Here is a 54,196-nt window from a genome sequence, read left to right on the forward strand (position 1 = left end):
GCCGCGGGCCGCTCCGGTCACGACGACCACGCGGTCGGTCAGGTCGAGGTGCATCGTCGCTCCCGTCGTCGTGCGGTCGTGGTCCGACCGCGCTGGAATAGGCATACCATTCCCGCATGGATGGTGCACGTGTGCTCTGGGTCACCGGCGGCGGCAGCGGGATGGGGGCGGCGAGCGCCCGCGCGGCCGCCCGTGACGGCTGGACGGTGGTGCTGAGCGGCCGCCGGGCGGACCGGCTCGCCGAGGTCGCGGACGCGATCCGCGACGCGGGCGGGACGGCGGACGTGCTGCCACTCGACGCGGCTGACCCGGACGCGGTCGCCGCGGCCGGCGAGACCCTGCTCGCCCGGCACGGACGGCTCGACGGGCTCGTCCTGTCGGCCGGGCTGAACGCGCCCAGGCGTCGCTGGGACGACCAGTCGCTGTCGGACGTCCGCGCGGTGATCGACACCAACCTCACCGCGGTCGTCACGGTCCTCGACCGGGCGCTGCCCGCGCTGCGCGCGTCCGGCGGGACCGTCGTCGTCGTGTCCTCGTACGCCGGCTGGTCGTTCCAGCCCGGTGCCGGGGTCGCGTACTCGGCGTCGAAGACCGCGCTCGGCTCGGTCGTGCGGACCCTCAACCAGCAGGAGGCCGCGCACGGCGTCCGAGCGACCCACCTGTGCCCGGGTGACGTCGCCACCGACTTCCTCGACCAGCGGCCGTCGGTGCCGGACGCGGCCGCCCGTGCGGTGATGCTCCGACCGGACGACGTCGCCCGCGCCGTGTCCTTCGTGCTCGAGGCGCCGTCGCACGTGCGCGTCGACGAGCTCGTGGTCAGTCCGGTGTCGCAGCGGTGATCTTCGACCGGGTGCTCGACGGGCTCGGCACCGCGATCGTCGACGGGTCGCTGCCCCCGGGGCACCGCGACAGCATCGACGGGTTCGTCTCCCGCACCGGGTCGAGCCGCAGCATCGTCCGCGAGGCCGTCCGCGTCCTCGTCGGCCTCGGGCTGCTGAGTGCGGGTCGGCGGGTCGGGCTCCGGGTCCTGCCGGCCTCGGAGTGGGACGTGCTCGACCCCCGCGTCGTCGGGTGGCGGTTGGCGGGTCCTGCGCGCGAGGCGACGCTCGCGGAGCTCCGCGCGCTCCGTCGCGCCGTCGAACCGGCGGCTGCCCGCGCGGCGGCCGGGCGCGCGCCCGACGCGTCGCAGCGTGCGAGCCAGGAGGCGCTGCTCGCCGCCGCCGACCGCCTCGCCGCCGCCACGGGTCCGGACGACGCGGCCACGTTCCTCCAGGCCGACCGCGAGGTCCACCGTCTGGTGCTGGAACTGTCCGGGAACGCACTGTACGGACGGCTGCACCGGGTCGTCGCCCGGGCCCTCGACGAGCGGGCGGGCATCCGACCCGCGGTCCACGACGTCGGGCTGCACGCCCGGCTCGCCCGCGCCGTCGTCGACGGGGACCCGGACGGCGCGGGCGCGGCGATGACCGAGATCATCGACCGCACGGGCGCATAGGCTCGACGTGTTCGAAGGAGAACCCATGACGTTCAGCGACCTCGTCCCCGACCCCGGCGCGCTCGAGCGCATCGCGACGGGCAGCACCTGGGCCGAGGGCCCGTGCTGGATCCCCGCGACGCGCACGCTGCGGTGGTCGGACATCCCCGGCGACCGTGTCCTGCAGTGGCACGCCGACTCGGGGGAGACCTCGGTGTACGCGCAGGGGGTGGAGTTCACGAACGGGCGCACCCTCGACCGGGACGGCAGTGTCGTGCAGTGCTCGCACGGACACCGACGGGTGGAGCGCGACCGGGACGGTGTCGTCACGCCCGTCGTCGACCGGTGGCACGACGTCCGGCTGAACTCCCCGAACGACGTCGTCGTCGCGCGGGACGGCAGCGTGTGGTTCACCGACCCCGCCTACGGCATCACGCAGCCGCGCGAGGGCCACCCCGGTGAGCGGGAGTACGGCGACCACTGGGTGTTCCGCTGCGGGCCGGACGGCGAGGACCTGCGCCCGGTCGCCACCGACGTCGACGAGCCGAACGGGCTGGCGTTCGACCCGTCCGAGCAGGTGCTCTACGTCGCGAGCTCCTCGGGTGACGAACCGGTGATCCGGGCCTACGACCGGCGCGGTGCCCGGGGCGAGCTGCTCAAGAACGGCCGCGTGTTCGCCCGGCTCGAACCGGGCGAGGGCGTCCCGGACGGCATCCGCGTGGACGTCGACGGCAACGTCTGGTCGTCGTCGCACCGCGGTGTGGTCGTGTTCGACCCGCACGGCACCCGGATCGGCGCGGTCGTCGTCCCCGAGGTCACGGCGAACCTCTGCTTCGGGGGCGACGACGGCACGACGTTGTTCCTCGCCGCGACGACGTCCGTGTACCGGATCGCCACCACCACGAGGGACGCCGCTGCCGTATCCTGACCCGGCCATGCAGTGCGACTACTTCGACCGCGGGGTGTGCCGCTCGTGCACGCTCATGGGGCAGCCCTACACCGAGCAGGTCCTCGACAAGGAACTCCGCACGCGTGAGCTCCTGCACGACGCGGTCGAGGCCGTCGGCGGCCCGGGGGCGGTGGAGTGGCTGCCGGCGATCACCAGCCCGGAGTCGGCCTACCGCAACAAGGCGAAGATGGTCGTCGGCGGGACGGTCCAGCGGCCGACCGTCGGCATCCTCGACCACCGGCAGCGCGGGGTCGACCTGCGGCACTGCGGCATCTGCACGCCGGGGATCCAGCACGCGCTGCCGATCCTCGCCGCGTTCGTCGCGGACGCCGGGCTCATCCCCTACGACGTCCCGTCCCGCCGCGGTGAGCTGAAGTTCGTGCTCGTGACGGAGTCGCCCGACGGCGAGCTCATGGTGCGGTTCGTCCTCCGCTCCGAGGGGCAGCTGCCACGGCTCCGGCAGCACCTCGACGCGCTGCACCGGGTGCTGCCGAACGCGGTCGTCGTGACCGCCAACCTGCTGCCGGAGCACAAGGCCGTGACCGAGGGCGAGCGCGAGATCGTCCTCACCGAGCGGCAGACGCTGTCGATGCGGCTCGGGGACGTCACGATGCACCTGCGCCCGCAGAGCTTCTTCCAGACGAACACGCACGTGGCCACCGAGCTGTACGCCCAGGCGTCGGCGTGGATCGACGAGGCTGCTCCGGCGTCCATGTGGGACCTCTACTGCGGCGTCGGCGGGTTCGCCCTGCACGCCGCACGGCCCGGACGCGCGGTGACCGGGATCGAGACCAGCCACGAGGCCGTCCGGTCCGCGAAGCAGTCCGCGCGGGACGCCGGCCTCGAGGACGTGCGCTTCGCCGCCGACGACGCGACCGAGCACGCACTCCGTGCCCGCCCCGACACCGTGCCCGAGCTCGTCGTCGTGAACCCGCCCCGCCGGGGGATCGGTACGGCGCTGTCGACCTGGCTCGAGGAGTCCGAGGTCCAACACGTCGTCTACTCGAGCTGCAACCCGGTGACACTGGCGAAGGACCTCGCGCGGATGCCGTCGTTCGGTCTCCGGCGTGCGCGGGTGCTCGACATGTTCCCGCAGACGGGCCACCTCGAAGCGGTGACGCTGCTGTCCCGAGCGTGACCGATCGACGGACAGGAGGCGCGGCTCGACGCCGCCACGTGCCTCCAGACCGGCATTGCCAGGGAATTGCCAAGGTCGTGGCACCGGGTCCGAGGCGATGACCATGCCCATGGGCATCGCGGCGTACAGGTTCCTCCTCGCGAGACCCAGCACCGATGGGTAGAACCGTTTGTCTCGGTTTGATAACGGTGCAGAGTTTCCTATGGTGGCCGACCAGGCGCCCCGGCACGAGACCACTGCCCCCGGAGGCGCACCCCACGAAACGACCGCGATCGGTCGGGACGGGCAGTGGCGATCGGCTCTCGATCCGTGGTCCCGGTGGAGCAATCAACCATGAAGAAGCTTTCTCGTACCCGCACCATCGTCGGTGGCCTCGCCTTCGCAGGCATCGCCGCGACGGGTGTCGGCCTCGCGGCGGCGCCCGCGAACGCAGCATCCGGCTCGACCTGGGACGCCCTCGCGCAGTGCGAGTCCGGCGGCAACTGGGCGATCAACACCGGCAACGGCTACTACGGCGGCCTCCAGTTCTCGCTCGGCACCTGGCAGGCGAACGGCGGCTCGGGCAACCCGGCCGCTGCGAGCCGTTCCGCGCAGATCGCCGTCGCCGAGCGCGTCCTCGCCTCGCAGGGCTGGGGCGCATGGCCCGCCTGCTCCGCGAAGCTCGGGCTGAGCGGCACGACCGGCGCCGCTCCGCAGGCCGCTGCCACGGCCGCGCCGACGCAGCAGGCCGCACCCCAGCAGCAGGCCCCGGCGACGCAGGCCGCGCCGCAGCAGCAGGCGACCGCGCCCGCGACGAAGGCCGCTCCGGCTGCCCCGGCTGCCCCGAGCAAGCCGGCCCCCGTGAAGACCAGTGGCAAGACCTACACGGTCGTATCCGGCGAGACCCTCGACAGCATCGCGACGAAGCTGAAGATCGACGGCGGCTGGAACGAGCTGTGGGCTGCGAACACGTCGACCATCGACGACGCGAACCTGATCTACGCCGGCCAGGAGCTCCAGCTCCCCGCCTGATCGTTCCTCCGATCGACAGGACGCCCGGTGACCGTGTGGTCACCGGGCGTCCTGCTGTCCGCGGGCGCGGGCGCGGGCGCGGGTGCGGGCGCCTGTGCGGGCACGGGCGCCCGCGCGTGTGCGCGCGCCCGTGCGGATGTGGCTGCTACTGCGGTTCGTCGGCCAGCCAGCCGGCGACGTCGTCGGACCGGAGCGCCTGGGAGAGCGACTGCACGGCGATGGTGTTCACCGCGACGTAGGACTGCCCGTCCGCCGAGGTCCCGCCGCCCGCCGTCGGCATCGTGAACGTCCGGAGGTCCGACGGGCGCATCCCGCGCAGGGACCAGCCGAGGTCGACCATCGTGCCGAAGGTCAGGCCGCGGTCCACCGAGAGGTACTCGCTCGTCGCCCGCACGAAGTCCTGCACCCGCGCCGGGTTCGTGACGGTGTCCCGCGAGAGGAGCCCGTCGACGATCCCGCGCATGAACGCCTGCTGGTTCCGGACCCGGGTGTGGTCGGCGTCGGCGAACGCGTGCCGCTCGCGGACGAACGCCAGGGCTGCCTCGCCGTCGAGGTGGTTCGCCCCCGCCGCGAACGTGTGCCCGGTCGTCGAGAACGCGGTCCGCGACTGCACCGTCACCCCGCCGAGCGCGTCGGTCATGCCCGCGAAGCCCGCGAAGTCGATCTCGGCGACGTGGTCGATGCGCACGTCGAGCAGTCGTTCGACGGTCTGCACCGTCAGCGGGACCCCGCCCCAGGAGTAGGCCGCGTTGATCTTCGCGGTGCCGTGGCCGGGGACCTCGACCCACGAGTCGCGCATGATCGACATGAGGTACACGCCCTTCCGGTCGGCCGGGACGTGGGCGAGCATCAGGGTGTCCGAGCGTCCGCCGCGTCCGCGGTCGGCACCGGTGGTCGTGGACTGCCGGGAGTCCGAGCCGATGAGCAGGATGTTCTCGGCGCCGTCGGTCGGGGCCGGTCGCGCCCCGGTCGGGAACGGGTCGTCCAGGACGTCCTTGCCGGCGTCGTAGCTCCGGACGAGCCCGCCGACGAAGAGCCCGGCGACGACGGCTGCGACGGTGGCGACGGCGACGAGGACCCCGGCGGCGCCGAGGAGGGCCACGAGCAGCGGACGCCTCCGACGCTGCTGCCGCCGTGCTCTGCGCCCGTCAACGCGACCTTCGGCTGCTCGGCGCCCGTCTGCTCGGCGCCCGTCTGCTCGGCGCCCGTCTGCTCGGCGTTCGGGGGTTCGGTGCTCGGACATCGGTGCTCCCGTGGGTCGGGTCGATCGGGTGACCGACCCCACGAGTCTACCGTATGTGGAATATCAACCGCTAGGTGTTCAGTTCGGGCGGTGCTTCGCGAGCAGTGACGTCAGGGCACCCCGGAGTGCCGTGTCGTCGGGTAGGACGTCGCGCTCGATGTGTCGTGCGGTCTCCCAGGCCTCGCGCCCGCGGTCCGTCACGGTGACGATCCGGCGTCGTCGGTCCTCGGGGTGCGCCGAGCGCTCCACCAGGCCGTCGCGCTCCATCCGCTCGAGCGTCCTGGACATCGTCTGCGGCTGCACGCGAGCGGTCCGGGCGAGGGTGTCCGCGCCGGTCGGGCCGGTCCGCAGCAGGATGTCGATCGCGATGAGCGCCGCGTGCGGGAGCCCGATCGCGCGGAGCCGCTCGTCCCAGTCCCGCTCGATCGCACGGGCCGCAGCGGAGAGGAGACGCCCGAGCGGCCATGCGTCGGGGGTCTCGTCCATGTCCCGAGTCTACGGAAGCGGGTGGTGCACGCTGCCTGGTAGTCAGCATGCTGACGATCGGAGTACGCTCACGGTCGTGTCCCGCTTCATCCGCATCGTCCTCCCCGCGCTCGTCATCGTGGTCTGGCTCGCGATCGCCTCCGTCGGCGGTCCGTTCTTCGGCAAGATCTCCGAGGTGTCCACGAACGACCAGACGTCGTTCCTGCCGGCGTCGGCGGACGCGACCAGGGTGCAGGAGCGTGCGTCGGAGTTCCGGCAGGCGTCCGGCGCCCCGGCGATCGTCGTGCTCGAACGCGACGGCGGCCTCACCGCGGCGGACCAGCGTGCCGCCGCGACCCTGGCGGAGCGACTCGGGGACCGCGACGACGTGCAGGGTGTCAGCCCGGTGATCCCCAGCGAGGACGGCGACGCGGTCGAGATCGTCGCGACGCTCACGCAGGACGCCGACACCGGCACCGCGGTCGAGGCGGTGCGTGCCGACGTCGAGGACGCCCTGCCGTCCGGGGTACGGGGCTACGTCACCGGACCGGCCGGGTTCACCGCCGACCTGACCGAGGCGTTCGCCGGCATCGACGGCCTGCTGCTGGGTGTGGCGCTCGCCGCGGTCTTCGTGATCCTCATCGTCGTCTACCGCTCACCCCTCCTGCCGATCCTCGTGCTCGGCACCGCGACCTTCGCCCTGTGCGCCTCGATCCTCGTCGTGTGGTGGCTCGCCAAGGCCGACATCGTGACGGTGAACGGCCAGGTGCAGGGGATCCTGTCGATCCTCGTGATCGGTGCGGCGACCGACTACGCGCTCCTCTACACCGCGCGCTTCCGCGAGGCGCTCCGCGACCACCGCACGGGGTGGGACGCGACGAAGGCCGCGCTGCGGGGCAGCCTCGAACCGATCCTGGCGTCGGGCGGCACCGTGATCGTCGGCGTGCTCTGCCTGCTCCTCTCGGACCTCAACTCGAACAAGGCGCTCGGTCCCGTCGCGGCCATCGGCATCGCGTTCAGCCTCCTCGCGGCGCTCACGCTGCTGCCCGCGCTCCTGCTGGCGTTCCGGCGTGCGGCCTTCTGGCCCCTCCGGCCGAAGTACGGCAGCGCGCACCCCGCCCTGACCGGGCCCGACGCCCGCGGGATCTGGGCACGGGTGGGCCGGCTCGTCGGTCGACGCTCCCGGGTGGTCTGGATCGTGTGCACGGTCGGGCTCCTCGCGATGGGCAGCGGCCTCATCGGGCTCGAGGCCGACGGGGTCCCGCAGAGTGACCTCGTCATCGGCAGCTCGCAGGCGCGGGACGGCCAGGACGTCCTCGCCGACCACTTCCCGGGCGGTTCCGGCAGCCCGGCGCAGGTCATCGGCGCCGCGTCGGAGACCGACGCGCTCGCCGCCGCGATCACCGGCGTCGACGGCGTGGACAGCGTCGTGGCGGCGGCGAAGGACTCCCCGTCCGGCACCGTCCCCGTGGCGACGAGCGGCAACCAGGGCGTCACCGCCGGTGCGACCCCGACCGTCTCCCGCGGCGACGTCCTGCTCGAGGCGACGCTGTCCGACCCGGCCGACTCCGACGCGGCCGAGCAGACCGTGCGCGACCTCCGGACGGCGGTCGAGCGGGTGGACCCCGACGCGATCGTGGGGGGTGCGACGGCCACCGCGGTCGACACGAACGACACCGGCATCCGTGACCGCACCCTGATCATCCCGGTCGTGCTCGCGGTCATCCTGCTCATCCTGATGCTGCTGCTCCGGAGCATCGTGGCGCCGCTCGTGCTCATCGGCAGCGTGATCGTGTCGTTCGCCGCGGCGCTCGGGGTGGGTGCCCTCGTCTTCGACCACGTCTTCCACTTCCCCGGGGCCGACCCGAGCGTCCCGCTGTACTCGTTCGTGTTCCTCGTGGCGCTCGGCGTGGACTACAACATCTTCCTCATGACCCGCGTGCGCGAGGAGGCCCTCAAGCACGGCCCGCGAGAGGGCGTGCTGCGCGGACTCGGCGTCACCGGCGGGGTGATCACCTCGGCCGGGGTGGTGCTCGCGGCGACCTTCGCTGCGCTCGGCGTCATCCCAATCCTCTTCCTCGTGCAGATCGCGTTCGTGGTCGCGTTCGGGGTGCTGCTCGACACGATCGTGGTCCGGTCGCTGCTCGTCCCGGCGCTCGCGTACGACCTCGGACGCCGGGCCTGGTGGCCGTCGCGCCTGTCGCGTGCGGCCCATCACATGTGACACGCTGGGCGCATGCCAGTTCCTTCGACGCAGCCCGCCGCCGAGCGGAAGCTCCTCCGCGACACCGTGCAGGACAAGATCCGGGACGCGATCATGGACGGCACGCTGGAGCCCGGGGAACGGCTCAACGACGACGACCTCATCGCGTGGCTCGGTGTCTCCCGCACCCCCATCCGCGAGGCCCTCGCCGAGCTCGCCCGCGCCGGACTCATCGAGATGGCCCCGAACCGGTACACCCGGGTCGCCGCGCCGTCCAAGGACGAGCTCCTCGACGCGTACCGGACGCTCGGCGTCATCTACGGCGGCGTCGCCCGGCTCGCGACGCCGCGGTTCACCGACGCACAGCGCAAGAAGGTCGTGAAGACCCTCGACGACGTGACGGCGCAGGTCGAGGCGCAGCGGCAGGGGGACGTCGCGCACCACGGCGCCGACATCTACGCGCTGTGGGCCGATCACTGCGGCAACCCGTCGCTCGAGCAGCTCTGCCGGTCGACGACGGACGGACTCGCGTTCAAGCTGCGGGTGCCGGAGCTCGCCGAGCTGATCCCGGCCGAGGTGGTGCTGCCCGAGCTCGAGAAGCTCAAGGCCGCGGTCACCGCGAAGGACCCGATCGCCGCCGAGCTCGCCATGGAGGCGATCCACCTGCTCCCGTCCCGCGCCTGACGCGGGACGGGTGACGCGGGACGCGACCACCTGACGGACGGGAGGCGCGGTGCCAGCCGGCACCGCGCCTCCCGTCCGTCAGTGCGCGGGTCCGTCAGTGCGCGACGGCGGGATCGCGGCGACCTGCCAGGCAGGTTTGATGTTCGGAGAGCATCCGCCCGTTATGGTTTGCGGGTGACGAACGAGCCCGAGCAGACGATCGGTCGCGGCCGCCGCGGCTTCACGCCTCCGCGGCACGGCCGCCAGAAGCGACGCGGCGGGGTGGTGCTCCCCGCGATCGCGGGTGTGCTCACCATGGGCCTCGCACTCGGTGGCGGCTACGCCGCGTACGCCTACGGATCGCTGTCGAACGGCGTCACGAAGATCAACGCGATCACCGGCAGCACCACGAAGAAGGACGACGTCGACGGCCAGGCGCAGAACATCCTGCTGGTCGGCGACGACCACCGGCCGGACAACGCGACGCCCGAGGAGATGGCGGAGCTGAGCACGACGTCCGACGGCGGCGCGACGAACACCGACACGATGATCGTCCTGCACATCAACGCCGACGGATCGCAGGCGACGATGATCTCGTTCCCGCGCGACTCCTACGTCGACATCCCTGGTGTCGGCAAGGGCAAGCTCAACAGCGCGTTCTACTACGGCACGCTCAACGGCGGTGGCGACACCGGCGGTGCGAAGCTGCTCATCAAGACGATCCAGAACCTCAGCGGCCTGACGATCGACCACTACGTGCGCGTCTCGTTGCTCGGCTTCTACCAGGTGGTCAAGGAGCTCGGTCCGGTCGACGTCTGCCTCAACAACGCCGTCAACGACCCGTACTCGGGCGTGAACCTGCCGAAGGGGAACTCGACCCTCGACGCGAAGCAGGCGCTGTCCTTCGTCCGGCAGCGGCACGGCCTGCCGAACGGCGACCTCGACCGCAACGTCCGGCAGCAGTACTTCCTGTCGCAGGAGGCCCGCAAGGTGCTCTCCGCCGGGACGCTGCTCAACCCGATCAAGATGGGCAACATCCTCAAGGCCGTCGGCGGCTCGATCCAGACCGACACCGACCTGATCAACCTGGCGTCCCAGATGCGGAACCTGCGTCCGGGGAACATCCAGTCGGCGACCATCCCGACCCTCGGCACCCCGACGATCACGGTGAACGGGGCACCGCTCTCCATCGTCGAGGTGGACACGGTCGGCCTGCCCGCCTTCGTGCAGAACCTCGTCGGCGAGCCCGAGGAGTACACCAAGGCGGGCCGCGCGCAGCCCGCGGCGACCTCGGTGACCGTGCTGAACGGCAGCGGCGTCACCGGCGCGGCCAGCGCCGCCGGGACGGTCCTCACGGCGCGCGGCTTCCAGGTCGGGACCCCCGGGTCGTCCGACCTCACGAAGGCCACGCAGGTGCAGTACCCGGCGGGCCTCGAGAAGCAGGCCAAGGCGGTCGTGAACGTCGTCCCCGGCGCTGTCGCGGTCCGGACGAGCGCGGTGACCGGCGTGACGCTGGTGCTCGGCTCGGACGGCAAGACGGTGACCCCGGTCCCCGCGGCCGGCAGCAGTGCCTCGAGCCCGGCGGCCGGCTCCGGCTCGTCCGAGGCCGGGTCGACGGCGTCGAAGCCCGCCGCCACGAAGTCCGCGTCCTCCGAGCCGAAGCCGTCGTCGACCGACGTGAAGAGCTACGGCAAGGAAGGCGTCTGCATCAACTGACGCCGGCCCCGGCCCCGGCCGCGTGCCGGCCGATCGCCTCGAGAGCCGTGTCCAGTCCGATCGCGAGCGGTCGGACGTCGCGCTGGACCTGCGCCAGGAGCAGGCCGCCCTGGAGCGCGACCAGCACGGCCGTCGCGAGCGCCGCGGGATCGGCGTCGGGGTCGAGCAGGCCGCGGTCGCGCATCGTGCCGAGGCCGTCGCGGAACGCCTGCTCCCAGCGGGCGAACCCGGCGGCCACGAGGTCCCGGGTGTCGGTGTCCCGCTCGGCGACCTCGGAGCCGAGCGTCCCGAGCGGGCAGCCACCGACGCAGCCGCCCGCCTCGGCACCCCGCACCGTCCGGTCGCGCCAGCGCTGCCACGCGTCGAAGGTCGTGAGGTCCTCGTCGTCCAGGCCCTGGCGGGCGATGATCGCGTCGGTCTGCTGCCGGACGACGTCGCGCACGAGCTCCTGCTTGTCGACGAAGTAGTGGTACAGCTGCGACCGTCCGACGGTGGCGGCTGCGCCGATGTCGTCGAGCGTCGTGCCCGCGATGCCGCGCGTCAGCATGAGTCCGGCCGCCGCGTCGACGATCCGCCGCCGGGTCGCCAGGCCCTTCGGCGTCGTGCGGCGAGCGGGCAGCTGGGCGGGTGACCGGCGCATGCCCAGAGTGTACTTGCAAGTACATCTGCCGTACGTGACATTCAGGGGGTGGACGACGACCTGCTCGCCGAGCGCGACGAAGAACGCGCGCTGCTCCTCGCCGTCGCGGCTGGGGACCGTGACGCCTTCACCCGGCTGCACCAGCGCTTCCGGCCGCTCGTCGAACGGTACGTCCGTCACCAGCTGGTGGACCCGTGGCAAGCGGAGGAGGTCGTCCAGGACGTGTTCCTCGAGCTCTGGCAGATCGCCGACCGGTTCGACCCGGCGCACACGGCGATCGCGTGGATCCGGACGATCGCGCACCGCCGGGCGATCGACCGCGTCCGGAAGAGCCGGGCGGACCGCGACCGCGACCGACGGATCGGTGCGCGGGACACGGAACTCGTCGACCACGCGAGCGTCGAGCGGGCCGAGAGCGTCCTCGACCGGGTGGCACTGCACCGTGCCGTCGCCGCGCTCCCCGGTCGTCAGCGCGAAGCAGTCGTCCTGCGGCACCTGGTCGGGATGTCCGGGCCCGAGCTGGCCGAGCGACTCGGCGTGCCGGTCGGCACGGCGAAGACCCGCGCGCGTGACGGGGTCGTCGCGCTGCGGCGGGTCCTGGTGCCCTGAGTCCGGCGGTGGGTAGGTTCGACGGGTGAGCAACGCAGCGCGTCCGATCACCCTGATGACCTACAACGTCAAGAACCCCGATCCCGCCCACGACTGGCCCGCTCGACTGCCCGTCCTGCTCGACGTGATCCGGCGGCACGACCCCGACATCGTGTGCGTGCAGGAGGCCTTCGCGCACCAGATGGACGACCTCCGGGCCGGGCTCCCCGACCACGGCGACGTCGGTCAGGGACGCGAGGGCGGCACCGCCGGCGAGCACGCGGCCGTCTTCTTCCGACGCAGTCGGCTCCGGCCCGTCGACGAGGGCACCTTCTGGCTGTCGGACACCCCGGACGAGCCGGTGTCGAACACCTGGGGCAGCGTGTTCCCCCGCGTGGCGAACCACGCGCGGTTCCTCGATGCCGAGGGCGAGGCCTTCACGCTCCTGACGACGCACCTCGACCACGAGGTCGGTCCGCACGGCGACGACGTCCGGGCACGGAGCACCGCGCTCCTCGTCGAGCGCCTCAGCACGGCGGAGGGCCCGGTCGTGGTCGCCGGGGACTGCAACGAGCCCGCGGGAGCGGGTGCCGCGTCACGGGTGCTCGAGTCAGCCGGGTTCGAGGACGCCTGGCTCGTCGGCGGGGACCCCACCGACCGGACGGCCACGTTCAACGACTGGGAGCCGCCGGTGGACTCGGGCGAGCGCATCGACTGGGTCTACACGCGGGGGATCGCCGGGGTCGACCGCGTCGTCATCGACCACGACGGCCCGGAGACGTGGTTCGCGAGCGACCACTTCCCGGTGGTGGCGACGCTGCGGATCTGACCGCGCCCGTCAGCAGGAGCGCTTGGCGTGCACCGGCATCGGTGATCCGAGCACCGTGACGGTGGTGTCGTCGGTCAGGGCGGAGACGCCGTTCGTGCCGAGGCCGGCCGCGGTGTCGTCGTCGGCGTCCGCGTCGCCGTCATCCGAGCGGTCGGACTCGTCGTGCTCCGGGGCCCACCCGGGTTCGAGGAGCAGCTGGTACGCGCGGGCGTCGTCGGAACCGAGGGACATGCGGTCGGTCGACGGTGCGTCCTCGATCGCGGCGCGGAGGTCGTCGCCGACCTGGACGCCGCCCGGCCCGTGCAGCTCGACCTCGTCGCCGGTGCGGGAGCGCACGCTGTCCCGCAGGACCCGGATCTCGACCGCGTTGCCGGCGGCAGCCGGTGTCGTGAGCGCGGCCACGCGGACGGCGCCGCCCCAGGTGTAGGTCGTCCCGGACGGGAAGCAGGCGCCGCCGACACCCTCGGCCGTCTGCGTACGCGACGGGGTGCCGAGCAGGCGGTTCAGGAGCCCGACCATGGTGCGGGCGTCGCGCATCGACGCCTCGGTGACGATCTTGTCGCCGCGTCGGAACACGAGCGACTCGGCGTCGAGCTCGATCGAGTCGACGCGCTTGAGCTTCGCGGTCGTGACCCTCGGGGTCTCGTGGGGGACCGGACCCGGGCCGAGTTCGGCGGCGGTGACCCGGTCGGTCCCGGTGCCGACCGTGCCGTCGACGGCGACCGTGCCGGCCGAGAAGGCGAGCACGGCGGCGCTCAGCGCCAGCACGGTCCGGAAGGTCACCACTCGACGGTACGACGCCGGACCGTCCTGGACGACGGGTGTTACCGAATCGGAGCCGGGCCGTCACCGGACCGTGACATTCGTCGGTGACGCGTCACGGTCCCGGACCGGGGTCCGGTGGCGCGCACCGTCGGAGGGGCCGGGGGACAGCCGGCTGGGCGGTGGAGCGGCGACGGGTGCGTACCGTCGGCCACATGACGGACCAGCAGATCGACCAGTACAGCATGCAGGACCCGACGAAGATGTACGCCGACAAGAAGCCGGACGAGCAGTACCTCGAGGGTGCCGGCACCGACCAGGAGATGGCGGAGAACGTCCCCGCCGACCACGGCGAGCAGACCTACCGCGGCGCCGGTCGGCTCGCGGGGCGCAAGGCGCTCATCACCGGCGGCGACTCGGGCATCGGCGCGGCCGTGGCCATCGCCTACGCCCGCGAGGGTGCCGACGTCGCGATCTCGTACCTCCCGGAGGAGCAGGAGGACGCCGACCGCATCATCGCCCTCGTCGAGGCGGCAGGTCGCAAGGCCGTCGCGCTGCCCGGTGACATCACCTCGCTCGAGGTCTGCGAGCAGCTCGTCGCCGACGCCGTCGAGCAGCTCGGCGGGCTCGACATCCTCGTGAACAACGCCGGCAAGCAGCAGAACGTCGACGACATCACGAAGATCTCGGACGAGGAGTTCGACGAGACGTTCAAGACGAACGCCTACGCGACCTTCCGGATCACGAAGGCCGCGGTGCCGCACCTGCAGCCGGGCTCCACGATCATCAACACGACCTCGATCCAGGCGTACGCACCGTCGCCGCACCTGGTGCACTACGCCGCGACGAAGGCGACCGTGAACAACCTGGCGAAGGGACTCGCCGCGCAGCTCGCGCCGAAGGGCATCCGCGTCAACGCGGTGGCTCCCGGTCCCATCTGGACCCCGCTCCAGCCCGCCGGTGGGCAGCCGCCGGAGGCCCTGCCCTCTGCCGGCGAGCAGACCTACCTCGGCCGTTGGGGCCAGCCCGCCGAGCTCGCGCCGGCGTACGTGTTCCTGGCGAGCGGCGAATCGTCCTACGTCGTGGGCGAGACGCTGCACGTCGACGGGGGCATGCCGACGCCGTAGCGGTGGGCGGACAGCGGACGGGAGGGGCGGTGCCAGCTGGCACCGTCCCTCCCGTCCTTCCGTCAACCGGTCGTCAGCACGGCGCAGTGCAGGTGCGCGCCAGACGCTCGAGCAGTTCGCGCGCGGACAGCGCCGCGGCCAGCTCGACCTCGACCGGGTTGATGCCGACGGCCCGTTCGAACGCGCGGCGCCGGGCCTGGTCGGCGATCGGGACCTCGGGGCGCTGCGGGAGCGCGGCGATCGCCCGGGCCGCGGCGTCGAACGCGCCGGTCGGCCGCCCGAGCTGCTCCCACATGGTCCGGACGTCGTGGGCGACCTGATCCGGGTCGCCGCCGAACTCGAAGCCGGCCGAGGCCATGGTCGCCAGTCCCTGCGCGGTGGGGTCGTTCGGGGTCATGACGGCATCGTCACACGGATGACCGCGAACGCGCTGCGAACCGCATCGCTTGTCCCCCGACATGCCGACACCCGGACCGGGGATGCTGTTGTCCCCCGAACTCCGTTTGGATGGTCCTGCCCCCAGTGGGCGACACGGACAGGACGTCCGGGACCGACGGAGGGCACGATGCTCGAACACACCAGCGCGGACACGCAGGCGGCAGCCGCCGCGGCCGCGACCCTGCACCTGCGGATCACGATCGTGGGGGCCACCGTCGACCTCCTGCGGGACGTTCCCTTCCACGAGGCCCACGCGGGACTCGTCGCCGAGCGCATCGGGATCGGGGTGGAGGAGCTCCACCAGCACTTCCCCTCGTGGGACGGGCTCGTGCTCGCCGCGGTCGACCGGTGGAACGGCGGCCGCATGGACGAGGTCACGCGTGAGGTCGGCGACGGCTCCACGGTCCAGCTCCTGCGCGGGATCGTCGCGTCGAACGCCGAGGACCCGGCCCTCATGCGGCTCCTCGTTGCCCTGCTCTCGGTCGCGGGCAACCCGCAGCACCCGATGGCGTCGTACCTGCGGTCGCGCTACCAGCTCTTCTACGCGCAGATCAAGCGCGGCCTCGAGCACGACATCGCGGTCGGTCGGGCGCCGCACACCATGGACCCGCGTCGCGGGGCCGAACAGCTCATCGCGCTCTACGAGGGACTCCAGCTGCAGGCGTTGCTGCGGTCGGACCTCGACCTCGTGCCCGCCTTCGACCGGGCCGTCACGCGGCTCGAGCGCGGCTGGATGGAGCGCTACGAGCCGCAGGCCGCACGGCGACTGTCGACGTGGAGCGACGGCGGCTGGGAGATCTGACCCGCGGCACTCGGTGCTCGGTGCTCGGCTCGGGGTGCTCGCCGCTCGGCGCTCGGCGTCGCGATCTCACGGGCTGCGCGACACGTCACGCACGTTGCGGTCCGTGAGGTGTCGCCCAGCCCGTGATGTCGCCCGCGGGCTCGCCCGGCACCGGCACCGGCACCGGTTCAGCGCGGCCGCGGCCCGCGGGGTGTCGAGCCGTTGCCGGGGTCGTAGCCCGAGTCGCGGATGACCTTGATCGCCGTGGTGTCGTTGTGCACCGAGTGCACGACGACCCGTCGGGACCGCCGGAGCGCCCGCCGTGCCCCCGGCGTCGCCACGAGGCCGCCGAGCACGAGCCCGGCACCGATCGCCAGGGCGACCGAGACGGCCGCGACGAAGTCCAGCGCCGCGCTCGACGACCCGGACATGAAGTTGAGCAGGGCGCTCGACACGGCGACACCGGGCAGCAGGGCGCCGCAGAACGCCGGCACCGCGATCGCCGCCACGGCCGTCCGCATCCGTGCGGCGGCGATCGTCGCGAGCACGCCGAGGAGCACCGAGGCGAGGAAGGTCGCTCCGAGCAGCGGGATGCCGACCTCGCGGAGGAGACGCAGAGCGGCACCGGCGGCCACCGAGAACACGACGGCGACCGGGATCACCCGCGCGCTCGCCTGCTGCACGAAGCAGTTGGCGGCCGCCGAGACGACGGTCAGCAGCAGGGACGCCCAGAGCGGCAGGGTCTGCAGGGCGATCCCGGACGGATCCACCTCGATCCGGAGCCACTTCGTCACGGCGATGCCGGCGGGCACCCCGACGACGATCGCAGCGATGACGAGCCCGATGTAGAACGCCCGGGCCACCGCCATCGCCCGGAACCCCGAGATCGCGTCCTGCGCCCACGTGACGAGGGACGGGTGCGGGAGCAGGAGCACGACGAGCGCGGCCACCATCGTCGCCGCCTGCCCCGGGTGCAGCACGCCCGCCCAGATCGCGAGCGTGCCGATCGCCGAGGCCACCGCACCCTGCGCACCGGAGACGAAGAACTGCGGGAAGCCCCGGCCGGTCAGCCACCGGCCCGAGACGATGATGCCGAGCATGAGCACGAACGCGCCGAGCCCCGCCCGCCAGCCACCGCCGGCCTGCATCGCGATCGAGATGCCGAGGATCGAGAGCCCGACGTCGGCCGACCACCGCGGCCACCGGGGCGGCAGCCGGAGCACGGCGACGAGGGCGCTCACGGCGGAGGTCATGTCGCGCTCGTCGTGCACGAGGTCGTCGACGATCTGGTTCGCCCGCGCCAACCGGTCGAGGTCCGAGCCGTCGGACTGCACCGTGCGGACCTTCACCAGCGGCGGGTGGTCGGCCGGCGCGTACTGGATCGTCACCGAACTGCCCGAGAAGTCGAGGTCGAGCGGTGCGAGGTTCCACTTCGTCGACACCGCGACGACGGCGGTCTCGACGCTCCGGGTGTCCGCGCCCGAGGCGAGCATGACCTCGGCGAGGTCGAGGCAGAAGTCGACGATCTGCACCGGCGAGTACTGCTCGCGGGCCCTGGTGTCCGGGACGACCTCTTCGTAGATCGTGCCGCGGAGCCGGGCCCGGGCATCGCGGATGTCGTGCTGCGCGAGGTTCCGGACGCGTGGCCGTGGTGGACGCCCGGGTCTGGCTCCGGGGAGGGACTGCTCGGCCATCCCGCCATCGTGCCAGTCGTCGACGCTCGAGTCCGGACGTCCGCTGGACGCCCTCAGTGCCGACGCTGTGCGCTGAGCCGTCCCGCGGCGAACGACGCGACGACGGCGCCTGCCAGCACGAGCACCGGCCCGACCGTCGACCGCCAGGCCAGGGAACCCGCGACGAAGGCGTAGTCGACCCGGGGTGCGACGCTGGCGAAGCCGACCGTGGAGGTCGGGGTGGTGAGGAGCAGCACGACGCCGACGACGAGGGCGGCCAGGCCGAGCCAGAGGGACACGTGGGTCCAGGGTGCGGGACGTGGCATGCCGTCAACGTACGCAGACGGGAGGCGCGGTGCCGACCGGCACCGCGCCTCCCGTTCCGCGCGTCGAACGCCTACTGCTCGAAGGTCGCGTGGAGCTCGATGTCGACGCCGGTGAGCGCCTTCGAGACGGGGCAGGTGGCCTTCGCCTCGTCGGCGGCCTTGAGGAAGGTCGCCTCGTCGATGCCGGAGACCTCGCCGGAGACGGTGAGGACGATGCCGGTCAGCTTGAACCCGCCGGCCGAGTCCGGGCCGAGCGAGACGTCGGCCTTGACGTCGAGCGCCTCGACCGTGCCGCCCGCCTCGCCGAGGACGGCCGAGAACTGCATGGCGTAGCACGCGGAGTGCGCGGCTGCGATGAGCTCCTCGGGGCTGGTGGTGCCGCCGGCGTCGTCGGCGGCACGCTTCGGGAAGGACACGTCGTACGTGCCGACCTTCGAGCTGGAGAGCTCGACCTGGCCGGAACCGTCGTTGAGGCCGCCGTTCCAGGCGGTGCGTGCGGTGCGCGTGGGCATGACCGCTCCTTTCGTGTGGGGGATCGGTCCCGATCGGGACCGCCGACGCCGAGTCAATCAGAGAACGCGCGTTCTCGCGAGGGCTCTCGGGGAAGACGCAGGTCTGCCCTACGATCGGGCGCATGGGGGACAGGGTGACCGCGGGCTTCCGCGACCGCGTGCTCGAGCCGGGGTCGGTCGACGTGACGAACCCGGTCGTCGCGTGGGTGCGGTTCTGGACGCAGGGCTGGCGGTTCCACGGGTGGGCGAGCCGGACGGAGTTCTGGTGGGTGATCGCCCTCGAGCTCGCCCTGACGGCGGCGGCGCTCTGGATCGTCGGCGTGCACGGCACGGGCGGACGGTGGGAGCTGTACGCGGACCCGTTCGGGGCGGTCGTCTCGCCGCGGGTGTCCTTCCACCTCGTCGAGGTGGAGCAGGGGGCCTGGTTCGGTTGGGGCTCGGGTCCCCGGGACGTCCGGCCGGACGCGTGGGACGCGGTCCTGCTCGCCGCGGTGATCGCGACCGTCGTGCCGCGGTGGTCGCTGCTCGTCCGACGCCTGCACGACCGTGACCACACCGGGATGTGGATCCTGCTCCTCGTGTTCACCGGGCCGATCGGGTGGCTCGTGCTGACCGGCATGGTCGCCTCGCGGTCGCGCGCCCGGGGCGCTCGGTTCGACCGCGGCCCGGTCGGCGGGCGGCAGGTGTCGAGCACGGATGAGCCACAGCTGTCGTCCTGAGCGACAGGTGTAATCTGGCGGGGTTCAAAGGAGACCCCATGCGCGCCGTCGTGTTCGAACAGTTCCAGACGTTCCCGTCCCTCACGGACGTCCCGAAGCCCACCCCGGGTCCGGGGGAGGTGCTCCTCAAGGTCGCCGGTGCCGGTGCGTGCCACTCGGACGTCGCCGTCTACCGCGAGTTCCAGGTGGGGCAGCCTGGAGCGCAGCAGCCCCCGTTCGTCCTCGGGCACGAGAACTCCGGCTGGGTCGAGGAACTCGGCGACGGCGTCTCCGGCTTCACCGTGGGCGACGCCTACCTCGTCTACGGCCCGGTCGGCTGCGGACACTGCTCGTACTGCTCGAGGGGGCAGGACACGTACTGCGACAACGCCGCCACGAACCCGTACGCGGGCATCGGCCTCGGGCGCGACGGCGGGATGGCGGAGTACGTCACCGTGCCGGCACGCAACCTCGTGCCGCTGGGCGATGCCGACCCGATCGCGGCCGCACCGCTCAGCGACGCCGCGCTCACGCCGTACCACGCGATCAAGGCCTCGCTGCCGAACCTGGCCGGCGGTGGCAGGTACGCCCTCGTCGTGGGCCTCGGCGGACTCGGGCAGATCGCCGTCCAGATCCTCACGGCCCTCACCGGGGCGACCGTCATCGCGACGGACACGAAGCAGGACGCGATGGACCGCGCGGCCGCCCGGGGGGCGATCACCGTGCCGGGTGGCCCCGACCAGGCCGCTGCGATCCGCGAGATCACCGGCGGGCGCGGGGTGGACGCCGCGTTCGACTTCGTCGGGGCGACACCGACGATCACCCTCGCCCAGGCCTCGATGGCGATCGGCGGGCGGTGCACCGTGGTCGGCATCGCCGGGGGCACCACGGAGTGGAACTTCTTCCGGACCCCGTACGAGTCGACCATCACGAACACGTACTGGGGCACCGTCGAGGACCTGCACGAGGTCGTCGCGATGTACCGTGCGGGGCAGATCGTCCCCGACGTCGAGCGCTACGCACTGTCCGACGCGCTCGAGGCCTACCGGAAGCTCGAGGCCGGCGAGCTCTCGGGCCGCGCGGTCGTGGTGCCGACGCTCTGACGCGGAGACGCGGAGACGCGGAGACGCGGAGACGCGGAGACGCGGAGACGCGGAGCCGCGCGCTACCGGGTCACCGTCCCGCGGCGTAGCCCTGCGCGCCCCGCGGGTTCGCCGCCGCGCCGAGCACCCCGGTCGCCTGGTCCCGCGTCACGCACGACAGCCGGCCGAGCGTCCAGTCGCCCGCGCGGGTGACGACGTGCCCGCGCGCCTCGAGCCCGGCGATCACGTCGTCGCCGATCCGGTCCTCGACCACGAGTCCAGCCGGCTCCCACGTGCGCGGCCAGAACGACCCTGGGAACGACGTCGTGTGCAGGGCGGGCGCGTCGATGGCCTGCTGCGGGGAGTACCCGCCGACGATCCAGCGGAGCAGGAACAGCAGCTGCCACTGGTCCTGTTGGTCGCCACCCGGTGAGCCGACCGCGGCGACCGGGACGCCGTCGCGGAGCACCAGGGTCGGGGTGAGCGTCGTGCGCGGGCGCTCGCCGGGGCGGAGGGTCGAGGCCGTGCCCTCCTCGAGCCAGGTCATCTGCAGGCGGGTACCCAAGCAGAAACCGAGCCCCGGGATCGTCGGCGAGGACTGCAGCCAGCCGCCGGACGGGGTCGCGCTGACGATGTTGCCCCAGCGGTCGACGACGTCGATGTGGCACGTGTCACCGCGGGTCTCGCCGTCCGGGGCCACGAACGGTTCGCCGCGGTCCTCGACGGGCGCGACCGCCGGGGCGTCCCGCTCGATGCGGACCGTCGGCTCGCCCGCTGACCCGGCGGCTCCGGCCGAGGCCTCGTGCGACGTCCGGACCGGCGGCATCGTGTGTCGGACGCCCTCGACGGTCCCGGGCCGCAGCTCGGCCGACGCCAGGTCCCCGATCAGGGCTCGGCGCTCATCGGTGTACGCATCCGACAGCAGGACGTCGAGGGGGACGTCGCCGTCGCCGTAGAACGCCTCGCGGTCGGCCAGCGCGAGCTTCTGCGCCTCGACGATCGTGTGCGCGCCGAGCTCGGTCGCGGGGTCGAGCCGTGCGTCGTCGAGCGGCTCGAGCAGTCGCAGGGTCTGCAGGAGCGCCGGACCCTGTCCCCACGGCCCGGTCTTCGCGATGGTGCACCCGCGGAACTCCGCCGTCGTCGTCGGCTCGTAGGTCGCCCGGAAGGCCGCGAGGTCCGACGCCCGGATCACGCCGGCGTGGTCGGTCCCGGACGCGTGGCGGTGCGGCTGGCGGACGAACCGGTCGATCGCCTCGGCGACGAAGCCCTCGGCCCACTCGCCGCGGGCGGCGTCGATGCGCGCGCTCCGGCCGTCGACGCCGCTCCCGGCGGCGACGAGCCGTTCGAAGACCGAGGCGAGCGCCTCGTTGCGCACCACGTCCCCCGGGGCCGGCACCGTGCCTCCCGGCAGCCACTGCGCGGCGGAGGTGGGCCAGTGCTCCTCGAACAACCCGCGCACCGCCGTGATCGTCCGGACCACCGCCGGTGCGACCGGGTGGCCGTCCCGCGCGTAGCCGACGGCTGGTGCGAGGACGTCGGCGAGCTCCCACGTGCCGTGGTCGCGCAGCAGCAGGAGCCAGGCGTCCACGGCACCCGGCACGGTGGCGGCGAGGGCACCGGCTCCCGGGACGAGGTCGAGCCCCTCGGCGCGGTAGTGCTCCGGTGTCGCACCGGCCGGGGCGGGCCCCTGGCCGACGAGCACGGTCGGCGTCGGGTCGTCCTCGGTCGCGAACACCGCCGTGAGGTCGCCGCCGGGGCCGTTCAGGTGCGGCTCGACGACGTGCAGCACGAACGCTCCGGCGACCGCGGCGTCGAACGCGTTCCCGCCCCGTTCGAGCACGGACTGCGCGGTGGCGGTCGCGATCCAGTGCGTCGAGGCGACCATGCCGAAGGTGCCGGCGAGGTCCGGTCGCGTGGTCGTGGGGGCGGGCGGGATGAAGGCGGGGTTCGGCGTCGGCATGGTCCCATCCTGTCCTTGCGTGCATCCGCGGGTGCGCGCATACTGAACGCAGCGGTTAATTAACCGCAGTGTTCACCAAGGAGGCGACGATGACCACCGACCGCGTCGACGCCGTCCTCTCGGCCCTCGCCGACCCCATCCGTCGGCGGATCGTCGAGCGACTCGGGAAGGGCGAGGCGACCGTCACCGACCTGTCCGAGCCGTTCGACGTCAGCGCACCGGCGATCTCCCGACACCTCGGCGTCCTCGAACGCGCCGGTCTCATCACCCGTGAGCGGCACGGCACGTGGCGCACCTGCCGGCTCCGGCCCGAGGCCGTCACCGAGCTCGCCGGGTGGCTGAGCGGGCTGCAGCCGGTCTGGGACCGCCGGTTCGACAGCCTGGAGGCGCTGCTCGCCTCCCAGCGTCCGCCCGCCACCGTGGGCGGCGCGTCCACAGCACCCACCGTCCCGTCCGACGACCAGCAGGAGCAGTCATGACCGAGCAGTTCACCGCCCACGCCACCCACCGGTTCGCGTACCCCGTCCAGGACGTCTACCGCGCGTTCGTCGACCCCGCACAGCTCGCGCTCTGGTTCGGGCCGCTCGGCTTCCACGTCCCCGTCGCCACCGTCGAGGTCGACGCCCGCGTCGGTGGGGCCTGGAACCTCACCATGGTGAGCAACGACGACCCCGGGTGGGCCTCGCCCGTGCAGTCGACGCTCCAGGAGGTCGAGGAGAACCGGATCATCGTCGGGACGTCGACCGCCGAGGGCATCCCCGGCATCGAGGACGGGACGCCGCTGTCCCTCACGCTCGAGTTCGCCGAGGACGGCGACGGCACGGTCGTCACGCTCACCCAGGGCCCCTTCCCCGAGGTCATGCGGGACATGAACATCGCCGGGTGGACGCAGTCGTTCCACAAGCTCGAGGCCCTGCTCGGCGCCCCGAAGGCCTTCTTCCAGATGCCCTGACGACATGGAGTGCCCCCGGAACTGGGGTTGTCCGGTCCGGGCAATGGGGTTGTGCGGGCTCCACGAAAAGGTGACCATCGTTCGGCGGCGTGTCGAGAGCGCGTCGCCGAACGGTCGGCAGGGGCTCGGCCGGATCCAGATCAGGGGTTCCATGACCAGCACACCGTCCTCCGTCGCGCGCGCTCGCCGACTCCCACGACTCGCAGCCGCGGTCGTGGCCATCGTCGTCGTCGCCGGTGGTGCCGTCGGGATCGCCGAGCCGGCGTCGGCAGCCGTGGTCTACACGGGGAAGGCGCCTGCCGGTACGACGCTGCAGCCCGGCGACTCGGTGACCTCGCCGAACGGCCAGTTCCGGCTGATCCTGCAGGGTGACGGCAACCTCGTCGAGTACGGCGTCGGCAACCAGGTGCTCTGGGCGTCCAACACCTCGAACCAGCCCGGTGCCGTGCTGACGATCGGGCGGAACCGCGCCGTCGACCTGCTGCGGAACGGCAAGCGCATCGTCCGCTGGGCCTCCGCCGGCACCGCGCAGTCCACCGAGTTCGCGGTCCGCGCCGACGGCACGATGGGCCTCTACTCGGGCAAGACCGCGATCGTGAACTGGACGAGCCAGCAGGGCGTCGTGCCCGCCGGCAACTCGATCTACTCCGGCACCGTGCTCAGCTCGGACACGAGCGGCACCCGTCGCCTGACGATGCAGACCGACGGCAACCTCGTGCAGACCGTCAACCGCAAGGTCGTCTGGCAGTCCGGGACCGCCGGGCACGCGGGCGCCTGGGCAGAGCTGCGCAAGGACGGCAACTTCGCCGTGGTCGGTCGCGACGCCGCACAGAAGAAGGTCACGCTCTGGAACTCGCGGACCGGCACCGCGGGCGCCGGCACGCTCATGGTGCAGGTGGACGGCAACGTCGTGCTCTACGGCGGCAAGGACACCCGCGTCTGGTCGACCAAGCCCGTCACGGGCATGATGTGGCCGGTCGCGAGCACCAAGATCTCCGGACGCTACGGCGACGACCGCGGCGCCGGGCACGTGCCGCGGTACCACCAGGGCGCCGACGCCCCGGTTGCGGTGGGCACGCCCGTGTACGCCTCGGGGACCGGCACGGTGACGAGCACCGTCGCGAACAACGCGTCGTACGGCAACTACATCGTCGTGACCTACGGCAACGTCACGGTCCTCACCGCGCACCTCAGCGCGATCGAGGTCAAGCCGGGGCAGATCGTGTCCGTGCGCACCGAGATCGGGAAGTCCGGCAACACCGGGCAGTCGACCGGGCCGCACGTGCACGTCGAGACCCGGCGGGCGGGGTCGCTCTTCGACCCGTTGACGCTGCTGCACTTCCGGTAGTGGAACGGCCCGCACCCGAGTCGAGTGCGGGCCGCCGTCTCAGTCCCTCCGCCAGACGTCGAGCAGGAGCCTGGCGACAGCCACGAGCAAGCTCGCGACCGGCAACCAGGACACCCGACGCCTGGGCTCGGACCCGTTGTCCTTCGACATCGAGACCGCCTCCGGTGTGTCAGCGCCGGCGGACACCAGGAGCGGGGTGCCGAGGGGTGCGTCCGTGACCGGGGTCACGTATGCTGGCTCCGAGCGAAACGCTCGGGACACTGTGCGTCCCTCTGGCACTCCACTCGGAGAGCAACTCGGAGCCCATCACCGTTGCCGCGGTGGTGGGCTTCAACCTTGCCCGGGGCGATCGTCCGGCGACCGAGGCCCTCGCGTCCTGATCGTTCGACGTCGGCCGTAGGGTGGACGGGATGGAGAAGCGCGGCGGACGGGTCATCGTGTTGGTGGCGATCGGGATCGTGGCGGGGATCCTCTCCGGCCTGTTCGGCGTCGGCGGCGGGGTCATCGTCGTGCCGGCCCTGATGGCGTTCCTCCACCTCGACCAGCGCCGGGCATCGGCGACGTCCCTCGTGGCGATCGCCCCCGCGGCCGTCGTCGGGGCGATCACGTACGGCGTGCAGGGCGAGGTGCACTGGCTCGCGGCCCTGACCCTGGCGGTCGGCAGCGTCGTCGGTGCCCCGATCGGCGCGCGGCTCCTGCGGGCGCTGCCACTGCGGGTCCTGCCGTGGATCTTCGTGGGGTTCATCGCCGTCGTGCTCGTCTCGCTCTTCGTGGCGGTGCCCACGCGCGGGGGCGAGGTGCACTTCGGTGTGGTCGAGGCGATCGTCCTGCTGCTGCTCGGGCTGCTGTCGGGCGTGCTGTCCGGGCTCGTCGGGGTCGGCGGCGGGGTCGTCATCGTGCCGGGGCTCGAGGTCGCGCTCGGCGCGGGCGACCTGCTCGCGAAGGGCACCTCGCTGCTCACCATGGTGCCGACGTCCGTCTCGGGCACGGTGGCGAACGTCCGGCGCCGAGCGGTGGACCTCCGGGTCGGCCTCACGATCGGCGTCACGGCCGCGATCTGCGCTCCCGGAGGCGCGTGGATCGCCCGCCTCGTCGATCCGCAGGTGGGCACCTGGCTCTTCGCCGCGTTCCTCCTGGTGGTCGCGGTGATCGTCCTGCGCCGCGGTCGCCGGACCGCACCGCGGAACGAGGCGACGGCCGGGGAGGTCGCGTGACGCGCCTCCAGTCCGGCGGTGGACGGAACCCCGCGGATGCGGAGGCCGTGCTCGCGGCGTTCGCGCGCACAGCCGGTGACGTGCCGGCGGCGCGACGCGTCGCGCGGCAGTTCGCCGACCTCGACGAGGGTGAGCGGTCCGCGCTGCTCTGGAGCGAGGACCGGGGCGCGCGGCTCGTCGCCGTCCTGCTCCTCGTGCAGGCGATGCGAGAGCACCCGGACCCGGAGCTGACCGACGAGTATCTGTCGGCGGCGAAGGCGGAGCGGTTCGACGACACGGTGCTGGTCGACCTCGGAGCGGAGGAGCTCGTGGGTGGCCCGCTCGTCGGGGGCTCGACCGGACCGCTGTTCGCGCTCGTGAAGTCCGACGTGGCGATGGTCCGTCGGATCGCGGTCGTGGCCACCCTGGCGTTCGCGAAGCAGGGTGACGCCGAGGTGCCGCTCGCCATCGCGGGGCGGCTCGTGCGGGAGCGGAACGACACCGTGCAGTCAGCGCTCGGCCGGGTGCTCCGCGAGACCGGCAAGCGGGCGTCCGAGGACGCGCTCGTCGCGTTCCTCGAACGGCAGGGGCGGTTCCTCACCCCCGCGGCGCGGGTGACGGCGACCGAGCACCTTCCGCCGGCGGAACGCGACCGACTGCGCGGCTGACCCCGCAGGCCGGGGCGCTGACACCGTCCAGACGTCGGACGGCGCCACCCGGCGATGGCTCAGTCGGAGGCGGTGGGCTCCGCGAGGACGGTCGTGAGCGACACGACGACACCGTCCCGGACCTCGATGACGTCGACACCCCGGACCGCCGGCGCACCGACCGGGCCGAAGCCCCACGCGAGGACCCCGTGGTGCTCGGAGACGTAGCGACGCCCCTCCTCGACGAACTGGAACGCACCGGGCGCCTCGTCGAGGATCCCTGCGGCCTTCTGGTCGAGGGCGTCCCAGCCGGTGACGGTCCCCTCGGGGTCGGTGAAGGTCACGTCGGGGGAGTACGTCCGCTCGATCGCAGCGCGGCGTGCGGCAGCGTCGCGGTTCCCGAAGACGTCGTGGAGGTTCGTGGTCAGCAGCTCGGACACGGTCGACATGGGCGGAGCCTAGCCTGGGCGCATGCACACCGAGGTGCCCCGACCCCGCATCGACGCCGCGCTCGTGGAACGGCTCGTGGCCGCGCAGTTCCCGGAGTGGGCCGGGCTGCCCGTCCGCGAGGTCGATGCGCAGGGGTGGGACAACCGCACCTACCGGCTCGGCAGCGAGTTGGCCGTCCGGCTGCCGAGCGCGGCCGGGTACGTCGCAGCGGTCGAGAAGGAGCAGCGGGTCCTGCCGTACCTCGCGGCGCGGCTCGACGTCCCGGTTCCGGAGCCGGTCGGACTGGGGGTCCCGGCCGAGGACTACCCGTTCCCGTGGTCGGTCCGGCGCTGGATCGACGGTACGGTCGCTGCTCGGGCCTCGACCCTCGACCGACGGACCCTCGCCGCCGACGTCGGTGCGGTGCTCCGGCAGCTGCGGGCCGTGCCGGCGGGTGACGGTCCGGTCGCCGGGGCGCACTCGTTCCACCGGGGAGCGCACCCGTCGCACTCCGCGCCCGAGGTGGTCGCGGCGCTCGACCGGCTCGGTGACGACGTCGACCGTCATGCGTGCGAGGCGGTCTGGGGCGCAGCGACCGCCTCGGCCTGGGACCGGCCGGCCGTGTGGTTCCACGGCGACGTCGCCCCGGGCAACCTGCTCGTCGACCGGGACGGACGGCTCTCGGCCGTGATCGACTTCGGCACGTGCGGTGTCGGTGACCCGGCGTGCGACCTCGTCCTCGCCTGGACGTTCCTCGACCCGGAGGCGCGACGGGTGTTCCGCGACGCCGTCGGCCTCGACGCCGGCACCTGGGCGCGGGCGCGGGGCTGGGCGCTCTGGAAGGCGCTCATCATGCTCGCGGGGAGCGCCGGGCCCGGGGACCGCGCGGAGCACGAGGCGGTGCTGGGGGCGGTCCTCGCCGATCCGGTCGCGACCTGAGCTGCGCGTCAAGCAGCCGGGCCGCCGCGCGCAGCCCGGCCCACCCGAGTAGCCAGACCGCCCGTCGGGGTCGGGGTCGGGGCCGGGGCCGGGCCGGCGGGGCTAGGGCGTCAGCGCCGCGTCCAGCACGAGGTCGAGCGCCGCGACCTGTCGCTCGGGCGTCCACCGCTCGGGGTCGCCCGCGGCCAGCGCGGTGATCCCCTCGACGGTCGCGATCAGGGCAGCCGCGCGGTCGTCACACACCGCATCCGCCAGGCCGGTCGCGAGCGCGAGCAGTCGAGCGAGTCGCCCGGCGAAGGAGCGGCTGTTCGTCACGTGCTGGTCGCGCAGCACGGGGTCACCGAGCGCGGCGGCGAGGAACGCGACCCACGCCCGGGCCTCGGCGAGGCGCCCGGCATCGACGGCGAGTGCGCCGCCGGCCACCGCCCGCACCGCTGCTGCCGCATCCGGGGCGTTCGCCTCGAGTGCGTCGGCACGGACCCTGGTGCGGTCGTGCAGGACCTGTCGGGCGTGCAGGAGGAGGGCGCGCTTGTCGGGGAACGTGTGGAGGACGAGCCCCGTCGTGCACCCGGCGCGTTCGGCGACGGCGCGGAGCGTCAGGCCGGTCGGACCGAGGTCGGCGAGGGTGGTGAAGACGGCCTCGGACAACCGGGTCCGCTGGGCGGCGTCGTCTCGGGTCCGGGGCACACCGGAAGCGTAACAGGTGTTACCGTAACGATCGTTACCGAAAGGATCGCCATGCGCTGGACCATCACGACCGTCCCGTTCGACCACGCGGACGCCGACCGGCTCCGCCGAGCACAGCGGCAGGAGCTCGACGCGCGCTACGGGACGGACGACCACGAGCCCGGCGTCCCGCCGACCGCGGCCGACGTCCCGGTGTTCGTCCTGGCGTGTGGGGAGGACGGCTCCGCGATCGCCTGCGGCGGGCTCCGGCCGCTCCCCGACGACGTCCTCGGTGCCGGGGTCGTGGAGATCAAGCGGATGTACACGGCGCCGTCCGCTCGGGGGACCGGTGTGGCGACGGCGGTGCTCCGGCGGCTCGAGCAGGAAGCGGTGCGGGCGGGCGCAGGCTCGGTGGTCCTCGAGACCGGCACGGCGCAGCCCGACGCGATCCGGTTCTACGAGCGCGAGGGGTACACGGCGATCCCGCCTTTCGGTGCCTACGCCGGGTCGACGAACTCGGTGTGCTTCGGCCGGCGACTCGGCCCGGCCCCCGACGTCATCGGAGCAGGGTCAGCGTGAGAACACGTCGTCGAGTGTGTAGGTCCCGAGCCGACGCTGCCGGACGAGGGCGCCCAGCCGGGGGAGCGCGCCGATGGTCCCCGGGAAGTTCGCGTGGCCGATCACGATCCGACCCGGCGTGAACCACTGGTCGGCGAACCCGACGATCTGTCCGGCGCCGATGTCGCCGGAGTCCGCGAGCGTCCCGTACCAGAGCAGCGGTGTCGTGTAGCCGACCCGTGCGGCGGCGGCGTCGACCCGGGCGTCGTGGTACCCGTACGGCGGTCGGAAGTACGGGCGTGCGTCGACGCCGAACGTCCGCTCGATGAACTCGTGGTTGCGGGTCAGCTCGTCCTCGATGGCCTGGTCGCCGAGCTTCGTCAGGGCCAGGTGGTCCCAGGTGTGGTTGCCGATCTGCACCTGCCCCGACGCGATGAGGGGCCGCAGCACGTCGGCGTGCTCCGTCCAGGAGGGCCGGACGCCGTTCACGAAGAAGGTGAGCCGGGTGCCGGTCTCGGCCGCGAAGCGGGCGTAGGCGCCGACGACGTCGGATGACGCGCCGTCGTCCACGGTCCAGGCGATCCCGGGTGTCCCGGCGGGCAGTCCGGTGACGGTGCCTGCCGGCAGCGGTGTCCTCGTGAGCGTCGGCTGCACCCACGTCGGCGTCGGCGTCGGTGTCCGGGTGGGAGACGGGACGGGCGTCGGGGTCGGCGAGTGCGTCGCGACGGCCTCCCGTCGCGGTCCGGTGGGCGCACAGGCGGCGAGCGCTCCGGCCGCGAGCAGGGCGCCCGCTCCGGCGAGCAGGGAGCGGCGGGTGGTGCGGTGGTCCATCCGCACCAGCATCGGGTGACCGGCCGGTCGGGCGCATCGGCTCCCGGGACGATCCGGTTGGCCGATCGGCCACCGGGACCACGGGGACCGGGCCAGGAGGCGCGGCTCGCGTCCGCCACGGACCGCGCTGGTCGGACGGGGCTGGGAACGCACCACGGGGCGGGCGGGTACCGACAAGAGGAGACGAGCCGCGCCTCCTGGCCGACTCGAAGCGACCACGAGAGGAACGCGACGTGCGCGCACTGACCTGGCAGGGCACCGAGAAGGTGTCCGTCGAGACCGTCCCCGACCCGACCATCCAGCAGCCGACCGACGCGATCGTGCGGATCACCTCCACGGCGATCTGCGGCTCCGACCTGCACCTGTACCGGGTGCTCGGGCCGTACATCGACAGGGGCGACGTCCTCGGGCACGAGCCCATGGGCATCGTGGAGGAGGTCGGCAGCGCCGTCACGAACCTGAAGGTCGGCGACCGCGTCGTCGTCCCCTTCAACATCTCGTGCGGGCACTGCTACATGTGCGAACGCGGACTCCAGTCGCAGTGCGAGACCACCCAGGTCACCGAGTACGGCTCCGGCGCCGCGCTCTTCGGCTACACGAAGATGTACGGCCAGGTGCCCGGCGGCCAGGCCGAGTACCTCCGCGTGCCGCACGCCGACTACGGGCCCATCGTCATCCCCGACGACGGCACGCCCGACGACCGTTGGCTGTTCCTCAGCGACATCCTGCCCACGGCGTGGCAGGCCGTGCAGCACGCGAACGTCCCCGAGGGCGGGACGCTCGCGGTGCTCGGCCTCGGCCCGGTCGGCCAGTTCGCCGCCCGCATCGGCGCGCACCTCGGCTACCGGGTGCTCGCCGTCGACCCCGAGCAGGTCCGCCGCGACCTCGGAGCGAAGCACGGCGCCGAGGTGTTCGACCTGACGAAGGACGTCGTCCCGCAGCTGGTCGACCTGACCGACGGGCGCGGACCCGACGGCGTCGTCGACGCGGTCGGCATGGAGGCGCACGGCAACCCGGTCGCCGGCTTCGCCCAGCGCGCCGCCGGGCTCCTGCCCGACAAGCTCGCGCAGAAGGCGATCGAGACCGCCGGCATCGACCGGCTCGCCGCGGTGCACGCGGCGATCGACCTCGTCCGCCGCGGTGGCACGGTGTCGCTGAGCGGCGTCTACGGCGGGATGGCCGACCCGATGCCGATGATGACGCTCTTCGACAAGCAGATCACCGTCCGCGAGGGGCAGTGCAACGTGAAGCACTGGATCGACGACATCATGCCGCTCGTGCAGGACCCGTCGGACCCGCTCGGCACGCTCGACCTGACCACCCACCGGGTCTCGCTCGAGGACGCCCCGCACATGTACGAGGTGTTCCAGAAGAAGGAGGACGGCTGCGTCAAGGTCGTGCTCGACCCCGCGATGGCCGCGGCCTGATGCGGATCGTCGTCGTCGGCGGGACCGGCAACCTGGGGACCGCGGTGCTCCGGCGGCTGACGACGGTCCGGGCCGAGGGCACCGCCGTCGAGGTCGTCGGGGTGGCGCGGCGGCTACCGGACCTCCGCGCCGAGCCCTACGGGGTGGCCGTCTGGCACGCCGTCGACATCGGTGCCCCGGACGCCGTCGACCAGCTCGCCGCCGTGTTCCGGGGCGCGGACGCCGTCGTGCACCTCGGCTGGGCCCTGCAGCCGACGCACGACATCCCGGCGCAGTACCGGACGAACGTGACCGGGACCGCCAGCGTCCTCGAGGCCGTCGCCCGGGTCGAGGTGCCCCAGGTCGTCGTCGCCTCGTCCGTGGGGGCGTACCGCGGGGTCGACGTGGACGGCAAGCGGACGCCCGTCGACGAGGAGTTCCCCGTCACCGGGATCCCGACCGCCACGTACTCGATCCACAAGGCCGAGAACGAGGCGGCGATGGACGCGTTCGCGGCCGCCCACCCGTCCGTCGTCGTGACGCGGCTGCGACCCGGCCTGGTCTTCCAGCGAAGCGCCGCCGCCGAACTCCGCGGGCTCTTCCTCGGCCGCCTCGTGCCGATGTCGGTCGTCCGGTGGATCCGCTGGGCGGTCCTGCCCCTGCCGCTCGCGTTCGTGTTCCAGGCCGTGCACGCCGACGACGTCGCCGATGCCTTCTGGCGAGCGATCGACCGGCGTGCCGGCGGGGCGTTCAACATCGCTGCCACACCCGTGCTCACCCCGCCGAGGATGGCGCGGGCGTTCGGGATGCGCGGCGCGGTGCGGGTGCCGATGTGGGCGATCCGCGGACTCGTCACGCTCACCTGGCGGCTGCGGTTGCAGCCGACGGACGCCGGGTGGGTGGACATCGCGGCCCGGGTGCCGATCATGCGGACCGATCGGGCGCGGTCGGTCCTCGGATGGGAGGCGCGGCACAGCTCCGAGGAGGCCTTGCGCGAGCTCGTGGCCGGATTCCGGGACGGGGCGCGGGTGCCGGGGTCGGGGCCGTTGCGCGGGTGACGGGTGGCCCCTTCGTGGGACAGCGCTCGGGCCGGGGACGCGCTACGGTCGGATCGTTCCGACGAAGGGGGACGGCGTGTTCGGGAACTTGTTGGGTGACGGCATGGATGGCGGGCTCGGCGCGTTCGGCGCGTTCGGGGTGCTGTTCGGCGTGGTCGCGGCCGTGATCGGTCTCGGGTTCGTCGCGATCGTCGTGACGGTCGTCCTCCGCAGCGCACGGATGGCGAAGCGGGGCCAGAACCCGTTCACCATGCAGGAGGACCTGGCGTACCAGGCCATGCAGAGCCGGACGCTGGCGCCCGAGAAGTCGCTCGAGCAGCGGCTCGCCGAGCTCGACGAGCTGCACGCCCGCGGCGTCATCTCGGACGAGGAGCACCGCGCCGCCCGGGCCGAGGCCCTCCGCGACTAGCCTGGGCAGGTGCTGCGACCGATCGACCTGCTCGGGGAGTGGACCCTGCACCGCACGGTCCTCGACCGACGTGCGGGCATCGACGGCCTCGTGACCGGGACCACCACGCTCTCGTGCACGGCCCCGGACGCGGTCCGCTGGGACGAGGTCGGCACGATGGCCTTCGACGGTCGCACCGTCCCGGTCTCCCGGACGCTCTGGGTCCGGCGCGGCTCGGACGACGGCTGGACGGTGCACTTCTCGGACGGTCGGGTGTTCCACGACTGGGTCTGGGGGTCGTCGGTGTCCCACGCCTGCGCGCCCGACGACTACTCCGGGGTGCTCGCTGGCGACACGGAGCGCTGGACGGTCCGGTGGGAGGCGCACGGCCCGGCGAAGGACTACGTCCTCGACAGCACGCTGCGACGTCGGACCCACCCGGCAGACTGATCGCATGCCCCGCAGCTCCGGTACCGACGCCCCGCGCACCACCCTGACCGAACCGACGGACCTCGACGACTGGACTCCGGGGCCCGGAGACGTCCTCACGGGCGACCGGATCGAGGGCAAGCGCATCGACGTGCTCGACCTCGCGGGGGAGCGGCTGCCGGACCTCGAGATCGAGGAGTCGGTCATCGGCACGCTCCGGGCGGACGGCGCCGACCTGCGGGGACTGCGGGTGCGCGACGCGATCGTCGAGACGCTGGACGCCCCGGTGTTCCGCGCGTCGAGCAGCTCCTGGCGTGAGGTCCGGATCGCCGGCGGCCGGATCGGCTCGGCCGAGCTGTACGACACGACGCTGAACGGCGTCGAGTTCGTCGGCATGAAGCTCGGGTTCGTGAACCTCCGCGGCTCGACCGTCACCGACGTCGTGTTCCGGGACTGCGTCGTCGACGAGCTCGACATCGCCGACGCCCGGCTGCTGCGCGTGTCGTTCGAGGGGACGAGCATCCGCGCGGCCGAGGGGTCGAACACGCGGATCGACCACGTCGACCTCCGGGCCGCCGACCTCGACCGGGTGGAGCGGCTCGAGGGGTTCCGCGGCGCGACGATCGCGGCCGACCAGCTGTACACGCTCGCGCCGCTCCTCGCCGCCCAGGCGGGTTACCGCGTCGACTGACCGTCGCCGGCCGCGCGGTGCACGCGGTCGCGCGCTGCCTCACGCGGCGGCGCGCGCCGCCAGCGCCACCGCCAGGTCGGCCTGCACGAGGTCGCCGTGCACCGCCGCGCCCGCCTGCGTGCCCGCAGCCGCCGAGGCGATGACGGTGGCCATCGCCGCCGCCACGTTCCCGGCGGCGTAGACACCCCGGACGCTCGTCTGGCCGACGCCGTCCACCGTCAGCGCGCCGGCGAAGCGGTGGTCGCCCATGAACTGGTCGGTGGCCTCGAGCCCGAGCCCCGCGAGGAACCCGACCTGCGCCTCGACCGTGCTCGCCGCGGCCAGGGCGTCGAGCGCCACGAACTCGCCGGGTGCCAGCGAGACGCCGGTGAGCCGCTCGCCGTCGGACACCACGGACGTGACCGGACCGGTCACGACCGCGACGCCACGGGCCGCAAAACCGTCCAGGGTGGTGTCGTCGACGAGTGCCGGGTCCGTGACGAACGCCGTCACGTCCTCGCTGAGCGCGCGGAACATGAGCACCTGGTGTGCCCCGATCGGTGACGTCACGAGCACGCCGATGCGCTGGTCGCGGATCTCCCACCCGTGGCAGAACGGGCAGTGCACGACGCCGCGCCCCCACTGCTCGGAGAGGCCCGGGACCTCCGGCAGGACGTCCCGGGCGCCGGAGGCGACGACCAGACGGCGGGCCGTGACGACCGCGCCGGACTCCAGCGAGACCGAGAAGCCGACCGGGTCGACACCGTCACCGTCGGTGGCGGACGCGGCCACGATCCTCCCGGTCGTCACCTCGACGCCGTAGGCGGCCACCTCGTCGCGGCCGACCGCTCCGAGCGCCGCCGGCGAGGCCCCCTCGCGCCCGAGGTAGTTGTGCACCCCTGCGGCCCGGGCGTTCCGTGGTTCGCCGGAGTCGACGACCAGCACGGACCGTCGCGACCGGCCGAGGACGAGTGCTGCTGACAGACCGGCGGCTGCTCCGCCGATGACGATGACGTCGTAGTGATCACGCATGTGTGCATCCTGCGGATCCCCACGCATGGATGGCAAACACCGTTGCCGGTCTGGCAACATGGACGCCGTGGCGACGGACCGGGAGGAACGGATCACCCCGCGCACGACGGCGGAGGTCGTCTACGGGGTCGGTCCACGACTCCGCGCGCTGCGGACGCGCCGGGACGTCACGCTCGCGGCGCTCGCCGCCGAGACCGGCATCTCGGTCTCGACGCTGTCGCGGCTCGAGTCCGGCCAGCGGAAGCCGACCCTCGAGCTCCTGCTGCCGCTCGCCCGGGCGTACCAGGTGCCCCTCGACGACCTGGTCGGAGCGCCGAGGACCGGCGATCCCCGGGTGCACCTCGCACCGGAGGTGCACGGCGGCCGGGTGGTGGTGCCGCTCACTCGACGGACCGGTGGTGTGCGGTCGTTCAAGCAGCTCATCCCGCCGGAACCGCCGAACACGGACCGGACCCTCCGGACGCACGAGGGCTACGAGTGGCTCTACGTGCTGTCCGGACGACTCCGACTGCTCCTGGGCGACCGCGACTTCGACCTCGGGCCCGGTGAGGTCGTCGAGTTCGACACGCACACGCCGCACTGGGTCGGCAACACCACGGACGAGGTCACCGAGGTGCTCTGCCTGTACGGCCCCCAGGGTGAGCGGGCGCACATCCGGTCGCGTCCGGCCGACCGCTAGAAAGCGTGTGCGATGACGTCGTCGAGCAGGCCCGACGTCGTGACGTTCGACTGCTGGATGTGGATGCCGACGTCGCCGCGCGTGTAGTACGTGTCGCCGTCGGTGACCGGGTACTGGCTGTTCTCGGTGATCTTCTGGCAGCGGTAGCCGTACCCGTCGAGCGAGCAGTCGTAGCCGCTCAGTGCCGACTTCAGGTGTGGGTAGGCCGTGGTCGAGTCCACGGTCGCGACCCGGATCGACAGGAACGTCGTGTCCGCCCGAGGGTCCCGCCAGACGCAGTACAGCTGCTTGCCGTCGGGCTGCAGCACCGGCGTGAGGTCGTCCTTCGGGACCGCCACCGGGCTCCCGACGGCGGCCGGGTCGTTGAGCGGGGCGTCGGCGAAGGCCGAGTCCCACCTGCCGGCCGTGATGAGCCCGCTGCAGGAGTCGGGGAGTCGCCCGGCGTCGTCGTCCACGCCGGGGACGGGCGTGATCGTGGACGTCGGGCGAGGGCTGGCGCTCGTCGGGGCCGTCGGGGGAGCGGTGGTGGCTGCCGCACTCGTCGACGCCCCGTCGGACGGGCCGGTTCCGACCCCCGACGTCGCCTGGGCGCACCCGGTGAGCGGGAGCGCCGCGAGTGCGAGCAGCGCGAGCCCGGTGGTCCTGTTCCGTCGCACGAGTTCCCCCTGGTGTCGATCGCGGGCCCACCTGCGGACCCGGACCGGACGGTAGTCGCGCTCGGTCCCGGACGACCCGATCGTCATCCGATCGTGTCCTGTGCGGGTCAGTCCCGCCAGACCACCCGCGGTGCCAGCAGACGGTGGCCGGTGGACGCGGGCAGGACCGTCCGCCCGGCACCCATGAGCAGCTCGACCGCGGCCGACGCGACCTCGACCAGGGGCTGTTCGACGCTCGAGATGCCGACCGCCTCGGCCACCGGGGTGTCGTCGTAGCCGACCACCGGCACCGCCGCGCCGAGGGCGAACCGCGCCCCGAGGGCGAGCGTGTCGGATGCGCAGACGAGGGCGTCGAACCCCTCGCCGTGCCGGAGGGCGTCCGCCACCGTCGCGGTGGCCGCCGTCACGTCGTCCCCGCAGGTGAGCCCGGCGTCCTCGGGCAGACCGGCGGCGCGCATCGCGTCCTGCCAGCCCCGTCGGCGCTCGTCGCCCTGGCCGGAGGGGCTCGGCCACCCCAGGAACCCGATCCGCCGGTGCCCCCGGGCGAGCAGGTGCGCGGTGGCGTCGTGCACGCCCGCTCGCCCGTCGACGTCCACCCAGGGGTGCGGTGCGGCGTCCATGTCCGGCAGCCCCCACGGTCGCCCGAAGGTCACGAAGGGGATGTCCCGTGTGCCGAGCCAGGCCGCACGCGGATCGCCGTGGAAGGTCGAGGAGAGGACGAACCCGTCGACGTCCGACCCCTCGACGAGGCGTTCGATGTGGGCGAGTTCGTCGTCGACGTCGGTGGCCGTGAAGAGCAGGATGCGCATGCCGCGCTCGTCGGCGCTGTCGACCAGGGCGTGCAGGAAGCGGTCGAGCACCGCGCCGGAGATGCCGTGCACCGGTTCCAGCCGGACGCCGAGGGTCGAGCTCTGGCGGGTGCGGAGGCGCCGGGCGGACGCGTGCGGGCGGTACCCGAGGTCGTCGATGGCGGCCTGCACCCGCGAGAGCGTCGTGGGTCGGACGACCTCGGGCCGGTTCAGCACGTTCGACACCGTCTGCCGCGAGACGCCGGCGGCGAGGGCGACGTCGGCGACGGTGGCGGGGTGCGACATGGGGTTCACCGTAGCGCCTCCGCGGTGTATGGTCGACTCGTTTGATCGATCAAATTTGAACGATCGAAGTACGAACTCGACGAGGAGTCCCCCCTGATGCAACGACGCACAGCACGCATGCTGACCGCGGGAGCGATGGCGCTCACCGCAGCCCTGACCCTCTCCGCCTGCGGATCCGGTTTCTCCAGCTCGGGGACGAGCGGCTCCGGGGGCTCCGGCGGCTCCGCCGCGAAGCTCACCTCGAGCGACGACCCGCTCACCGTCCTGATCGGGTCGTCCGGCGACGCCGAGACCGCCGCCGTGAAGAGCGCCGCCGCAGCGTGGTCGAAGTCCTCCGGCACCGGTGCGACCGTGCAGCCCGCGAACAACCTCGACCAGCAGCTCGCCCAGGGCTTCGCGGCCGGCAAGCCCGCCGACGTCTTCTACGTGAGCACGTCATCCCTCGCCGGGTACGCGGCGAACGGCTCGCTGCTGGCGTACGGCGACCGGCTGCAGGGCACGAGCGACTTCTACCCGACGCTCACGAAGTCGTTCACCGTCGACGGCACGCTCTACTGCGCACCGAAGGACTTCTCCACGCTCGCGCTGTTCATCAACACGAAGGACTGGAAGGCCGCCGGGCTCACCGACAGCGACGTCCCCACCACGTGGGACCAGCTGAAGACCGTCTCCGAGAAGCTCACCCGTGACGGTCGGGTCGGCCTGACCACGAGCCCCCAGGTCGAACGCCTCGGTGCGTTCATGGCCCAGGCCGGCGGCGCCCTGACGAACGGCGCCCAGACGAAGGCGACGGTCGACTCGAGCGCGAACGTCGAGGCACTCGACTACGTCAAGGGGCTGCTCCAGGACGGCTCGATGCAGTTCTCGAGCGACCTCGGCGAGAGCTGGGGCGGTGACGCCTTCGGCAAGGACAAGGCGGCGATGACGATCGAGGGCAACTGGCTCACCGGCGCGATGTCGTCGAGCTACCCGAGCGTCGACTACCGGGTCGTCGCCCTGCCGAAGGGGCCGAAGGGCGCCGGCACCCTGCAGTTCACGAACTGCTGGGGCATCGCCAAGGACTCGCCGAACCAGAAGGCGGCGCTGTCCTTCGTCGAGGAGATGACCAGCACGGACCAGCAGCTGGCGTTCGCGAAGGCCTTCGGCGTGATGCCCTCGGTCGAGTCGGCCGCGAGCACCTGGAAGCAGGAGTACCCCCGGGACGCGGCGTTCCTCGACCAGGCCGACGCTGCCCAGGGCCTGCCGAACGCATCCGGGACCGCCGACGTCCTCGCCGACTTCGACTCGAAGCTCGGCAGCCTCAGGACGACCGACACGAAGACCCTGCTCGAGGGCGTCCAGAAGAACATGGCCGCCGCGCTGAAGGGCTGACGGACGTGTCCCGGAAGAACCGCGCCGAGGCCGTCTCGGGCTGGCTGTTCACCGCGCCGACGATCATCGTCCTCGGCCTGTTCCTGCTCGTCCCCGTCCTGATGGCCGCGTGGGTGAGCGTCTCCGACTGGCGTGGGGTCGGCAGTCCGTTCTCGTCCGACGTCTCCTTCGTCGGCGGGCAGAACTACGCGAAGATCCTCGGCGGCGGAGGCCTCGACGAGCAGAACTTCGGCACCGCGCTGCGGAACAACCTCTGGTACGTCGTGTTCGTCGTGCCGCTGCAGACCGCCGTCGCGCTCGGGCTCGCCCTGCTCGTCAGCGGACGGGCGCTGCGCGGGCGCGGGTTCTTCCGGACCGCGTTCTACTTCCCCTCGGTGACGAGCTCCGTCGCCATCACCGTCCTCTGGCTGTTCCTGTTCTCGTCCACCGGCGCCGTGAACAAGGTCATCAGCTGGATCGGGATCACCGGGCCGAACTGGTTCAACGAGCCGACCGGGCTGTTCCACCTCGGTGCGGGCACCCCGCCGGAGTTCCTCGCCGACCACACACTGCTCGGCGTCTCGTGGTGGGAGTGGCTCGCGGGCCCGTCGGTCGCGATGACGGCGTTCATCCTGCTCGCGGTGTTCACGACGAGCGGCACGTTCATGCTGCTCTTCGTGGCGGCGCTGCAGAACCTGTCGCCGGACGTCGACGAGGCGGCGATGATCGACGGCGCCGGGTCGTGGACGCGGTTCTGGCGGGTCACCCTGCCGCAGCTGCGCCCGACGCTCTTCACGGTGCTGACCCTCGGCCTGATCGGCACCTGGCAGGTGTTCGACCAGATCTACACGGGCACCAAGGGTGCCCCGGCGAACACCACGCTGACCCCGGCCTACCTGTCGTACACGTCGGCGTTCCAGAGCCAGCAGTGGGGCGTCGGCGCCGCCATCGCCTTCATCCTGTTCGGCATCATCGTCGTCTTCACGCTGCTGCAGCGCTGGGCGCTGCGCGACCGGCCGGTGTCCCGCCGACGGATGCGGTGGATCGAGCAGAGGAGCACCCGATGACCAGTGCACCCACTTCGGCGACCGCTGGCGGCGGCACCGACCCGACCCGCGCCTGGCGGACGGCAGGTCCAGGAGGCGCGGTGCCGCCCCGCCCCGCCGCCACCGGCACCGAGGCACCCGGCCCGGGCCGGCGGCCCAGGCGGACCACGCCGCGCGGCGTGGCCCTGCTGGTCGTCGGCGCGCTCATCGCCGTCGTCTACCTGCTGCCCTTCTACGTCGCGATCGTGAACGCGTTCAAGACGGACCAGGACGCCTCCCTGCACCCGCTCGCGCTCCCCGTGACGTGGACCGGGGCCGCCTTCCAGACCCTCTTCGAGAACTCGGACTTCGGGATCTGGGCGATGAACTCGATCATCGTCGCGGTGTTCGTCACGCTCGGACGGATCTTCTTCGACTCGCTCGCCGGCTACGCCCTCGCGCGACTCCGGTTCCCCGGGCGGCAGACGGTCTTCGCCCTGCTCATCGCCGTGATGGCGGTGCCGGGCGTGGTCCTGCTCATCCCGAAGTTCCTCGTGATCAACCAGCTCGGCATGTACGACTCGTACTCGGGCATGATCGTGCCGCTGCTGGTGGACGCCGCCGGGGTGTTCATCATGAAGAACTTCTTCGAGTCGATCCCGGCGAGCGTCGAGGAGCAGGCGAAGATCGACGGCGCCGGCACGTTCCGGACGTTCTGGTCGATCGTGCTCCCCATGGCGCGTCCGGCCGTCGTGACGATCACGATCCTGTCGTTCCAGGGCTCGTGGAACGAGCTCGCGCACTTCATCGTGTCGACCTCGTCTCCCGACCTGACCACGCTCACGAAGGGCGTCGCGTCGCTCGCCTCGGGCGCGCTGAGCGCCGGGAACCAGTTCCCCGTGAAGCTCGCGGCGGCGTTCGTCATGACCATCCCGGTGGCCGTCGCGTTCTTCGTCTTCCAGCGGCGGATCATGAACACCAGCGACGGGGCGGTCAAGGAGTGACGCTCCGCCCGCCCTCCGACACGCCCCACCCCCACCCCCACCGCACCGGTCCACCGGCCGCCGTGGAGCCCACCGAGACCGAGACCGAGACCGGGCCCGAGCCCGTCGACCAGGAGACCCCGTGACCTCCACCATCACCTCCACCAGTCCCACGACCGCGGTCACGCCGACCGTGCCGCTGCAGCCGCTGCTGCACGACGAGGTGGTCGTCGTCGCCGCGCCGACCCAGGCGTGGTCGGGTCGGGACGGATCGATCGGCGCCAACCCGGTGCACGGCTACTGGACCGGCGACCAACGGTTCGTCGCCAGGGTCGACGTGCGGGTCGCCGGCACCGACGTCGAGCCGGTCGCGGTCGTGCCGTCCGGCGCCCGTGCGGTCGTGTTCAGCGGACTCCTGCGCGGGCTCGACGGCGCCGGTGCGGACCCGGACGTCCGGCTCGACCGTCGCCGGACCGTCCGCATCGACGGGGTGTCCGAGCGGTTGCGGGTCACCGATCGCCTGCGCGGGACCGCCGCCGGCGTCGACCCGCTCGAGGTCACGGTGCGGATCCGACCGGACGCGGCGGGGATGGACGCGGTGAAGGCCGGCCTCGGTCGGGTGCCCGTGACCGCCACCGCCACCGCCGACGGCGCCCACGCCACGTGGACCGCCGGGTCGGTCGAGGTCCGGCTCGAGGCACCCGGTGCCGCGGTCACGGTGGACGGCGACGACGTCGTGCTGCGGTGGCGCGTCGGCCGGGCGCACGAGGTCGAGCTCGGCTGGGACTGCGCGGTCCGGACCCCCGACGCCGTGGTGTCCGGGGTGCGGACCCCGCGTCCGTTCGACGCACCGGCCGACGTGCGGGACGACCGGCTCCGGCGGTGGCTCGAGCGGGCGACGGACGACCTGGACGCGCTCCGGCTCGCGCGGCCGGAGGGCGAGTTCATCGCCGCCGGCGCCCCCTGGTTCTTCACGCTGTTCGGCCGCGACTCGATCTGGGCCGCCCGGTTCCTGCTGCCCGTCGACACGAGCACCGCCGGCGGCACGCTCCGGGTCCTCGCCGCCCTGCAGGGCACCCGCGACGACCCGACGACCGCCGAGCAGCCCGGCAAGATCATGCACGAGCTGCGCCAGGCGTCCCTGCCGGTCGACAACGACGAGATCTCGCTGCCGCCGCTGTACTACGGCACGGTCGACGCGACCGCGCTCTGGGTGTGCCTGCTGCACGACGCGTGGCGTGCCGGGCTCCCCGACGCCGAGGTCGAGGCGCTCCTGCCCGCGCTGGAGCGGGCGCTCGCGTGGATGCGCGACCACGGCGACGCCGACGGCGACGGGTTGCTCGAGTACGTCGACGAGTCCGGCCGCGGCCTCGCGAACCAGGGCTGGAAGGACTCCGGCGACAGCGTGCAGTGGCGCGACGGCACACTCGCCACGGGACCGATCGCACTGTGCGAGGTGCAGGGCTACGCCCACGAGGCCGCGGTGCACGGTGCCGACCTGCTCGACGCCTTCGGACGGGACGGCGGGGACGGCTGGCGTGCGTGGGCGGCGCGGCTCGCCGAACGCTTCCGCGCCGCGTTCTGGGTGGCCGACGAGGTGAGCCGGTACCCGGCGATCGCCCTCGACGCCGACAAGCGGCCGGTCGACTCCGCGACGAGCAACATCGGACACCTGCTCGGCACGGGACTGCTCACCCCGGACGAGGAGGCCGTCGTCGCCGACCGGGTCGTGCGCCCGGACATGGCGAGCGGCTTCGGTCTGCGGACCCTGTCCACGACGGCCGCCGGGTACTGGCCGCTGAGCTACCACGGCGGCACCGTCTGGGCGCACGACACCGCCGTGGTGATCGCCGGCCTCACCCGCTCCGGACACCACGACGCGGCCCGGACGCTGGCGGAGCAGCTCCTCGCGGCGGCGGTCGCGTTCGACTTCCGGATGCCCGAGCTGCACGCGGGGGACGACGTGTCCGAGGTCGCCCGTCCGGCACCGTACCCAGCCGCCTGTCGTCCGCAGGCGTGGAGCGCCGCGGCGGCCTTCCCGGTCTGGGTGGCGATGGGAGGATGACGGGGTGACCACCGCCACCGTCCCGCTCTTCCTCGACTGCGACACCGGTGTCGACGACGCCCTCGCCCTCGCCTACCTGCTCGACGTCCCGCACGTCGACCTGGTCGGCATCGGCACGGTGTCCGGCAACACCGACGCCGCGACGGCTGCGGCGAACACCGCGGCTCTCCTCGCCCTGTGCGGCCGGACGGTGCCCGTCGCGATCGGCGCCAACGACCCGATCGGCGGCTCGTACGGCGGCGGCGCACCGCACGTGCACGGGGCGAACGGCATCGGCGGCGTCGAGCTGGCGCCGGGGGTCGCCGCCGCGGACGACCCCGCGGCCGAGCTCCTCGTCCGGCTCGCCCGCGAACACGCCACGGGTGACCGGAAGCTCGACGTCCTGGCCATCGGGCCGCTGACGAACCTCGCCGTGGCGCTCGAGGCCGAGCCGCGACTGCCGGAGCTCGTCGGCACGCTCACGATCATGGGTGGCGCGGTGTGGGACGCGGGCAACGTGTCGCCGACGGCCGAGGCGAACGTGCACAACGACGCCGAGGCCGCCCGTCGGGTCCTCCGCGCCGGCTTCGACCTCGTGCTCGTGCCGCTCGACGTCACCCGGCAGCACCGCTTCGACGACGCCGACGCCGACCGGTTCACGGCGGCCGGCGATCCACTGCGGGTCGCACTCGGCACGATGCTGCGGAGCTACGTCGACTTCTACGAGTCGGTCGACCACGTCCGCCGGGCACCGCTCCACGACCCGCTGGCGGCGGCGATCGCGGCGGGCGAGGTCGAGCCCGTCGTCCGGACCACGCCCCTCGACGTGGTGGTCGGCGGGGCCGAGCACGGCCGGACCGTGCTCGCGACCGACGGGCCGACGGTGCGGGTCGTGGTGACGGCGGACGACCGCGCGGCGGAGGTCGTCCGCGACCGCATCCTGCACGTGGCGACCGTGTCCGACGACCGGGTCGGCCTGGACGGCGCCGGTCGGTAGCCCGGGCTGGGTCGGCGGTACGGTCGGGGGATGGACCCGACCGACGAGCTCGCCGCGCAGCTCCGGCACGCGATCGGACGGGTCGTGCGCGCGATCCGCCGCGAGTCCGACGCCCTGCCGACGACGCACTCCACGACGCTCGGGTTCCTGCACCGCGAGGGGCCGATGACCATCGCGGACCTCGCCAGACGGCGCGGCGTGAAGCACCAGGGGCAGTCCCGGACGGTCGCCGAGCTCGCCGATCTCGGCCTCGTCGAGCGCACGGCCTCGGACACCGACCGCCGGGTGTCGGTGATCGGCATCACGGCTGCGGGCCGAACCGTGCTGCAGGACGAGATGGACGCACGTGCGGACTGGCTCGCGGCCGCCCTGCGCGAGGAACTCGACGACGAGGAGCGCGCGGTGCTGCAGCGGCTGCCGGAGCTGTTCGAGCGCATCGCACGACGGGCGGACTGAACGCTTCCTCACCGTGCGCCGGACGGAGTCCTACAACACAGTTGTAGACTTTCGGCATGCAGCTGACGAAGTACAACCACGCCACGGTCGTCCTCGAGCAGGACGGCACCACCCTCGTCATCGACCCGGGCGCGTTCACGCCGGAGGCGGCCGACCTCGTCCGTGCCGCGACCGCGGTCCTCGTCACGCACGAGCACCCCGACCACTTCGACATCGACGCCGTCCGTGCGGGGCTCGACGCCGACGACACCCTCGTGGTGCGCGGACCGGCGGCGATCGTCGAGCAGCTCGGCGCGCACGACGGCCGCGTGGTCGCGGTCAGCGCCGGCGACGCGTTCGAGGTCGGGCCGTTCTCGGCGCAGGTCTTCGGCGAGGAGCACGCCGTCATCCACCGCGACGTCCCCACGATCGCGAACGTCGGCTACCTCGTGAACGGCACGGTCTTCCACCCCGGTGATGCGTACCTCGTGCCCGGTGTCCCGGTCGAGACCCTCCTCCTGCCGACCAGCGGGCCGTGGACGATCACCGCCGAGGCCGTCGACTACGTCCGCGAGGTCGCGCCCGAGCGCGCCGTGCAGATCCACGAGGCGATGCTGAGCGAGCTCGGCCAGCAGTCCGCCGCGCGGTTCCTCGGCCCGGACGGGCTCGGACCGGTGCCGATCCGCATCCTGCCCGCGGGCGAGTCGATCACCGTCTGACGGACGCGACGGCCGTGTAGGGGGCGATCCGCGCCTCCTGGACGGCCGTGCGCTCCGTGCCCACGTCGCGCCGACGGCGGCATCCGTGACAGGATCGACGGTCGTGATCACGATCGAACGCGTTCCGTGGGAGGACCCCCGTGGCGTGGCGCTCCGCGCCCGCATGGACGAGGAGATGCACGAGCGGTACGGCTCGTCGAACGGCGACGAGGCCCCGGCGGTCACCGCCGAACGAGACCGGGCGCTCGCGGTGGACCCGGCCACCATCATCACCTCGATCCTCGCGCTCGACGACGACGGCGAGCCCCTCGGGCACATCGCCGTCCGCCGCCTCGGGGACGAGGTCGAGCTGAAGCGTCTCATCGTCCTCGCCGCCGCCCGTGGCAAGGGGGCCGCGACGGCCCTGCTCGCCGAGGGGGAGCGCGTCGGGCGTGAGTCGGGTGCCGCGCGGCTGATCCTGCAGACCGGCGACAAGCAGCCCGAGGCCGTCGCGCTCTACGAGAAGACCGGGTGGTCGCCGATCCCCGTGTACGAGCCCTACGCCGCGACGATGCCGTGGTCGTTCTGCTTCGAGAAGGCGCTGTAGCGGTACCCCGATCGCACATTGCACTCTCAGTGCGATAGTGCAATTCTTGTTCGGTGAGCACCACCGAACGCACCCGCGCGCTGCGCCGACGCATGATCGTCGAGGCACGTCGGGCGACCGTCGAGCACGGGCTGCACGGCTTCACGATCGAGCAGCTCTGCGAGACGGTCGGGGTGTCCCGGCGGACGTTCTTCAACCACTTCGCGTCGAAGGACGACGCCGTGCTCGGCATCGAGATCAACGCGGACGTCGAGGCCATCGACGCGTACGCCGCGGGCGGCGTCGTCCGGGCCGACCTCCCACCGCTCGACTCGATCGTCGCGCTGGCGATCGACCAGTTCCACCGGGCGGGGATCGACCGCGCCGACGAGGTCCTCGTCCGCGGGGTCTTCGAGCGGGAGCCGGCGCTCGTCGCCCGGTTCCTCTCGGCGACCGACGTGCAGCTCGGCCGGATCACGGCCGCCGTCCGTGTGCGCTTCGGGTGGGACGACCCGGCGGACCGTCGTGCCCGCCTCGTCACCGAGGCCGCGGCCGGGCTGCTCAAGGTGACGGCGGAGACGTTCTTCGACGACGCGTTCGACGAGACCACCGGCCCGCCCTTCGACGAGCTGCTCACCGAGAACCTCCGCCTGATGCGGGCGGCCACCACGACCGGACAGGACACCACCGAATGAGCGCCACCGCGCCGGGCACCACCAAGCGTGCCCGCCCAGGCACCGACGGGCCGCTGCTCCTCACGCAGCGCCGGATCTGGATAATCTTCTCCGCGCTCATCGCGGGGATGCTGCTCTCCAGCCTCGACCAGACCATCGTCTCGACGGCGATGCCCACCATCGTCGGCGAACTCGGCGGCGTCGCACACCAGGCGTGGCTGACGACCGGGTACCTGCTCGCCTCGACCATCGTCATGCCGGTCTACGGCAAGTTCGGTGACGTCCTCGGTCGCCGCAACCTGTTCCTCATCGCGATCGCCCTGTTCACCATCGCGTCGGCCGGGTGTGCCTTCGCCGGCGACTTCACCCAGCTCGTGGTGTTCCGCGCCGTGCAGGGACTCGGCGGTGGCGGTCTGATGATCCTGTCGCAGGCGATCATCGCGGACATCGTGCCGGCCTCGCAGCGCGGCAAGTACCTCGGCCCGCTCGGCGCGATCTTCGGCCTGTCCGCGATCGGCGGCCCGCTCCTCGGCGGCTTCTTCGTCGACCACCTCACCTGGAACTGGGCGTTCTACATCAACATCCCGGTCGGCATCGCGGCGTTCTTCGTCGCGTGGTTCGCGCTGACCCTGCCGAGCAAGAAGGCCACCAAGCGGATCGACGTCCTCGGTGTGCTGTTCATGTCCGCCGCGACCACCTGCCTGGTGTTCTTCTCGGAGTTCGGCGGCAGCAAGGACCACGGCTGGGACGCCCCCGAGACCTGGGCCTGGTTCGCCGGGCTCGTCGTGGCCGCGGCGCTCCTCGTCCTCGTCGAGTCGCGTGCCGCGGACCCGGTCCTCCCGCTGTCGTTCTTCCGGAACCGCACGTTCCTCCTCGCGACCGGCATCGGCCTCGTGCTGGGCATCGGCATGTTCGCCGCGATCGGCTTCGTCCCGACGTTCCTGCAGATGGCGTCCGGCACCTCGGCGGCGGTCTCGGGGCTCCTCATGCTGCCGATGATGGTCGGCCTGATCGGCACGTCGATCGCGTCCGGCACCCTGATCACGAAGACCGGCCGCTACCGGATGTTCCCGATCGTCGGGACGGTCCTGGTCGCCCTCGCGATGCTCGCCATGACCCAGCTCGCGGCGGACACCCCGATCTGGCTCATCTGCGCCTACCTGTTCGTCTTCGGTGCAGGGCTCGGCCTCATCATGCAGGTGGTCGTCCTCGTGGCGCAGAACGCGGTGCCGGCCGAGCAGGTCGGGACAGCGACCTCGACGAACAACTACTTCCGCGAGGTCGGCGCCTCCCTCGGCACCGCCGTGTTCGGTGCGCTCTTCACCGCGCGGCTCACGACGTCGCTCACGGACGTGTTCCGGGGCGCCGGCGGCTCGGCGACCGACGCGGCGTCGTCGGCGGGCAGCATCGACCCGGCGACGGTGGCGAAGCTCCCCGAGGCGGTGCAGGACGGGATCGTGAACGCGTACGCCGACTCGCTGGCGCCGGTGTTCTGGTACCTGCTGCCGTTCATCGCGGTGGCGTTCCTGCTCGCACTGTTCCTGCCGCAGATCACGCTGTCCGACACGGCCGGCATGGTCGCCCGTGGCGAGGCCGTCGGCGGCGCCGAGGCCGACGAGCTCGAGCGCGCGCAGCGTGCGGGGCACACGGTCGGCGCCACCGAGCCCGAGCCCCAGCCTGCGGACGCCGGTCCGGACCGTTCGGGGCGCTGACCGCCAGCACACGGGGACGGGAGGCGCGGTGCCAGCTCGCACCGCGCCTCCCGTCCGGTCTGTGGTGACGGCCTCACGCGCGCACCGACACCTCACGCCCCGAACGGCGCGTGAGGTGTCGGTCCGCGCGTGAGATCGTTCCGGCGCGGCGCGGCTCGCCGCGCCTGCGGCGGGCGCTACGCGCCCGTGCTCGCGCGCCGGACCAGGTGGGTCGGCAGGACCGCGGCCTCGGGCGCGGTGCCGTCGAGCGTGGCGAGCAGCCGCAGCGCCGCGGCCCGGCCGAGGTCGGCGCCGGGCAGTGCGACGCTCGTCAGTGCCGGCGCGGTGACCGACGACGACGGCAGGTCGTCGAAGCCGGCGACGGCGAGGTCCTCGGGGACGGCGATGCCGAGCCGCCCGGCGACCCGGAGCACCCCGTACGCCAGGGTGTCGGCCGCGGCGACGACCGCCGTGACCGCGTCGTCCTGCCACGCCTCGATGACGTGCTCCGTCGCCGATGCAGCGGCGTCCACCGTCAGGTCGGCGCGGGCCGTGACCTCGGACACCGCGATGCCGGCCGCCGCGCACGCCTGCCCGAACAGCTCCCGGCGGACGCCGAACGTCGCCGCGCGTGAGGTCCCGTCGAGGTAGCCGACCCGCCGGTGCCCGCGCTCACGCAGGTGGGCGACGAGTTCGTCGACGCCGGGGGAGAGGTCGTAGTTGACGGCCTCGTCGCCACCCGGGGCGTCGAGGAGGACGACGGGGACGGTCGCGGTCATCGGCTCGTCGGCCGCGGGTGCGTCCACGAGGATCCCCGCCGGTCGCAGTCGCTCGAACCGTCGGACGTCGGCGGCGACGGGCTGGGCGCCGCGCTCGGTGACGGAGAGCACGAGCTGGAACCGGTCGCCGACCGTGTCGCGCACGCCGCGGATGACCTCGGCGAAGAACGGGTTCGACAGGTCGGGGGCGATCAGGACGACGAGGTCGCCGCTGCCCCGCGCGAGCGAGCTGGCGGCGTGGTCGACGACGTACCCGAGTTCGTCGACGGCGTCGCGGACCCGTGTCGCGATCGGCACCGAGACCCGGCCGCGGTCCTTGCCGTTCACGACGAGCGACACCGTGGCGATGCTCGTCCCCGCGCGCTCGGCCACCATCGCTGCGGTCACACGACGGCCGGAGGTGGCGGGGGCTGGCACGCGTCGATGCTACCGAGCGGAGCGGTCCCGACACGGAGGAGCCCCAGTCGACTTGACGTCAAACGCTTGACGTGTTTGCATGTCAAGCGCTTGACGTGCCGCGGGAGCTGATCCTCCCGCGGATCCCCACCTCGTCGAGCCACCGACCTCGTCCCCGAAGAAGTGGAGCGCCCCGCGTGCCCGAGAAGATCATCCTCGACTGTGACCCCGGCCACGACGACGCCGTCGCGATGCTGCTGGCCCACGGCAACCCCGACATCGAGCTCCTCGCCGTGACCACCGTCGTCGGCAACCAGACGCTCCCGAAGGTCACGCGGAACGCCCTCGCCGTCGCCCGGATCGCCGGGATCACCGGGGTGCCGTTCGCCGCCGGCTCCGAGCGCCCCCTGCTCCGCGAGATCGAGGTCGCCGGAGACATCCACGGCGAGAGCGGGCTCGACGGGCCGATGCTCCCGGAGCCCTCCTTCGCGCTCGACGAGCGGCACGCGGTCGACCTCATCATCGAGACCGTCATGGCCCACGAACCCGGCACCGTGACCCTGGTGCCGACCGGCGGCCTGACGAACATCGCCCTCGCGGCCCGCAGGGAACCCCGCATCGTCGAGCGCGTCAAGCAGGTCGTGCTGATGGGCGGCGGCGTGCACGTCGGCAACTGGAGCCCCGTCGCCGAGTTCAACATCGTCATCGACCCCGAGGCCGCGGACATCGTCTTCAGCGCCGGCTGGGACGTCGTGATGGTCGGCCTGGACCTCACGCACCAGGCGCTCGCCACCCCCGAGGTCGCCGCGCGCATCGCCGCCGTCGGCACCGCCCCGGCCGCGTTCGTCGGCGAGCTGCTCGACTTCTTCGGCCAGACGTACAAGGACGCCCAGGGCTTCGACGCCCCGCCCGTGCACGACCCGTGCGCCGTCGCGTACGTCATCGACCCGACCGTCGTCCGCGCCGTGAAGGTGCCGATCACGATCGAGACGCAGGGCGTGCACACCCTCGGCATGACCGTGGCCGACTTCCGCCAGCCCGCACCGGAGGACTGCCGCACGAGCGCCGCACTCGAGCTCGACCACGGCCGCTTCTGGGACCTCGTCGTCGACGCCCTCGAGCGCATCGGCGAGACCCCCGACACCGGATGGACCCCGCGTCCGGCCACCACCACCGCAGCACCGACGGAGCACTGACACACCATGACCACCTCGACGACGAAGTCGACCACCTCGAAGCAGTCCATCGCCGCCCTGACCGCCGCGCTCCTCGCCGCCTGCGTCGCGTTCCAGCTCAACGCGAGCATGCTCAGCCCGGCGCTCGTGACGATGGCCCGCGAGCTGCGCACCGACGACGCCACCATCGGGCTCTCGCAGACGCTGTTCTTCACCCTGGCCGCGCTGTTCTCGTTGTTCCTCCCGCGCCTGTCCGACATCGTCGGCCGCAAGCGCGTGCTGCTCGGCATGCTCGCCGTGATGCTCGTCGGCAGCGTCGTCGCAGCGCTCGCCGTGAACGTGCCGATGCTCTTCGCGGGGCGCATGATCCAGGGCGTCACCGGCCCGGTCGTGCCGATCGGCCTGCTCATCCTCCGCAACGAGACCGCCGACCCGAAGCGCTACGGCGCCGCGCTCGGCCTCCTCACCGCGGTGAACGGCGGCATCGCGGGCGTCGACGCCCTCGCCGGCGGCTGGATCGCGACCCACTTCGGGTTCCGCGGGATCTTCTGGGTCATCGCGGTCGTCACCGTCGTGGCCGCGCTCATGGTCGCCGTGTGGGGTGTGGAGTCGAAGCCGTCCGCCGGCACCCGGATGGACTGGTGGGGTGTGCTCCCGCTGGTCGTCAGCGTCGGCGCCCTGCTCACCGCGTTCAACGAGGCGGGCAAGCTCGCCGCCGCGAACTGGGGGCTCGTGGTGGGCGGCATCGTCGTCGCGCTCGTCGCCTTCGGGGTCTTCTGGGCGGTCGAGTCGCGGGTGCGCGAGCCGCTCGTCGAGACGCGGTTCCTCAAGCGCCGCGGGACCTGGGCGCTCCTCGTGACGACACTGCTCACGATGACGGGTGTGTTCGCGGTCGTGAACGGACTGGTCACGAGCCTCGCGCAGAACCCGGACGCCGGCTTCGGGATGGAGGCGGACCTCGCCTCGCTCGCGTTCCTCACCCCGTACGCGCTGGTCGGCTGGATCGTCGGTCCGTTCGCCGGTCGGCTCGCGCCGACGCTCGGCTACCGCGCCGTGCTGCGTGTCGGCCTGGTCGGGAGCATCGTCGCGACGCTCGTCATGGCGTTCGTCGGCGTGCACTCGCTGCCCGTGCTCGTCGCGGCGACGGTCCTGATCGGCATCACCTACGCGGGCATCGCGAACATCATCCTGAACGGCCTCGGCATCGTCCTCTCGCCGGAGTCGAACCCCGGCTTCCTGCCCGGCCTGAACGCTGGTGCCTTCAACCTCGGTGCCGGCATCAGCTTCGCCGTGCTCCCGGCGCTCCAGATCGCGCTCGGGACCGGCGGGTCCGCGGGCACCGCCGGGTACTCCGGTGGCATGCTGCTCGGTGCCGTGATCACCTGCGCGGCACTCGCCACGTCCTTCCTCATCCCGCGCCCGGCCTCGGCCGAGACAGGAGTCGCCGCATGACCGGCATCGTCGTCGTCGGCAGCCTCAACGCGGACCTGGTGGTCCGCACGGAGCGCTTCCCGAAGCCCGGTGAGACCCTCCAGGGGTCCGACCTCGCGATCCTGCCTGGGGGCAAGTCCGCCAACCAGGCGGTGGCAGCCGGGAGGCTCGGGGGCACCGTGCGCATGATCGGTGCGGTCGGCGACGACGGGAACGGTCGACTGCTGCGCGACTCCGTCGCGGCGGCGGGTGTCGACACGACGCACGTCGCGGTCCGGGAGGGCGTCGCCACCGGCACGGCCGTCATCACGGTCGACGGCGCAGGGGAGAACACCATCGTGATCTCCGCCGGCGCGAACGGCACGCTGACCCCGGACGACGTCCCCGCCGATGCCCTCGACGGTGCCGGCGTGCTCGGTCTCTGCCTCGAGGTCTCGATCGACGTCGTCCTGGCCGCCGCCCGCGCAGCGCACGCCGCCGGGGTCACGGTGCTCACGAACCTGTCCCCGTTCGGCGAGGTCCCGGCCGAACTCCTCGCGCTGACCGACGTCCTGCTCGTCAACGAGCACGAGGCCGCCGAGCTCGGGGAGCACGGCGTCCGACGGTCGATCGTGACCCGGGGTGGTTCGGGCTGCGTCGTGCACGACGGCGACGCCGAGCCGGTGTCGATCGACGCCGTGCGGGTCGAGCCGGTGGACACCACGGGCTGCGGGGACGCGTTCATGGGGGCGGTGGCGCTCCGCCTCGCCGCGGGCGACCCGCTCGTCGAGGCCGCGCGGTTCGCGGTCGGTGTCGGGGCGTACGCAGCGACGAAGGCGGGCGCGCAGGCGTCGTACCCGACCACCGCGGAACTCGAGGCGTTCCTGGCGCGGTGAGGCGCGCCTCCCGGGCCGTGCCCGTCGGCCCGGGCCACTAGCGTTGTGGCATGCGCGTGGGAGTCCTCGACATCGGGTCCAACACCGGCCACCTGCTCGTGGTGGACGCTCACGGCGGGGCGGCCCCGCTGCCGGCGTCGTCGTTCAAGCAGCCGCTGCGTCTGGCCGAGCACCTCGACGACGCCGGCGCGGTGACCCAGGCGGGCGTCGACGCCCTGACGTCGTTCGTCGCCGACGCCGTCCGCGTCGCCGAGGACCGCGGGTGCGAGGACATGCTCGCCTTCGCGACCTCGGCCGTCCGCGACGCCGTGAACTCCGACGCGGTGCTCGCGCACGTCGAGCGGGCGACCGGCGTCGAGCTGGCCGTGCTGTCCGGTGGCGACGAGGCGCGGTTGACCTTCCTCGCCGTCCGGCGGTGGTTCGGGTGGTCCGCCGGTCGCCTGGCGGTGTTCGACATCGGCGGCGGGTCCCTCGAGATCGCCGGGGGTGCCGACGAGGCGCCGGACGTCGCGTGGTCGATGCCGATCGGCGCCGCACGGCTCGCCCGCTCCTACTTCGCCACCGGCACCCCGACCGAGGACGACGTGCGCCGGATCCGCCACGAGATCCGCGTCGAGATCGCCCGCGACGCCGGGTTGCTGCTGCGCGCCGGCCGGCCCGACCGTGCCGTCGCGACCTCGAAGACGTTCCGGTCGATCGCCCGCATCTGCGGTGCGGCGCCGTCCGCCGCCGGGTCGCTCGTGCCGCGGGCGCTCGACGGCGATGTGCTCCGCGCGAAGCTGCCCGCCCTGTTGACGATGTCGGTCGACGAGCTCGCGACGCTCCCCGGGGTGTCGCCGAGCAGGGCGCACCAGGTGGTGCCGGGCGCGCTCGTCGCCGAGGCCTGCCTCGACATCTTCGACCTGTCGGCGCTGGAGATCTGCCCGTGGGCGCTCCGCGAGGGCGTGATCCTCGAGCGGCTCGACCAGCTGTCGGTGCTCGGCTGAGGGGCTAGCCCCGCTTCGGCGGCGCGAGCAGCCACGGGCGGATGAGCGTCGTCACGAACGGCAGCACCCAGAACGTCATGATCGGCGTGAGCACCAGTGTCGTGACGAGCACCCGCGGCAGCACGGGGAGCGCGCCGAACGCCGGGACGAGCCAGCCGACCAGGTACGTGAACGCCAGGTTGACCGGGAAGAAGCCGAGCCAGATGCTCACGGCCTGCTTCCACCGCGGCGGTGCACTCGACGCCGGGGCATCGGCCGGGGCGTCGAACCAGCCCTCGATCCCGGTGCGCTTCTCGACCCGGGACTCCACCACGAGGTCGCGGCCGAGGTCGAGCCACCGCAGCCGGTCGTCGGAGTTCTCCCACGTCGCCAGGGCGTCGTGGTCGGCGAACCGGTAGAGCATGTGCCACTCGCGGCTCGTCGCGTGCGAGCGGACCCACCCGGAGCCGAGGAACCCCGGGTAGCGGTTCGCGAGGTTCACGCCGGACTGGACCCAGCGGGTGGCGTCCGGGATGCGGTCGGGTTCGACGAGGCGGGTGATGGAGACGGTGACGGGCGGGCCTGCACTCACGGATGAGGAGGACAGGCTCCCTGGCTCTTGTGGAGTCATGCGTCCAGTCTGGCCGACGCGTGTTTCCTGCTCGTGTCGTGGGCGTCCGGCTAGCTGGCCTGCTTCCCGGCGGCGGGCTTCGCGGGGGCCTTCTTCGCCGGGGTCTTCTTCGCCGGGGCCTTCTTCGTGGGTGTCTTCTTCGCGGGGGCCTTCTCGGCCGGGGCCTTCTTCGCGGGCGCCTTCGTGGCCGGTGTCCGCTTCTGCGACG

At 72.8% G+C, this 54,196-nt stretch carries 61 protein-coding genes (2 of these 61 cut by a window edge); 41 read left to right on the forward strand and 20 right to left on the reverse strand.

The features are described from left to right. A protein-coding gene (locus tag ACIQUC_RS15860; RefSeq protein ID WP_402268857.1) for an SDR family NAD(P)-dependent oxidoreductase crosses the window boundary here: on the reverse strand, positions 1 to 54 show its start. It extends 801 nt beyond the left edge of the window; the window shows 54 of its 855 coding nt (coding positions 1–54); it begins with the start codon at positions 52 to 54; its stop codon lies beyond the left edge, outside the window. 62 nt (positions 55 to 116) lie between these two features. Between ACIQUC_RS15860 and ACIQUC_RS15865 the strand changes: the two genes are divergently transcribed. The 5 genes from ACIQUC_RS15865 to ACIQUC_RS15885 all read left to right on the forward strand — a co-directional run bounded on the left by ACIQUC_RS15865 (position 117) and on the right by ACIQUC_RS15885 (position 4,572). Then, positions 117 to 839, forward strand: a complete 723-nt coding sequence (locus ACIQUC_RS15865) for an SDR family oxidoreductase (protein WP_022907810.1) — start codon at positions 117 to 119, stop codon at positions 837 to 839. Then, on the forward strand, positions 836 to 1,495 hold the full coding sequence (locus tag ACIQUC_RS15870) for a FadR/GntR family transcriptional regulator (RefSeq protein ID WP_402268860.1): 660 nt from the start codon (positions 836 to 838) through the stop codon (positions 1,493 to 1,495). Before ACIQUC_RS15865 ends, ACIQUC_RS15870 begins: the two co-directional genes overlap by 4 nt. 25 nt (positions 1,496 to 1,520) lie before the next feature. After that, the gene (locus ACIQUC_RS15875) at positions 1,521 to 2,402 is read left to right on the forward strand and encodes an SMP-30/gluconolactonase/LRE family protein (RefSeq protein WP_402268863.1); all 882 of its coding nucleotides are present in this window, start codon (positions 1,521 to 1,523) and stop codon (positions 2,400 to 2,402) included. Between the two features lie 7 nt (positions 2,403 to 2,409). Beyond that, complete coding sequence (rlmC, locus tag ACIQUC_RS15880; RefSeq protein ID WP_402268866.1) at positions 2,410 to 3,561, forward strand: 23S rRNA (uracil(747)-C(5))-methyltransferase RlmC; 1,152 nt, start codon at positions 2,410 to 2,412, stop codon at positions 3,559 to 3,561. A 333-nt stretch (positions 3,562 to 3,894) separates the two neighbouring features. Continuing rightward, positions 3,895 to 4,572 (forward strand): transglycosylase family protein, encoded by a 678-nt coding sequence (locus tag ACIQUC_RS15885; protein ID WP_402268869.1) that lies wholly within the window; start codon positions 3,895 to 3,897, stop codon positions 4,570 to 4,572. Between the two features lie 145 nt (positions 4,573 to 4,717). On the opposite strand, the gene ACIQUC_RS15890 is transcribed toward ACIQUC_RS15885, so the two are convergent. Beyond that, the gene (locus ACIQUC_RS15890; RefSeq protein WP_402268872.1) at positions 4,718 to 5,674 is read right to left on the reverse strand and encodes an LCP family protein; all 957 of its coding nucleotides are present in this window, start codon (positions 5,672 to 5,674) and stop codon (positions 4,718 to 4,720) included. Between the two features lie 219 nt (positions 5,675 to 5,893). Beyond that, complete coding sequence (locus ACIQUC_RS15895) at positions 5,894 to 6,301, reverse strand: MarR family winged helix-turn-helix transcriptional regulator (protein WP_402268875.1); 408 nt, start codon at positions 6,299 to 6,301, stop codon at positions 5,894 to 5,896. Between the two features lie 76 nt (positions 6,302 to 6,377). Between ACIQUC_RS15895 and ACIQUC_RS15900 the strand changes: the two genes are divergently transcribed. From ACIQUC_RS15900 to ACIQUC_RS15910, 3 genes are all read left to right on the forward strand, one after another. After that, positions 6,378 to 8,504 carry an MMPL family transporter gene (locus tag ACIQUC_RS15900; protein WP_402268877.1) on the forward strand — a complete coding sequence of 709 codons (2,127 nt, stop codon included), beginning with the start codon at positions 6,378 to 6,380 and terminating at the stop codon, positions 8,502 to 8,504. A gap of 12 nt (positions 8,505 to 8,516) precedes the next feature. After that, the gene (locus tag ACIQUC_RS15905) at positions 8,517 to 9,167 is read left to right on the forward strand and encodes a GntR family transcriptional regulator (RefSeq protein ID WP_022907818.1); all 651 of its coding nucleotides are present in this window, start codon (positions 8,517 to 8,519) and stop codon (positions 9,165 to 9,167) included. A 174-nt stretch (positions 9,168 to 9,341) separates the two neighbouring features. Beyond that, positions 9,342 to 10,862 carry an LCP family protein gene (locus ACIQUC_RS15910; RefSeq protein WP_022907819.1) on the forward strand — a complete coding sequence of 507 codons (1,521 nt, stop codon included), beginning with the start codon at positions 9,342 to 9,344 and terminating at the stop codon, positions 10,860 to 10,862. Here the strand turns inward: ACIQUC_RS15910 and ACIQUC_RS15915 are convergent. Further along, entirely contained in the window at positions 10,855 to 11,502 is a 648-nt protein-coding gene (locus tag ACIQUC_RS15915) for a TetR/AcrR family transcriptional regulator (RefSeq protein ID WP_402268881.1), read from the reverse strand. The genes ACIQUC_RS15910 and ACIQUC_RS15915 overlap by 8 nt on opposite strands. A gap of 48 nt (positions 11,503 to 11,550) precedes the next feature. Here ACIQUC_RS15915 and ACIQUC_RS15920 point away from each other — a divergent pair, with 48 nt between their 5' ends. Both ACIQUC_RS15920 and ACIQUC_RS15925 read left to right on the forward strand, forming a co-directional pair. After that, positions 11,551 to 12,111 carry a sigma-70 family RNA polymerase sigma factor gene (locus ACIQUC_RS15920; protein WP_022907821.1) on the forward strand — a complete coding sequence of 187 codons (561 nt, stop codon included), beginning with the start codon at positions 11,551 to 11,553 and terminating at the stop codon, positions 12,109 to 12,111. A gap of 25 nt (positions 12,112 to 12,136) precedes the next feature. Continuing rightward, a complete protein-coding gene (locus tag ACIQUC_RS15925) occupies positions 12,137 to 12,919 on the forward strand; it encodes an endonuclease/exonuclease/phosphatase family protein (protein WP_402268882.1) in 783 nt (260 codons plus the stop codon). 9 nt (positions 12,920 to 12,928) lie between these two features. Here ACIQUC_RS15925 and ACIQUC_RS15930 read toward each other — a convergent pair whose 3' ends face one another. Further along, positions 12,929 to 13,702 carry a hypothetical protein gene (locus ACIQUC_RS15930; protein WP_402268884.1) on the reverse strand — a complete coding sequence of 258 codons (774 nt, stop codon included), beginning with the start codon at positions 13,700 to 13,702 and terminating at the stop codon, positions 12,929 to 12,931. A 194-nt stretch (positions 13,703 to 13,896) separates the two neighbouring features. On the opposite strand from ACIQUC_RS15930, the gene ACIQUC_RS15935 reads away from it, so the two are divergent. Beyond that, a complete protein-coding gene (locus ACIQUC_RS15935) occupies positions 13,897 to 14,808 on the forward strand; it encodes an SDR family oxidoreductase (RefSeq protein WP_402268886.1) in 912 nt (303 codons plus the stop codon). 73 nt (positions 14,809 to 14,881) lie between these two features. On the opposite strand, the gene ACIQUC_RS15940 is transcribed toward ACIQUC_RS15935, so the two are convergent. After that, entirely contained in the window at positions 14,882 to 15,205 is a 324-nt protein-coding gene (locus ACIQUC_RS15940) for a hypothetical protein (RefSeq protein WP_022907826.1), read from the reverse strand. A 168-nt stretch (positions 15,206 to 15,373) separates the two neighbouring features. Here ACIQUC_RS15940 and ACIQUC_RS15945 point away from each other — a divergent pair, with 168 nt between their 5' ends. Beyond that, positions 15,374 to 16,048, forward strand: coding sequence for a TetR/AcrR family transcriptional regulator (locus tag ACIQUC_RS15945; protein ID WP_022907827.1), 675 nt, complete (start codon positions 15,374 to 15,376; stop codon positions 16,046 to 16,048). Between the two features lie 167 nt (positions 16,049 to 16,215). On the opposite strand, the gene ACIQUC_RS15950 is transcribed toward ACIQUC_RS15945, so the two are convergent. The 3 genes from ACIQUC_RS15950 to ACIQUC_RS15960 all read right to left on the reverse strand — a co-directional run bounded on the left by ACIQUC_RS15950 (position 16,216) and on the right by ACIQUC_RS15960 (position 18,538). After that, entirely contained in the window at positions 16,216 to 17,721 is a 1,506-nt protein-coding gene (locus ACIQUC_RS15950) for a threonine/serine exporter ThrE family protein (RefSeq protein WP_402268890.1), read from the reverse strand. Positions 17,722 to 17,774: 53 nt separating this feature from the next. After that, entirely contained in the window at positions 17,775 to 18,026 is a 252-nt protein-coding gene (locus ACIQUC_RS15955) for a hypothetical protein (protein WP_402268893.1), read from the reverse strand. Between the two features lie 71 nt (positions 18,027 to 18,097). Next, positions 18,098 to 18,538, reverse strand: coding sequence for an OsmC family peroxiredoxin (locus tag ACIQUC_RS15960; RefSeq protein ID WP_022907830.1), 441 nt, complete (start codon positions 18,536 to 18,538; stop codon positions 18,098 to 18,100). A gap of 122 nt (positions 18,539 to 18,660) precedes the next feature. On the opposite strand from ACIQUC_RS15960, the gene ACIQUC_RS15965 reads away from it, so the two are divergent. Beyond that, positions 18,661 to 19,257 (forward strand): DUF805 domain-containing protein, encoded by a 597-nt coding sequence (locus tag ACIQUC_RS15965; protein WP_402268896.1) that lies wholly within the window; start codon positions 18,661 to 18,663, stop codon positions 19,255 to 19,257. Positions 19,258 to 19,295: 38 nt separating this feature from the next. Beyond that, positions 19,296 to 20,339, forward strand: coding sequence for an NAD(P)-dependent alcohol dehydrogenase (locus tag ACIQUC_RS15970; protein ID WP_402268899.1), 1,044 nt, complete (start codon positions 19,296 to 19,298; stop codon positions 20,337 to 20,339). A gap of 70 nt (positions 20,340 to 20,409) precedes the next feature. On the opposite strand, the gene ACIQUC_RS15975 is transcribed toward ACIQUC_RS15970, so the two are convergent. Then, the gene (locus ACIQUC_RS15975) at positions 20,410 to 22,278 is read right to left on the reverse strand and encodes a gamma-glutamyltransferase family protein (RefSeq protein WP_402268902.1); all 1,869 of its coding nucleotides are present in this window, start codon (positions 22,276 to 22,278) and stop codon (positions 20,410 to 20,412) included. An 89-nt stretch (positions 22,279 to 22,367) separates the two neighbouring features. On the opposite strand from ACIQUC_RS15975, the gene ACIQUC_RS15980 reads away from it, so the two are divergent. The 3 genes from ACIQUC_RS15980 to ACIQUC_RS15990 all read left to right on the forward strand — a co-directional run bounded on the left by ACIQUC_RS15980 (position 22,368) and on the right by ACIQUC_RS15990 (position 24,578). Then, positions 22,368 to 22,757 (forward strand): helix-turn-helix transcriptional regulator, encoded by a 390-nt coding sequence (locus ACIQUC_RS15980; protein WP_083858009.1) that lies wholly within the window; start codon positions 22,368 to 22,370, stop codon positions 22,755 to 22,757. Continuing rightward, positions 22,754 to 23,230, forward strand: coding sequence for an SRPBCC domain-containing protein (locus tag ACIQUC_RS15985; protein WP_402268904.1), 477 nt, complete (start codon positions 22,754 to 22,756; stop codon positions 23,228 to 23,230). Before ACIQUC_RS15980 ends, ACIQUC_RS15985 begins: the two co-directional genes overlap by 4 nt. Positions 23,231 to 23,381: 151 nt before the next feature. Next, positions 23,382 to 24,578 (forward strand): peptidoglycan DD-metalloendopeptidase family protein, encoded by a 1,197-nt coding sequence (locus tag ACIQUC_RS15990; protein ID WP_187290521.1) that lies wholly within the window; start codon positions 23,382 to 23,384, stop codon positions 24,576 to 24,578. Between the two features lie 39 nt (positions 24,579 to 24,617). Here the strand turns inward: ACIQUC_RS15990 and ACIQUC_RS15995 are convergent, their stop codons facing one another. After that, entirely contained in the window at positions 24,618 to 24,806 is a 189-nt protein-coding gene (locus tag ACIQUC_RS15995) for a hypothetical protein (RefSeq protein WP_022907838.1), read from the reverse strand. A 182-nt stretch (positions 24,807 to 24,988) separates the two neighbouring features. On the opposite strand from ACIQUC_RS15995, the gene ACIQUC_RS16000 reads away from it, so the two are divergent. After that, the gene (locus ACIQUC_RS16000; protein ID WP_402268908.1) at positions 24,989 to 25,792 is read left to right on the forward strand and encodes a sulfite exporter TauE/SafE family protein; all 804 of its coding nucleotides are present in this window, start codon (positions 24,989 to 24,991) and stop codon (positions 25,790 to 25,792) included. Then, entirely contained in the window at positions 25,789 to 26,439 is a 651-nt protein-coding gene (locus tag ACIQUC_RS16005; RefSeq protein ID WP_402268911.1) for a DNA alkylation repair protein, read from the forward strand. Before ACIQUC_RS16000 ends, ACIQUC_RS16005 begins: the two co-directional genes overlap by 4 nt. A 59-nt stretch (positions 26,440 to 26,498) precedes the next feature. Here the strand turns inward: ACIQUC_RS16005 and ACIQUC_RS16010 are convergent, their stop codons facing one another. Continuing rightward, positions 26,499 to 26,867, reverse strand: a complete 369-nt coding sequence (locus ACIQUC_RS16010; RefSeq protein ID WP_402268914.1) for a nuclear transport factor 2 family protein — start codon at positions 26,865 to 26,867, stop codon at positions 26,499 to 26,501. Positions 26,868 to 26,889: 22 nt separating this feature from the next. Between ACIQUC_RS16010 and ACIQUC_RS16015 the strand changes: the two genes are divergently transcribed. Further along, on the forward strand, positions 26,890 to 27,786 hold the full coding sequence (locus tag ACIQUC_RS16015) for an aminoglycoside phosphotransferase family protein (RefSeq protein WP_402268916.1): 897 nt from the start codon (positions 26,890 to 26,892) through the stop codon (positions 27,784 to 27,786). Positions 27,787 to 27,888: 102 nt separating this feature from the next. On the opposite strand, the gene ACIQUC_RS16020 is transcribed toward ACIQUC_RS16015, so the two are convergent. Beyond that, positions 27,889 to 28,473 carry a TetR/AcrR family transcriptional regulator gene (locus ACIQUC_RS16020; RefSeq protein ID WP_402268919.1) on the reverse strand — a complete coding sequence of 195 codons (585 nt, stop codon included), beginning with the start codon at positions 28,471 to 28,473 and terminating at the stop codon, positions 27,889 to 27,891. A 51-nt stretch (positions 28,474 to 28,524) separates the two neighbouring features. Here ACIQUC_RS16020 and ACIQUC_RS16025 point away from each other — a divergent pair, with 51 nt between their 5' ends. Next, positions 28,525 to 29,031 carry a GNAT family N-acetyltransferase gene (locus ACIQUC_RS16025; protein ID WP_402268922.1) on the forward strand — a complete coding sequence of 169 codons (507 nt, stop codon included), beginning with the start codon at positions 28,525 to 28,527 and terminating at the stop codon, positions 29,029 to 29,031. Here the strand turns inward: ACIQUC_RS16025 and ACIQUC_RS16030 are convergent. Beyond that, positions 29,023 to 29,841, reverse strand: a complete 819-nt coding sequence (locus tag ACIQUC_RS16030; RefSeq protein WP_402268925.1) for a polysaccharide deacetylase family protein — start codon at positions 29,839 to 29,841, stop codon at positions 29,023 to 29,025. The two genes, ACIQUC_RS16025 and ACIQUC_RS16030, sit on opposite strands and share 9 nt — an antisense overlap. A gap of 233 nt (positions 29,842 to 30,074) precedes the next feature. Between ACIQUC_RS16030 and ACIQUC_RS16035 the strand changes: the two genes are divergently transcribed. From ACIQUC_RS16035 to ACIQUC_RS16055, 5 genes are all read left to right on the forward strand, one after another. After that, positions 30,075 to 31,268, forward strand: coding sequence for a zinc-dependent alcohol dehydrogenase (locus ACIQUC_RS16035; RefSeq protein ID WP_402268928.1), 1,194 nt, complete (start codon positions 30,075 to 30,077; stop codon positions 31,266 to 31,268). Beyond that, positions 31,268 to 32,305 (forward strand): NAD-dependent epimerase/dehydratase family protein, encoded by a 1,038-nt coding sequence (locus ACIQUC_RS16040; RefSeq protein ID WP_402268931.1) that lies wholly within the window; start codon positions 31,268 to 31,270, stop codon positions 32,303 to 32,305. Before ACIQUC_RS16035 ends, ACIQUC_RS16040 begins: the two co-directional genes overlap by 1 nt. A gap of 103 nt (positions 32,306 to 32,408) precedes the next feature. Continuing rightward, complete coding sequence (locus ACIQUC_RS16045; protein ID WP_402268933.1) at positions 32,409 to 32,714, forward strand: SHOCT domain-containing protein; 306 nt, start codon at positions 32,409 to 32,411, stop codon at positions 32,712 to 32,714. Between the two features lie 9 nt (positions 32,715 to 32,723). After that, a complete protein-coding gene (locus ACIQUC_RS16050) occupies positions 32,724 to 33,143 on the forward strand; it encodes a DUF6314 family protein (RefSeq protein ID WP_402268936.1) in 420 nt (139 codons plus the stop codon). Positions 33,144 to 33,147: 4 nt separating this feature from the next. Beyond that, on the forward strand, positions 33,148 to 33,813 hold the full coding sequence (locus ACIQUC_RS16055; RefSeq protein ID WP_022907852.1) for a pentapeptide repeat-containing protein: 666 nt from the start codon (positions 33,148 to 33,150) through the stop codon (positions 33,811 to 33,813). 39 nt (positions 33,814 to 33,852) lie between these two features. On the opposite strand, the gene ACIQUC_RS16060 is transcribed toward ACIQUC_RS16055, so the two are convergent. Further along, the gene (locus ACIQUC_RS16060; protein ID WP_402268939.1) at positions 33,853 to 34,824 is read right to left on the reverse strand and encodes an NAD(P)/FAD-dependent oxidoreductase; all 972 of its coding nucleotides are present in this window, start codon (positions 34,822 to 34,824) and stop codon (positions 33,853 to 33,855) included. A 58-nt stretch (positions 34,825 to 34,882) separates the two neighbouring features. On the opposite strand from ACIQUC_RS16060, the gene ACIQUC_RS16065 reads away from it, so the two are divergent. Then, positions 34,883 to 35,503 carry a helix-turn-helix domain-containing protein gene (locus ACIQUC_RS16065; protein WP_402268942.1) on the forward strand — a complete coding sequence of 207 codons (621 nt, stop codon included), beginning with the start codon at positions 34,883 to 34,885 and terminating at the stop codon, positions 35,501 to 35,503. Here ACIQUC_RS16065 and ACIQUC_RS16070 read toward each other — a convergent pair. Further along, positions 35,500 to 36,159, reverse strand: coding sequence for a hypothetical protein (locus tag ACIQUC_RS16070; protein ID WP_402268944.1), 660 nt, complete (start codon positions 36,157 to 36,159; stop codon positions 35,500 to 35,502). The two genes, ACIQUC_RS16065 and ACIQUC_RS16070, sit on opposite strands and share 4 nt — an antisense overlap. Before the next feature lie 107 nt (positions 36,160 to 36,266). Then, on the reverse strand, positions 36,267 to 37,253 hold the full coding sequence (locus ACIQUC_RS16075; RefSeq protein ID WP_402268947.1) for a LacI family DNA-binding transcriptional regulator: 987 nt from the start codon (positions 37,251 to 37,253) through the stop codon (positions 36,267 to 36,269). Between the two features lie 96 nt (positions 37,254 to 37,349). On the opposite strand from ACIQUC_RS16075, the gene ACIQUC_RS16080 reads away from it, so the two are divergent. The 10 genes from ACIQUC_RS16080 (at position 37,350) to ACIQUC_RS16125 (ending at position 47,757) form a co-directional block, all read left to right on the forward strand. Next, positions 37,350 to 38,624: an extracellular solute-binding protein gene (locus ACIQUC_RS16080; RefSeq protein ID WP_402268950.1), complete on the forward strand. Its 1,275-nt coding sequence runs from the start codon at positions 37,350 to 37,352 to the stop codon at positions 38,622 to 38,624. 5 nt (positions 38,625 to 38,629) lie between these two features. Then, positions 38,630 to 39,670: a carbohydrate ABC transporter permease gene (locus ACIQUC_RS16085; protein WP_402268953.1), complete on the forward strand. Its 1,041-nt coding sequence runs from the start codon at positions 38,630 to 38,632 to the stop codon at positions 39,668 to 39,670. Beyond that, the gene (locus ACIQUC_RS16090; RefSeq protein ID WP_402268956.1) at positions 39,667 to 40,632 is read left to right on the forward strand and encodes a carbohydrate ABC transporter permease; all 966 of its coding nucleotides are present in this window, start codon (positions 39,667 to 39,669) and stop codon (positions 40,630 to 40,632) included. Before ACIQUC_RS16085 ends, ACIQUC_RS16090 begins: the two co-directional genes overlap by 4 nt. Positions 40,633 to 40,753: 121 nt before the next feature. Beyond that, complete coding sequence (locus tag ACIQUC_RS16095; protein WP_402268959.1) at positions 40,754 to 42,676, forward strand: MGH1-like glycoside hydrolase domain-containing protein; 1,923 nt, start codon at positions 40,754 to 40,756, stop codon at positions 42,674 to 42,676. 4 nt (positions 42,677 to 42,680) lie between these two features. Beyond that, the gene (locus ACIQUC_RS16100; RefSeq protein ID WP_402268962.1) at positions 42,681 to 43,652 is read left to right on the forward strand and encodes a nucleoside hydrolase; all 972 of its coding nucleotides are present in this window, start codon (positions 42,681 to 42,683) and stop codon (positions 43,650 to 43,652) included. A 30-nt stretch (positions 43,653 to 43,682) separates the two neighbouring features. Then, the gene (locus ACIQUC_RS16105; protein WP_402268965.1) at positions 43,683 to 44,108 is read left to right on the forward strand and encodes a MarR family winged helix-turn-helix transcriptional regulator; all 426 of its coding nucleotides are present in this window, start codon (positions 43,683 to 43,685) and stop codon (positions 44,106 to 44,108) included. 56 nt (positions 44,109 to 44,164) lie between these two features. After that, entirely contained in the window at positions 44,165 to 44,806 is a 642-nt protein-coding gene (locus tag ACIQUC_RS16110; protein WP_402268968.1) for an MBL fold metallo-hydrolase, read from the forward strand. Between the two features lie 103 nt (positions 44,807 to 44,909). After that, positions 44,910 to 45,392 carry a GNAT family N-acetyltransferase gene (locus ACIQUC_RS16115; protein ID WP_402268971.1) on the forward strand — a complete coding sequence of 161 codons (483 nt, stop codon included), beginning with the start codon at positions 44,910 to 44,912 and terminating at the stop codon, positions 45,390 to 45,392. Positions 45,393 to 45,445: 53 nt separating this feature from the next. Further along, entirely contained in the window at positions 45,446 to 46,066 is a 621-nt protein-coding gene (locus ACIQUC_RS16120; RefSeq protein ID WP_402268974.1) for a TetR/AcrR family transcriptional regulator, read from the forward strand. Beyond that, a complete protein-coding gene (locus tag ACIQUC_RS16125) occupies positions 46,063 to 47,757 on the forward strand; it encodes an MDR family MFS transporter (RefSeq protein WP_402268976.1) in 1,695 nt (564 codons plus the stop codon). The genes ACIQUC_RS16120 and ACIQUC_RS16125 overlap by 4 nt, the downstream gene beginning before the upstream one ends. Before the next feature lie 176 nt (positions 47,758 to 47,933). On the opposite strand, the gene ACIQUC_RS16130 is transcribed toward ACIQUC_RS16125, so the two are convergent. Then, a complete protein-coding gene (locus tag ACIQUC_RS16130) occupies positions 47,934 to 48,932 on the reverse strand; it encodes a LacI family DNA-binding transcriptional regulator (RefSeq protein WP_402268978.1) in 999 nt (332 codons plus the stop codon). A 176-nt stretch (positions 48,933 to 49,108) separates the two neighbouring features. Here ACIQUC_RS16130 and ACIQUC_RS16135 point away from each other — a divergent pair, with 176 nt between their 5' ends. From ACIQUC_RS16135 to ACIQUC_RS16150, 4 genes are read left to right on the forward strand one after another with little or no spacing between them, the layout of a single operon-like run. Further along, positions 49,109 to 50,107: a nucleoside hydrolase gene (locus ACIQUC_RS16135; RefSeq protein WP_402268980.1), complete on the forward strand. Its 999-nt coding sequence runs from the start codon at positions 49,109 to 49,111 to the stop codon at positions 50,105 to 50,107. A gap of 6 nt (positions 50,108 to 50,113) precedes the next feature. Further along, positions 50,114 to 51,538, forward strand: a complete 1,425-nt coding sequence (locus ACIQUC_RS16140; protein ID WP_402268982.1) for an MFS transporter — start codon at positions 50,114 to 50,116, stop codon at positions 51,536 to 51,538. Next, positions 51,535 to 52,392 carry a ribokinase gene (locus ACIQUC_RS16145; protein WP_402268984.1) on the forward strand — a complete coding sequence of 286 codons (858 nt, stop codon included), beginning with the start codon at positions 51,535 to 51,537 and terminating at the stop codon, positions 52,390 to 52,392. Before ACIQUC_RS16140 ends, ACIQUC_RS16145 begins: the two co-directional genes overlap by 4 nt. Positions 52,393 to 52,442: 50 nt before the next feature. Beyond that, entirely contained in the window at positions 52,443 to 53,378 is a 936-nt protein-coding gene (locus tag ACIQUC_RS16150; RefSeq protein ID WP_402268985.1) for a Ppx/GppA family phosphatase, read from the forward strand. 4 nt (positions 53,379 to 53,382) lie between these two features. Here ACIQUC_RS16150 and ACIQUC_RS16155 read toward each other — a convergent pair whose 3' ends face one another. Continuing rightward, complete coding sequence (locus ACIQUC_RS16155) at positions 53,383 to 53,988, reverse strand: antibiotic biosynthesis monooxygenase (protein WP_042723911.1); 606 nt, start codon at positions 53,986 to 53,988, stop codon at positions 53,383 to 53,385. 50 nt (positions 53,989 to 54,038) lie between these two features. Beyond that, positions 54,039 to 54,196: the 3' portion of a Ku protein gene (locus ACIQUC_RS16160; protein ID WP_402268987.1), read on the reverse strand. 859 nt of this gene lie beyond the right edge of the window; 158 of the gene's 1,017 nt are visible here — the last part of the coding sequence; its start codon lies off the right edge, out of view — the gene reads right to left on this strand; it ends in the stop codon at positions 54,039 to 54,041.

The organism is Curtobacterium sp. NPDC098951, assembly GCF_044759965.1.
Classification (GTDB): Bacteria; Actinomycetota; Actinomycetes; order Actinomycetales; family Microbacteriaceae; genus Curtobacterium.

Bases quoted from the DNA above. Each gene is read 5' to 3' on its own strand.
- ACIQUC_RS15865 (WP_022907810.1), top strand. From the start codon at position 117: ATGGATGGTGCACGTGTGCTCTGGGTCACCGGCGGCGGCAGCGGGATG.
- ACIQUC_RS15875 (WP_402268863.1), top strand. From the start codon at position 1,521: ATGACGTTCAGCGACCTCGTCCCCGACCCCGGCGCGCTCGAGCGCATC.
- rlmC (WP_402268866.1), top strand. From the start codon at position 2,410: ATGCAGTGCGACTACTTCGACCGCGGGGTGTGCCGCTCGTGCACGCTC.
- ACIQUC_RS15885 (WP_402268869.1), top strand. From the start codon at position 3,895: ATGAAGAAGCTTTCTCGTACCCGCACCATCGTCGGTGGCCTCGCCTTC.
- ACIQUC_RS15895 (WP_402268875.1), bottom strand. From the start codon at position 6,301: ATGGACGAGACCCCCGACGCATGGCCGCTCGGGCGTCTCCTCTCCGCT.
- ACIQUC_RS15905 (WP_022907818.1), top strand. From the start codon at position 8,517: ATGCCAGTTCCTTCGACGCAGCCCGCCGCCGAGCGGAAGCTCCTCCGC.
- ACIQUC_RS15915 (WP_402268881.1), bottom strand. From the start codon at position 11,502: ATGCGCCGGTCACCCGCCCAGCTGCCCGCTCGCCGCACGACGCCGAAG.
- ACIQUC_RS15935 (WP_402268886.1), top strand. From the start codon at position 13,897: ATGACGGACCAGCAGATCGACCAGTACAGCATGCAGGACCCGACGAAG.
- ACIQUC_RS15940 (WP_022907826.1), bottom strand. From the start codon at position 15,205: ATGACCCCGAACGACCCCACCGCGCAGGGACTGGCGACCATGGCCTCG.
- ACIQUC_RS15945 (WP_022907827.1), top strand. From the start codon at position 15,374: ATGCTCGAACACACCAGCGCGGACACGCAGGCGGCAGCCGCCGCGGCC.
- ACIQUC_RS15950 (WP_402268890.1), bottom strand. From the start codon at position 17,721: ATGGCCGAGCAGTCCCTCCCCGGAGCCAGACCCGGGCGTCCACCACGG.
- ACIQUC_RS15955 (WP_402268893.1), bottom strand. From the start codon at position 18,026: ATGCCACGTCCCGCACCCTGGACCCACGTGTCCCTCTGGCTCGGCCTG.
- ACIQUC_RS15960 (WP_022907830.1), bottom strand. From the start codon at position 18,538: ATGCCCACGCGCACCGCACGCACCGCCTGGAACGGCGGCCTCAACGAC.
- ACIQUC_RS15965 (WP_402268896.1), top strand. From the start codon at position 18,661: ATGGGGGACAGGGTGACCGCGGGCTTCCGCGACCGCGTGCTCGAGCCG.
- ACIQUC_RS15970 (WP_402268899.1), top strand. From the start codon at position 19,296: ATGCGCGCCGTCGTGTTCGAACAGTTCCAGACGTTCCCGTCCCTCACG.
- ACIQUC_RS15975 (WP_402268902.1), bottom strand. From the start codon at position 22,278: ATGCCGACGCCGAACCCCGCCTTCATCCCGCCCGCCCCCACGACCACG.
- ACIQUC_RS15980 (WP_083858009.1), top strand. From the start codon at position 22,368: ATGACCACCGACCGCGTCGACGCCGTCCTCTCGGCCCTCGCCGACCCC.
- ACIQUC_RS15985 (WP_402268904.1), top strand. From the start codon at position 22,754: ATGACCGAGCAGTTCACCGCCCACGCCACCCACCGGTTCGCGTACCCC.
- ACIQUC_RS15990 (WP_187290521.1), top strand. From the start codon at position 23,382: ATGACCAGCACACCGTCCTCCGTCGCGCGCGCTCGCCGACTCCCACGA.
- ACIQUC_RS16000 (WP_402268908.1), top strand. From the start codon at position 24,989: ATGGAGAAGCGCGGCGGACGGGTCATCGTGTTGGTGGCGATCGGGATC.
- ACIQUC_RS16010 (WP_402268914.1), bottom strand. From the start codon at position 26,867: ATGTCGACCGTGTCCGAGCTGCTGACCACGAACCTCCACGACGTCTTC.
- ACIQUC_RS16015 (WP_402268916.1), top strand. From the start codon at position 26,890: ATGCACACCGAGGTGCCCCGACCCCGCATCGACGCCGCGCTCGTGGAA.
- ACIQUC_RS16025 (WP_402268922.1), top strand. From the start codon at position 28,525: ATGCGCTGGACCATCACGACCGTCCCGTTCGACCACGCGGACGCCGAC.
- ACIQUC_RS16030 (WP_402268925.1), bottom strand. From the start codon at position 29,841: ATGGACCACCGCACCACCCGCCGCTCCCTGCTCGCCGGAGCGGGCGCC.
- ACIQUC_RS16040 (WP_402268931.1), top strand. From the start codon at position 31,268: ATGCGGATCGTCGTCGTCGGCGGGACCGGCAACCTGGGGACCGCGGTG.
- ACIQUC_RS16045 (WP_402268933.1), top strand. From the start codon at position 32,409: ATGGATGGCGGGCTCGGCGCGTTCGGCGCGTTCGGGGTGCTGTTCGGC.
- ACIQUC_RS16055 (WP_022907852.1), top strand. From the start codon at position 33,148: ATGCCCCGCAGCTCCGGTACCGACGCCCCGCGCACCACCCTGACCGAA.
- ACIQUC_RS16060 (WP_402268939.1), bottom strand. From the start codon at position 34,824: ATGCGTGATCACTACGACGTCATCGTCATCGGCGGAGCAGCCGCCGGT.
- ACIQUC_RS16065 (WP_402268942.1), top strand. From the start codon at position 34,883: ATGGACGCCGTGGCGACGGACCGGGAGGAACGGATCACCCCGCGCACG.
- ACIQUC_RS16075 (WP_402268947.1), bottom strand. From the start codon at position 37,253: ATGTCGCACCCCGCCACCGTCGCCGACGTCGCCCTCGCCGCCGGCGTC.
- ACIQUC_RS16080 (WP_402268950.1), top strand. From the start codon at position 37,350: ATGCAACGACGCACAGCACGCATGCTGACCGCGGGAGCGATGGCGCTC.
- ACIQUC_RS16090 (WP_402268956.1), top strand. From the start codon at position 39,667: ATGACCAGTGCACCCACTTCGGCGACCGCTGGCGGCGGCACCGACCCG.
- ACIQUC_RS16105 (WP_402268965.1), top strand. From the start codon at position 43,683: ATGGACCCGACCGACGAGCTCGCCGCGCAGCTCCGGCACGCGATCGGA.
- ACIQUC_RS16110 (WP_402268968.1), top strand. From the start codon at position 44,165: ATGCAGCTGACGAAGTACAACCACGCCACGGTCGTCCTCGAGCAGGAC.
- ACIQUC_RS16125 (WP_402268976.1), top strand. From the start codon at position 46,063: ATGAGCGCCACCGCGCCGGGCACCACCAAGCGTGCCCGCCCAGGCACC.
- ACIQUC_RS16140 (WP_402268982.1), top strand. From the start codon at position 50,114: ATGACCACCTCGACGACGAAGTCGACCACCTCGAAGCAGTCCATCGCC.
- ACIQUC_RS16145 (WP_402268984.1), top strand. From the start codon at position 51,535: ATGACCGGCATCGTCGTCGTCGGCAGCCTCAACGCGGACCTGGTGGTC.
- ACIQUC_RS16150 (WP_402268985.1), top strand. From the start codon at position 52,443: ATGCGCGTGGGAGTCCTCGACATCGGGTCCAACACCGGCCACCTGCTC.
- ACIQUC_RS16155 (WP_042723911.1), bottom strand. From the start codon at position 53,988: ATGACTCCACAAGAGCCAGGGAGCCTGTCCTCCTCATCCGTGAGTGCA.